The 44,181-nt window shown below is 44.2% G+C and carries 40 protein-coding genes; 16 read left to right on the top strand and 24 right to left on the bottom strand.

The window, feature by feature from the left end:
- Positions 1-205: 205 nt before the first annotated feature.
- Complete coding sequence (locus H5300_RS12645; protein WP_182796111.1) at positions 206-1,177, bottom strand: DUF4917 family protein; 972 nt, start codon at positions 1,175-1,177, stop codon at positions 206-208.
- A 357-nt stretch (positions 1,178-1,534) separates the two neighbouring features.
- On the opposite strand from H5300_RS12645, the gene H5300_RS12640 reads away from it, so the two are divergent.
- From H5300_RS12640 to H5300_RS12620, 5 genes are all read left to right on the top strand, one after another.
- On the top strand, positions 1,535-2,491 hold the full coding sequence (locus tag H5300_RS12640; protein WP_182796110.1) for an integron integrase: 957 nt from the start codon (positions 1,535-1,537) through the stop codon (positions 2,489-2,491).
- Between the two features lie 108 nt (positions 2,492-2,599).
- Complete coding sequence (locus H5300_RS12635; RefSeq protein ID WP_182796109.1) at positions 2,600-3,499, top strand: homocysteine S-methyltransferase family protein; 900 nt, start codon at positions 2,600-2,602, stop codon at positions 3,497-3,499.
- 113 nt (positions 3,500-3,612) lie between these two features.
- Complete coding sequence (locus H5300_RS12630) at positions 3,613-4,623, top strand: Gfo/Idh/MocA family protein (protein ID WP_182796108.1); 1,011 nt, start codon at positions 3,613-3,615, stop codon at positions 4,621-4,623.
- Positions 4,624-4,633: 10 nt separating this feature from the next.
- Positions 4,634-6,154 carry an SgrR family transcriptional regulator gene (locus H5300_RS12625; RefSeq protein ID WP_182796107.1) on the top strand — a complete coding sequence of 507 codons (1,521 nt, stop codon included), beginning with the start codon at positions 4,634-4,636 and terminating at the stop codon, positions 6,152-6,154.
- A 153-nt stretch (positions 6,155-6,307) separates the two neighbouring features.
- On the top strand, positions 6,308-6,706 hold the full coding sequence (locus H5300_RS12620) for a DUF1090 domain-containing protein (RefSeq protein WP_182796106.1): 399 nt from the start codon (positions 6,308-6,310) through the stop codon (positions 6,704-6,706).
- 101 nt (positions 6,707-6,807) lie between these two features.
- Here the strand turns inward: H5300_RS12620 and H5300_RS12615 are convergent, their stop codons facing one another.
- From H5300_RS12615 to H5300_RS12595, 5 genes are all read right to left on the bottom strand, one after another.
- The gene (locus H5300_RS12615) at positions 6,808-7,902 is read right to left on the bottom strand and encodes an HDOD domain-containing protein (RefSeq protein ID WP_182796105.1); all 1,095 of its coding nucleotides are present in this window, start codon (positions 7,900-7,902) and stop codon (positions 6,808-6,810) included.
- A 234-nt stretch (positions 7,903-8,136) separates the two neighbouring features.
- Positions 8,137-9,192: an alcohol dehydrogenase family protein gene (locus tag H5300_RS12610; protein WP_182796104.1), complete on the bottom strand. Its 1,056-nt coding sequence runs from the start codon at positions 9,190-9,192 to the stop codon at positions 8,137-8,139.
- Positions 9,189-9,707 carry a TetR/AcrR family transcriptional regulator gene (locus H5300_RS12605; protein WP_182796103.1) on the bottom strand — a complete coding sequence of 173 codons (519 nt, stop codon included), beginning with the start codon at positions 9,705-9,707 and terminating at the stop codon, positions 9,189-9,191. Before H5300_RS12605 ends, H5300_RS12610 begins: the two co-directional genes overlap by 4 nt.
- A 212-nt stretch (positions 9,708-9,919) precedes the next feature.
- The gene (locus H5300_RS12600; RefSeq protein ID WP_182796112.1) at positions 9,920-11,374 is read right to left on the bottom strand and encodes a glutathione synthase; all 1,455 of its coding nucleotides are present in this window, start codon (positions 11,372-11,374) and stop codon (positions 9,920-9,922) included.
- Between the two features lie 123 nt (positions 11,375-11,497).
- Positions 11,498-12,445 (bottom strand): LysR substrate-binding domain-containing protein, encoded by a 948-nt coding sequence (locus H5300_RS12595; RefSeq protein WP_017082825.1) that lies wholly within the window; start codon positions 12,443-12,445, stop codon positions 11,498-11,500.
- Positions 12,446-12,565: 120 nt separating this feature from the next.
- On the opposite strand from H5300_RS12595, the gene add reads away from it, so the two are divergent.
- Positions 12,566-13,564, top strand: coding sequence for an adenosine deaminase (gene add, locus H5300_RS12590; RefSeq protein ID WP_017085530.1), 999 nt, complete (start codon positions 12,566-12,568; stop codon positions 13,562-13,564).
- A gap of 141 nt (positions 13,565-13,705) precedes the next feature.
- Positions 13,706-14,278 carry a sugar O-acetyltransferase gene (locus tag H5300_RS12585; RefSeq protein WP_182796102.1) on the top strand — a complete coding sequence of 191 codons (573 nt, stop codon included), beginning with the start codon at positions 13,706-13,708 and terminating at the stop codon, positions 14,276-14,278.
- Between the two features lie 31 nt (positions 14,279-14,309).
- Here the strand turns inward: H5300_RS12585 and H5300_RS12580 are convergent, their stop codons facing one another.
- Entirely contained in the window at positions 14,310-15,245 is a 936-nt protein-coding gene (locus H5300_RS12580) for an AraC family transcriptional regulator (protein WP_182796101.1), read from the bottom strand.
- Between the two features lie 327 nt (positions 15,246-15,572).
- Here H5300_RS12580 and H5300_RS12575 point away from each other — a divergent pair, with 327 nt between their 5' ends.
- Entirely contained in the window at positions 15,573-16,817 is a 1,245-nt protein-coding gene (locus H5300_RS12575; protein ID WP_182796100.1) for a dipeptidase, read from the top strand.
- A 284-nt stretch (positions 16,818-17,101) separates the two neighbouring features.
- Positions 17,102-17,809: a GntR family transcriptional regulator gene (locus tag H5300_RS12570; RefSeq protein ID WP_017078485.1), complete on the top strand. Its 708-nt coding sequence runs from the start codon at positions 17,102-17,104 to the stop codon at positions 17,807-17,809.
- Positions 17,810-18,030: 221 nt separating this feature from the next.
- Here the strand turns inward: H5300_RS12570 and H5300_RS12565 are convergent, their stop codons facing one another.
- Positions 18,031-19,230, bottom strand: coding sequence for an enolase C-terminal domain-like protein (locus H5300_RS12565; RefSeq protein WP_017111182.1), 1,200 nt, complete (start codon positions 19,228-19,230; stop codon positions 18,031-18,033).
- 260 nt (positions 19,231-19,490) lie between these two features.
- On the opposite strand from H5300_RS12565, the gene H5300_RS12560 reads away from it, so the two are divergent.
- The 3 genes from H5300_RS12560 (at position 19,491) to H5300_RS12550 (ending at position 22,632) form a co-directional block, all read left to right on the top strand.
- Positions 19,491-20,924, top strand: a complete 1,434-nt coding sequence (locus H5300_RS12560; protein WP_182796099.1) for a PTS transporter subunit EIIC — start codon at positions 19,491-19,493, stop codon at positions 20,922-20,924.
- 106 nt (positions 20,925-21,030) lie between these two features.
- Positions 21,031-21,987 (top strand): sugar kinase, encoded by a 957-nt coding sequence (locus tag H5300_RS12555; protein ID WP_182796098.1) that lies wholly within the window; start codon positions 21,031-21,033, stop codon positions 21,985-21,987.
- Between the two features lie 15 nt (positions 21,988-22,002).
- Positions 22,003-22,632: a bifunctional 4-hydroxy-2-oxoglutarate aldolase/2-dehydro-3-deoxy-phosphogluconate aldolase gene (locus H5300_RS12550; protein WP_182796097.1), complete on the top strand. Its 630-nt coding sequence runs from the start codon at positions 22,003-22,005 to the stop codon at positions 22,630-22,632.
- A gap of 102 nt (positions 22,633-22,734) precedes the next feature.
- Here the strand turns inward: H5300_RS12550 and H5300_RS12545 are convergent, their stop codons facing one another.
- Positions 22,735-23,289: a disulfide bond formation protein B gene (locus tag H5300_RS12545; RefSeq protein ID WP_102445511.1), complete on the bottom strand. Its 555-nt coding sequence runs from the start codon at positions 23,287-23,289 to the stop codon at positions 22,735-22,737.
- 9 nt (positions 23,290-23,298) lie between these two features.
- Positions 23,299-23,454 (bottom strand): DUF5993 family protein, encoded by a 156-nt coding sequence (locus tag H5300_RS27715; RefSeq protein ID WP_004732395.1) that lies wholly within the window; start codon positions 23,452-23,454, stop codon positions 23,299-23,301.
- A gap of 298 nt (positions 23,455-23,752) precedes the next feature.
- Between H5300_RS27715 and H5300_RS12540 the strand changes: the two genes are divergently transcribed.
- Positions 23,753-25,996: a hypothetical protein gene (locus H5300_RS12540; RefSeq protein ID WP_182796096.1), complete on the top strand. Its 2,244-nt coding sequence runs from the start codon at positions 23,753-23,755 to the stop codon at positions 25,994-25,996.
- Positions 25,997-26,058: 62 nt separating this feature from the next.
- Here the strand turns inward: H5300_RS12540 and melR are convergent, their stop codons facing one another.
- Positions 26,059-27,078: a transcriptional regulator MelR gene (melR, locus tag H5300_RS12535; RefSeq protein WP_182796095.1), complete on the bottom strand. Its 1,020-nt coding sequence runs from the start codon at positions 27,076-27,078 to the stop codon at positions 26,059-26,061.
- Positions 27,079-27,405: 327 nt separating this feature from the next.
- Here melR and H5300_RS12530 point away from each other — a divergent pair, with 327 nt between their 5' ends.
- The gene (locus H5300_RS12530) at positions 27,406-28,758 is read left to right on the top strand and encodes an alpha-glucosidase/alpha-galactosidase (protein WP_182796094.1); all 1,353 of its coding nucleotides are present in this window, start codon (positions 27,406-27,408) and stop codon (positions 28,756-28,758) included.
- A gap of 71 nt (positions 28,759-28,829) precedes the next feature.
- Positions 28,830-30,257 (top strand): melibiose:sodium transporter MelB, encoded by a 1,428-nt coding sequence (gene melB, locus H5300_RS12525; protein WP_182796093.1) that lies wholly within the window; start codon positions 28,830-28,832, stop codon positions 30,255-30,257.
- A gap of 133 nt (positions 30,258-30,390) precedes the next feature.
- On the opposite strand, the gene H5300_RS12520 is transcribed toward melB, so the two are convergent.
- From H5300_RS12520 to H5300_RS12480, 9 genes are all read right to left on the bottom strand, one after another.
- The gene (locus H5300_RS12520; RefSeq protein ID WP_004732406.1) at positions 30,391-30,651 is read right to left on the bottom strand and encodes a DUF5062 family protein; all 261 of its coding nucleotides are present in this window, start codon (positions 30,649-30,651) and stop codon (positions 30,391-30,393) included.
- Between the two features lie 183 nt (positions 30,652-30,834).
- Entirely contained in the window at positions 30,835-31,581 is a 747-nt protein-coding gene (locus tag H5300_RS12515; RefSeq protein WP_182796092.1) for a phosphatase, read from the bottom strand.
- An 18-nt stretch (positions 31,582-31,599) separates the two neighbouring features.
- Positions 31,600-32,334 (bottom strand): nucleoside/nucleotide kinase family protein, encoded by a 735-nt coding sequence (locus tag H5300_RS12510; protein ID WP_061020997.1) that lies wholly within the window; start codon positions 32,332-32,334, stop codon positions 31,600-31,602.
- Between the two features lie 8 nt (positions 32,335-32,342).
- The gene (locus H5300_RS12505) at positions 32,343-32,861 is read right to left on the bottom strand and encodes an MltR family transcriptional regulator (RefSeq protein WP_162267336.1); all 519 of its coding nucleotides are present in this window, start codon (positions 32,859-32,861) and stop codon (positions 32,343-32,345) included.
- Between the two features lie 56 nt (positions 32,862-32,917).
- The gene (locus H5300_RS12500; protein ID WP_182796091.1) at positions 32,918-34,189 is read right to left on the bottom strand and encodes a zinc-binding dehydrogenase; all 1,272 of its coding nucleotides are present in this window, start codon (positions 34,187-34,189) and stop codon (positions 32,918-32,920) included.
- Between the two features lie 48 nt (positions 34,190-34,237).
- On the bottom strand, positions 34,238-35,650 hold the full coding sequence (locus H5300_RS12495; protein ID WP_020477289.1) for a PTS mannitol transporter subunit IICB: 1,413 nt from the start codon (positions 35,648-35,650) through the stop codon (positions 34,238-34,240).
- 29 nt (positions 35,651-35,679) lie between these two features.
- Positions 35,680-36,123, bottom strand: coding sequence for a PTS sugar transporter subunit IIA (locus H5300_RS12490; protein ID WP_182796090.1), 444 nt, complete (start codon positions 36,121-36,123; stop codon positions 35,680-35,682).
- Positions 36,124-36,675: 552 nt separating this feature from the next.
- On the bottom strand, positions 36,676-37,107 hold the full coding sequence (locus tag H5300_RS12485; protein ID WP_182796089.1) for a GNAT family N-acetyltransferase: 432 nt from the start codon (positions 37,105-37,107) through the stop codon (positions 36,676-36,678).
- A 119-nt stretch (positions 37,108-37,226) separates the two neighbouring features.
- A complete protein-coding gene (locus H5300_RS12480; RefSeq protein WP_054545985.1) occupies positions 37,227-37,883 on the bottom strand; it encodes a Qnr family pentapeptide repeat protein in 657 nt (218 codons plus the stop codon).
- A 320-nt stretch (positions 37,884-38,203) separates the two neighbouring features.
- Here H5300_RS12480 and H5300_RS12475 point away from each other — a divergent pair, with 320 nt between their 5' ends.
- Positions 38,204-38,794 (top strand): TetR/AcrR family transcriptional regulator, encoded by a 591-nt coding sequence (locus H5300_RS12475; protein ID WP_182796088.1) that lies wholly within the window; start codon positions 38,204-38,206, stop codon positions 38,792-38,794.
- Positions 38,795-38,900: 106 nt separating this feature from the next.
- Here H5300_RS12475 and H5300_RS12470 read toward each other — a convergent pair whose 3' ends face one another.
- The 4 genes from H5300_RS12470 to H5300_RS12455 all read right to left on the bottom strand — a co-directional run bounded on the left by H5300_RS12470 (position 38,901) and on the right by H5300_RS12455 (position 43,950).
- On the bottom strand, positions 38,901-40,148 hold the full coding sequence (locus H5300_RS12470; protein WP_102491299.1) for an anaerobic sulfatase maturase: 1,248 nt from the start codon (positions 40,146-40,148) through the stop codon (positions 38,901-38,903).
- A 118-nt stretch (positions 40,149-40,266) separates the two neighbouring features.
- Positions 40,267-42,012, bottom strand: coding sequence for an arylsulfatase (locus H5300_RS12465; protein WP_182796087.1), 1,746 nt, complete (start codon positions 42,010-42,012; stop codon positions 40,267-40,269).
- A gap of 93 nt (positions 42,013-42,105) precedes the next feature.
- The gene (locus H5300_RS12460; protein WP_102482270.1) at positions 42,106-42,537 is read right to left on the bottom strand and encodes a tetratricopeptide repeat protein; all 432 of its coding nucleotides are present in this window, start codon (positions 42,535-42,537) and stop codon (positions 42,106-42,108) included.
- 207 nt (positions 42,538-42,744) lie between these two features.
- Positions 42,745-43,950, bottom strand: coding sequence for an iron-containing alcohol dehydrogenase (locus H5300_RS12455; RefSeq protein ID WP_182796086.1), 1,206 nt, complete (start codon positions 43,948-43,950; stop codon positions 42,745-42,747).
- Positions 43,951-44,181 lie beyond the last annotated feature (231 nt).

The following is a 44,181-nucleotide window of genomic DNA, read 5'->3' as shown; positions in this document are numbered from 1 at the left end:
AATCGTCGATAAGTAGGCCGAATGTAGAGCGGCAGTCCAAAACCCATCAACATAAGTTTAGCGGATGTTTGACAACCGGGGGAATCCATGTAGCCGCGTTAAGTGGTGAGCAACGCTACCACCAACCTAAAATATTGTGCCGTAAACACTAAAGCTGAATCAAACCGAAAATGCCAAGCGTTGGGAATCCGTCTTAAACGCTTTGTTATGTGTTTACCTGCCCTAAAGGATGGGAGCTAGAATCAAAGAATACAATCTCTTTCTTTGAACCGTGAAAGTAGGTTTGAACTTCATTGATAAACTTTGATTTATCTTTGTCCTCCATCCCTGTGAACACGCTAATGGCGATTTTTTCAGCATTATTTTCCTTAAAAGCACTCAAGATATGAGCGTCATAGTCCTCGCTCAGTGAATGCCCAAAAACAACAAAGTTACCTGGCGCTTTTGAAAATCGGTTGTAACAAAAATTCAAGTAATCGTTTGAGCGTATGCGCCTTAACTTGAATTCAGATTTACCTTCAGAAATAAACAGTGGAGTGTCTTTGAAGCCTGACTCATCGATAATTTCAGAGATCGATGTCTCTTGGGTCGCTGTAACCTTAAATGTGTAACCGTCAGGTGACTCTTGAAGGTGTATTGCACCATGAAGATAATATAAGGCTGATTTAGAACCAATTATTTTAGTGTCAGACAAATTAAAGACACACGCTTTGTTCCAAAAAAAATCACAAAAACTGTCACTATTGGATTTCATCACTGACCAATAAGGAATTAAGTCATAATTAGTCGTATATATCGAGCGAAATTTCCTAAGCTGAGTGTTTATATTTAGTGCCGGTACACCGCCATAGGTCACGTGTGATGCATTTACAGCTTCTATTAGCGATTTTCTAACATTCAGATATAGCGACTTTATTGCATCGAGATTGTAAAAGTTAACAATGTATGCATGGTAAATAATCCTTAAAACCTCTTCAAAATTGACCGTATCTACCTTCTCAAATATCTCTTGGGCATACGGATACATTTTGATTCCGAGCTTTTTAACGTTATCTAACAACGTCCAATAATGAAACTTATCACTAATTCCAATACTAAAGCCATTTCCTAATAACAGATTTCGCCATGAATCATCGTCAACATCTTTCCACTGCTTTATTTCTATTAAATTATCCATCTAACAACTACCTTACAATTCCGAAATATCAGACACATAACATTTTAATATCGTGCAATCACGAATCCATCCGCTTAACATATCAAAAAGGTCGCTCATAACCAACTGAATGCTATGCATTTAATATAAAAGTGGGTTTAAACATTAAGTGTGAAAACGTGCAAGCACACATTGCCGCCTATATAACGCTCGCCTTCATTCTTAACCATTCACCAATCCATATATTAATCAATAACTTAAAATCAATCTCTCGTTAAATTCGTGCTCAATCAGAGTTAAAAACCACTCTTTTTTAAGTCATTAATTATTCAACAAGCAATAAACTGTCTGTATGTACAGATTTTGTGAGGGGGATATATGGCGAGTCAATTCATGCAGGCAATTTGCGAACATATGACGATGCGGGGCTATAGTCGCAGGACAATCAAAGCCTACTGTTATTGGATTAAGTACTACATTCATTTTCATAAAATGAAACACCCTGAACAGATGCATGCACCTGAAGTTGTCTCCTTTCTTTCTCATTTAGCTAATCAACAAAAAGTCGCCATCAATACTCAAAAGGTAGCGCTCAATGCTCTAGCCTATTTATACAATCAATTTATTAAGCAACCTCTAGGAGACTTAGGGTTTAGCTATGCGACTCGGTCTCGAAAAATTCCTAGCGTACTCAATCATTCGGAAGCTATCTCGGTGATCAATGAAATAGATCCTAAATATCAACTGTTTTTTCGCTTGTTGTATGGTTCAGGTTTGAGAGTATCGGAATGCCTGAGGCTTCGAGTACAAGATATAGACCTAAAACAAGGGTCTCTCACTGTTCACGATGGGAAAGGAAATAAAGACCGAGTGACAATTTTAAGTTTTTCACTCACTGAAGCTATACAAGACAAAATTGCACAAGTTGCAGTTCTGCTTGCTAAAGATAACTTGAATGGGTTTGGGCCATCTTTGCCTCACCGATTAGGCAAAAAATACCCGAGTGCCTATCGACAACTTGCTTGGATGTACCTATTCCCATCAAAATCCGTCACTCAACACCCAGAGTCGGGGATAGTATGCCGACACCACCTACATGATTCGGCACTCCGAAAAACGCTGAAGAAGGCGACTAACTCTAACAAATTGCGCCACAAGCGAATTAGTTGTCATACTTTCAGGCACAGTTTTGCTACGCAACTTCTAAAGTCAGGCTCCGATATCAGAACGGTTCAAGAGTTACTGGGGCACAGTGATGTTAAGACAACTCAGATATACACTCACGTTATTGGGCAACACTTTAGTGGCACGACTAGCCCGCTAGACGGCGTATAACGAAACTCCATCATCGATAGTTGAACCTTGGCTTGATGGCTTCTGTCTGACAAGGTTGTCTGATATGGTGGCGGCAGAACTTCAGCAATTGTTTAGATAGTATTGAATATGAAAACACTAACCATACTTGATGGCGGCATGGGCCGAGAACTCAAAGAAATTGGCGCGCCATTTTCTCAACCGCTTTGGAGTGCTCAAGCGCTGATTGAAGCACCCGATTTTGTTAGCCAAGCGCATCAAAACTTTGTCGATGCAGGTGCTGAAATCCTGATCACCAATAGCTACGCCTGTGTGCCTTTTCATTTGGGTGAAGAACTCTTCGAACAACGAGGCTTTGAACTAGCCGCACTGTCTGGTGAGCTGGCTAAAGCAGTTGCTGACAATTCTACCCACACAGTGAAAGTCGCGGGCGCGATTCCACCGCCATTTGGCAGCTACCGACCAGACTTGTTTAAGGTAGAAGAAGCAACGCCGATCATTCAAACGCTTTACGATGCCCAAGATCCAAACATCGACCTTTGGATAGCGGAAACGATTTGTAGCCTGCAAGAATTCGAATCCATTCATGCGGTACTCAAGCAATCAAGCAAACCGTGTTATTACGCCTTTAGCTTGGAAGACACCAAGGGCGATTCTGCCAATATTCGTTCTGGCGAGAGCGTAACAGACTCAATCCAACTTGCCTGCCAATCAAACGCGAAAGGCATTATGTTTAATTGCTCAGTGCCTGAAGTGATGGATCAAGCCATTATCGATGCTAAGAAAGTGATCGATGAGCTAGGTAGTGATTTAGAAATTGGTGTCTACGCAAATAACTTTGCTCCTATCAGCAGCGAACATGAAGCTAATGACATGTTTCAAGAAATGCGTGAGCTGGATGGCCAAGGGTACTTAGCTTACGCTAAACGCTGGCACGCACTGGGCGCGAATATCGTCGGTGGCTGTTGTGGCATCGGGCCAAAACACATTCAAGCTCTAGCCGATTGGAAACGCTCCCTACAGAGCTAATCCTGAGCTTCAACTAGAATAAAATAAATAGAGAACAGGTTGAGAAATCTGTTCTCTATTTGTATGTGCCGCCTCTGAGTACACTGATACAAAACAACGATTTGGAATAACTGATGAGCGACACGCAACGCAAAATTAAATGGGGCATCGCAGGGCTAGGCAATATCGCCAATCGATTCGCGACTGCAGTCACAGAGCACTGTTTGCATGGTGAGCTGTATGCCGTTGCCGCAAGAGATCACTCACGCGCAGCCTCATTCGCCAACAAGTTTGGTTGCGACAAGGCTTATGGCTCTTATGAAGAGATGGCGAATGACCCAGCAGTAGAAGCGGTTTACATCGCCACCGTTCACCCATACCACCAGCCACTCGCAGAACTGTTTCTAAAGAACAATAAGCACGTATTGGTGGAGAAGCCGGCTTTTACCAACCTTGCTGACTGGCTTGAGATGAAAGCCCTCGCCAAGCAAAATGGCGTGATGCTGTTGGAAGCGATGAAAACCGTGGTGTTTCCCGCGTATCGTGAGCTTCAATCATTTTTGGTCGACAACAACATTCAGATAGATTCAATCGAAGCCAGCTTTGGTAACCATCACGACTATGAGCCCGATTTGTTTATCTTCAATCCGGATTTGTCAGGCGGAGCAACACTCGATGTTGGGGTCTATGGGCTTTGGTTCTTCTACGATCTGTGTCGAATTCTGGGTGTGACCCCTTCAAAACCTCAGGTAGAGATGTCGTGTCTTTATGAGGGGGCAAATGTTGATACCGACGCGTGCTTTACCTTCTCTGGTGATATGCACGGTAAGATATCGGCATCAACAGTGCAAAACCTTCCCCGATCAGCGCACTTGAGTGGGCCTGATACTAAGATCACCATTCATGAAAAATGGTGGAATCCGGCCTTTATTGAGATTGAACATCAAGGCAAAAAGTCGACCATCAACAAACGAGTGACGGGCAATGGGTTCGAATTTGAAATCGACCATTTTTCATATTTGGTGCTTCAAGGCAAAACTGATTCGAATATCCTAAACTCAGAGATAACCTCTCGTGTTCTCGACACGATGGAAAAAGCACTCATTGACTCTGGCTATCAACACTTAACTCAACCTCGTCGTTAGGAAAAGCAAATTGGGCAACCTTAAGCGCAAGCTTGAACTGTATGAAAAGATATTTCAGGCTTTTGGGCCTGGAGTATCACATTGTCAGGTCAACCAACTGGCCACACTCCTGCACGTGAGTGAACGCCACGTTCAGACCTTACTCAAAGCGATGACAACGCAAGGTTGGATTGAGTGGCAAGCTAGCTCAGGCCGCAGCAAGAAGGCACAGCTGACGTGTCTGGTTGAGCCCATTGAGGCGTGTTACCAATACGCGCAAACCCAAGCTGACGCAGGCAACATAGAACAGGTGTTTAGCACCTTGAGCTTCAATGGCCGCAATGCTGGCGCTGAGTTACAAGCCTTTCTAAGCAGCACCAATCCGTCGGCGCAGAATATCGCGTATATCCCGTTTCACCGAGAGCTCGAGGCTCTTCACCCTCAACGAGTACTTAGACGCACCGAACGCTTCCTAGTGATGCAAGTTTGCCAACGCCTTACCACCGTTCAGCACGGCAAACTCAGCGGCGATCTGGCTTATCATTGGCAGGCTAATCAAGATGCGACACAGTGGCACTTTCAGATTCGCAATGATGTTCGCTTTCATAATGGTCGAACGCTTGAACCTCATGACATAGCACGCAACCTAAACTCGCTCTGCCAAAGCAAAAGATGGCGTCGCTGTTATCAGCATATTGATGAGGTCTCTGTCTTGGCAGGCAATGTGGTTGTCGTGAAATTGAATCAACCTGATTGGCATTTACCGCGCTTACTTGCTAGGGCTGAAGCCTCCGTATTTGATAACTCATCACCGACTGATAGGTTGAATGGTTCTGGCGCGTTCTCATTAGACATATTCTCGAGCAAGATGTTGAGATTGAGCCGTAATAGCGCCTATTCACAAAGCACGCCGATTCTCAATCGAGTCGAATTGTGGGTTTATCCGGAATGGGCACAGAGTAAAGCCTGCGCTCAAAATCAGGTGTGCGTGAAACTGCCCGAAAAGACGACCACAGTGCGTGGCGATGACCATTCTTTCCAACCGGATTTCGGCTCAACCTTCTTTAAGATTCAAAACCCAGCGTTGATCAAAACAGAGCGTGAGTTCACCGTTGAAGACACCTCTGAATGCCAAGCCCTTTTCGAGCAGTTGTCAGTGTCTGGCGACCACAAAACCAGCGTGGAATATGGTCACTACCAAACTAACTACCTAACTACCAAAGATGTCGCGTTGTGTAGCATTATTGATGAGAACGACACCTTCACTTCGTGGTTAAGCTTTTTCACTCGCTTCCCGTTTGAGGACTTAACTTTGCCTGCTGAGATGCTAGAGAAAATCGAACAAGGCTTAGCCTCAATAACAAGCCAGCCAAACTTTGAGTTAGCGATGAATACACTGTTGGAACTCAAGCATTGGTTGAATGACTCTGGGGTTGTGGTTGAGCTCAAGCAAGAGGCGTTCAACTTAGAGGTTTCTGAAAAGATACACGGCGCGCAAGTGAATGGTTTCGGTTGGTGTGAGCTCGACAAGCTGTGGATTAGCCATTTGTAAGTCTAGCCATGTTCAAAAATAAGTCATTAGGCACAGCGGCTTATCTTTAACACTCCCCTGCCAATAGCAAAGAAATGGAGTGCTAATGTACTCTCGAAGTGAGACTCAACAAATATAAGCACAAACTAATTAGACCCAATAAGAAGGCAAACCATGACTCGACACCTAAAAGGCTCATTACTGTTTCTTTGCGCATTCTCTTTTAACAGCATGGCGAGCACCCAATGCGACGCACTAACTGGCTGTGAGAAGAAGTTCTGTGAGATCGAATATCAAATAAAGAAAGCGGAGCAGTACGATAATCAGTACAAAGTGGAGCGATTAACCACGGCGTTAAAAGCCGCGAAAGAGAACTGCACTAATGAAGGCTTGAAGGATGATCTCCGTGAGAAGATTGAATCCAATGAACAAGATTTAGCTGAATACCAAGCTGACCTAGAAGAAGCAAAAAGAGACGATAGAGCGGATAAAATCCGAAAGTATGAGGGTAAGATCGAAAAAGAACTGCGTAAAATCGATAAATTAAAGCAAGAACTGGCTAAGATCTCTTAATCGATAATTGAAACAAAAATGGTCTTACTACTTAGTAAGACCATTTAGAAAATACCGCTTTATGACGACTTCAGAATCAACCTAGCCAACGCCAGCCGTTATTATCCTACTAGCGCCAATTCAGACTCTTTATAAATCCGGTTAGCCACTTTGTATGCCGCCGGAGACATCAGTGTCTCTTTGCATCTGCGCTTAAACTGCTCGACTTCAATCGTTTGTTCTTCCAATAAATAGTACAACTCACTCAAGTAGTTAGCTTCAAACACAGCTTGACCAAGTGGTGTGCATTCGTATCGGCTCGACTCTTGGTAGCCAATTGCGGTCAACACAGACTCTGGCAGCTCCCAGAACTTAGCAATGGTGTAAGTCAGGCGAATAGAGTAGCTGTTCATCAGGCGCTTCAATGCCAACGAGTTAGGCGGAACAGAAGGATCAACATGCTTGAAGGCTTCTACCATCATCTGGAAAATGATCATCTTGCCTAAGTTGCGAATTAACCCAACAAAGTATGCCGCTGCTTGATCTTCTTGAGATGAAGAGTCTTTCATCAACTCCTTAGAAAACGACGCGGTTTGAACACTGTGATTCCAAATTTTCTCACCGAAATGACGCCAGTAAATATTGTTCCCCGGCGTGAAGTTCTTCATGTAGCTATTCACCACCCCTTCAACAAGCCCTTGAGAACCCATATTTAGGAATGCTGTTTTTAGGTCAATAACCTGTTTTTCATTGCGTTTGTAAAAGGCGCTATTTGCCAACTTAATCACATCGGCAGCCATACTCGGCTCGCGCTCAATCACTCTTAACAAAGCATCGACATCAAACTCATCGCTCTGTAATTCTGCCATTAACGTGGTCACAGAGGCTGGCATCACTGGCAGTTCATTAAGCAAAGCTTTTGGAGAGCGAATCAAACGTTCGATCTGACAAGCGACAAAATCACTAAATGGGTCTGACTCCGTTCGAAGGCGAGACTCTCCAAACAAATAATCAAGGAACTCACCATCGTGAAGGCTAAGCGTATTATCGACGATTAATGATGATGGTTGAGCTGACGAAGGCGGAACAAAGATTGAAGACCGAACAGAATCAGTAGCAACGGTTTGTTGTTGCTCTTGTTGGACAGGCTCTGCAGAGGGTTTGTTTTTTGAATCAACAAAAGGCGAGAATAGTGCCTGCAATACCCTTTTAAACATCAATACGGCTCCTAGATGAATACAACATAGATAGGGATATATAACGGCGGTGATTATCGCACAGTTAATTAATAAACCACACAGTGACAAATGAATCATTAACTTTTCAACTGTATAAGATCTGTTACTCAACAGCCTGCGAGACTAGGCCTCCTGTATTCACCAGAAACAAAAAAGCGAGCACATGACACTGGCTCGCTCTTACATAAATCTAAACCGTGAAGCTGACTAAAACTAGCGCTCTGCCACTTCCAACACGATCTTACCAACGTGTTTTTTCTTTAAGAACTCATCTTGCGCTTTATGAATATCGGCTAACGGATAAGACTCTGCGACGATGGCGCCAATCTGCTGCTTCTCAATACGGTCGACTAGATTCTGGAATACCTGTGGCTCTAAAACCGTGCAACCAAAAAAGCTGAGATCTTTGAGATACAAAGTGCGAACATCAAGCTCAACCATAGCGCCACCAATTGCGCCAGATACGGCATAGCGGCCATGTGGTTTCAGCACTTCAAGGAATTCCGGCCATTTGTCACCTGCCACCAAATCGATAACCACATTGACGCTACTTTCGCCTAGCGCTTTAACCAAATCCACATCACGGGCAATCACTTCATCAGCGCCAAGTTCAAGTAACTGTTGGTTCTTGCTTGGGCTGGTAATCGCAATCACATACGCGCCGCGAGCTTTTGCTAGCTGAATAGCCGCAGAGCCCACACCACCCGATGCGCCGGAGATAAGCACGCGATCACCCTCAACCACATTCGAGCGAGTCAGCATGTTTTCTGCGGTCGAGTAAGAGCATGGGAAAGACGCCAGTTCAACATCCGACATTGTGCTGTTCACCGCGTAAGCGTGCTTAGCTGCTACTTTGGTGTATTCAGCAAAACCGCCATCGCACTCAGAGCCGAAATACCATGGCTGTGGTAGATCTCGCCCGTACACTTCAGTCAGACAAGGTTCAATCAGAACACGCTCGCCAATACGTTCAGCCGAAACTTCGTTACCAACGGCTACGATGAAACCGCACACGTCAGCACCTTGAATGCGAGGGAATTTCAACGCTTCGCCAGACCAACTAGCATCGTCTGAGTCATCACTTTTTGCATACCAACCGATTCGCGTGTTGATGTCGGTGTTGTTCACGCCTGCTGCCATGACTTTGATCAGCACTTCATTAGGCTCAATTTGTGGAACAGCAATATCTTCACGGTAACCCAGCATCTCTGCACCACCGTGCCCTAACATCTCTGCGCCTTTCATTGTTTTTGGCACTTCAAAATTCATACTGTTTCCTTGAGTAATTTTGTCACCATATTCTGTGCCGATGCCACAGCTTCTTCGCCCAATACTGGCCACGCACTTGATACGCCTTCATGAAGTAAAAAGAGCTCTGAAGCGAGGTCTTCTCTTTGGCTTTGCTTAGCCATTAACGCCTGAACTTCTTTCTTATGCTCGATTACGGCTTGGTTAATCAGTTCGTTGTCAGGAAAAGCAGCCAGTGCGTTCATAGATAAACAACCGTGCGGCGCGTACTCTTCCATCCACTGTTGAAGCTTGTTGAAGATATGAGTAATCGCTTGGTAGCCCGAGCTAGGGGAATCTTCCAACAGCAGACTCAAGTAGCGCTGATGACGATGTTCTAACGCCCCGACGATCATCGCTTCTTTTGAAGGGAAGTGTTTATACAAGGTTCTTAGGCTTACATCGCACGCCGTTTTTAGCTGTGCAACACTCGGCTCAGCAAAACCTTGCTGGCTAAACGCCACCTCTAAGCTTGCTGCAATCTGTTCTCTCAACATAGTGCTCTCTTAATACTGAATACCAATCGTAGTAAGTAACAGTGATAGGTATAACAACAGGTAGAATGGTTGCTCTACCCACAGAGTAGAACGATCATTCTACCTGTGTCAATGAGATCTTTTTATAGAGCCCTAAAAACGAAAAATCCCGGATCCAATTAGTAGATGCGGGATTTCAATTATCAAAACCACTAGATTATTGCTTAGTGAAATTAGGATTCAATCAGTGTTAAAGAATCCAAAATCCCTTTACCACTGTGGATTCCACCTTCATTTTCGCTAGCGGGTTTGCTGCGGATCAAGTAGCCCGCGTAACCGCCTAACTCTGTTACTGGTTCACCTTTGTAGTAAGCAGTGAACAAACCCACTTCGCTGACTAAATCTGTCACTAGCGTTTGTTGGGTGTCACGTACAGCAATGGTCGGCACGTCACGCTCATGCGGGTACAAGCGCTGCATCAATGCCCACGCGTCGTACTCTTCTGGTTTAAGCTGGCTCAGTTGTTCGCTGATGTCATCACCAAAAACACAATGACCACCGCCCTCGCCTTGGTTTTTCAACACCCACTCTTGCTTATCAGCTTGGGTGTTAAACCATTCAATCGATTCACTGGTGATAGGCTTCATATCGGCCAGAACACTCTTGAGAAGTTCGGCTTCTTCTCGCGTTAAACCCCAACGTGCGTATTCTGCTGCAGGCATCACGGTCAGTAACATTTGCATGGTTTTACTGGTCGCTAATTGCTGGCTTATGGTCGCGTTCATCGCGACATGGTGTTGCTCCATAAACAAGCGAGTCTGACTTAGCGTGTGGCAACAAACCGACTCATTGAGTTCTGGAGCCCAGTAATCTGAATACTGATAGCCGGCTCTTAGGTACACCACATCGACAGCGCCGACATCTTTCAGTAACAAGCGTTGATTATCACCTGATGAAAGCTGACAGCTCAATTGTTCAAAGGTACGACGAACCGTACGAACTCCTTGTTTTTGTAGCTCGACTTCAAGCAAGTGTTGGTCATATACGTTGTCTTCGTTCTTCTGCACCACCATCAAGAAAACCGGTTTATCTTGCTCTTTAAAGTCGCTTTTCACTTGCCTTGCAGCATTAGCGATACCATAAGCCAACTGGGTTAAACCTTGGTTTTCAGCCGGTGCTGCTGAGGGATCTTCCAACCAATGGTTATAAACGTTTGGCCATTGGTTCTGCATGAACGCATGAAATTCTGTTGCGCGTTGACCAAAAGGCGCCATCCCTGCTGCAATGCCATTGAATTCAATCACTTTTGCACCGTGTTGGCGATCGTCCATGAAATCAGTGCGCATTAATAGCAATGGTTGGCGAGCAGGATAAAGTCGATGAGACAGCTCGCCATGTGCTTGTTGATGCAGCTCCATCAAGCGGCCAAAAAACGGATCTGCTTTGGCCATATCACTCAATGATGACTGCAAGAAATCATGATCTTCGGAAACATTGCTGATTAACTTGGTGATCAGCGGTGTTACCTTCAACAAGTGTTCAAAAACCTCACGCTCCATAGTCATAGGAGCAATGCTGAAAGGACAATGCCTAGCGGTATTATCTGGCTGGCGAAACGCAACACCGTGCATGATCGCCCACTCACACGCGTCTTCAATAATTTGTTGCGGAATCAATGACGTGAGCATTGGATTCATTTTGGTCTCTCACTATTAACTGGGATTAAGCGCTCTACTAAGACGATGCCCATTCTAAAAAGACGAAAACAAAGCGAAAAATATTTCACTTCTTTGAATACTTCAGTTAATGACTTACATCTGAGTGTCTTGGGTTTTATTGACGATCAAATCACGCAACCATTTATGGCTCGGTTCTGAATCGAAGTATTTATGCCACAATAGGAACAAACCTCCCGGTACCAAATCAACCGGAACGGGCTTCATCACCAACTCTCCGCTATCAATGTAATCGCGTACCGAGTTGTATGGATAACACATTAACAAGTCGCTCTGCTTGCACAGCTTGATGGCACTGGTGATATCTGAAACGTTAGCCGCCTTGTTGATCTCCAGTTGCTTAGAATTGAGCACTTCCATCAATAGCCAGTCACCCGCACCACCTGTCACCAACTGTATATGTCGATATTTCAAAAAGGTGTCGAGATTCCACTCCTCTTGCAACGCAGGATGGTCATTACGCATCAAACACACCGAGTAATCCAAGCACAGCTCGACGTAGTCAAGTGCATCAGGAATACACTGCACGTGGGTAGAAGCGCGCTCATCTAGCTCAAAAATACCGATACCAAAATCCACTTCACGCTTTAATAATCGCTTGAAGCTGTCGCTGCTCCACGTTGAACTGTTAACGGTAATGTGAGGCGCATCCGCGAGCGCAGTCGGCATAAAGTGCGGATAAATCGCCGTGTAGGCGGTTTCGACAAGGTCTATAGTGAAGGTACGCTCACTGTCTTTAGGGTCGAAAACTTCGGGAACGGTCAGCTTTTCGATTTGCAGTAGGATTTGATGGATCTTAGGCGCTAACGCGAGTGCTTTGGGTGTGGGAAATAGCCCTTTGGATTCACGCTCAAACAGCGGATCATCAAACAAAGCTCTCAGCTTAGTGAGCTGTTTACTTACCGCAGACTGGCTCAAAAAGAGTCGCTCTGCTGTTTTACTCACACTTCGTTCTTCAATAAGAACGTGTAGGCAAAGCAGCAAATTCATGTCGCATTTAAGTAAGCTTTTAACATCTACCATGATATTCCCTAAATTCAGGTTAATGATGATTAATTGTCACTTTAAATCATATCATGGTCTTGGTAAATTTAGCGCATGTGAGTTAACACGCTCAAATAATAATAGAATTAAGGAATACTCATGGATTTTCTAGCACTACCAAAGATTGATTTACACTGCCACCTAGACGGAAGTGTTCGCCCAGATACGATTATTGACCTAGCAAAACAGTACAATATCGAACTACCTGAAGATCGCGACGCGGTTGTTCAATCTCTAACGGTGCCAGAAGATTGTAAAAACCTAGATGAGTATCTGGCTTGTTTCAGCCTGCCACTACAAGTAATGCAGACTGAAGAAGCGATTGAGCGTATCTCTTTCGAGCTTTACGAAGACGCTGCACTAGAAAACGTTAAGTACCTAGAAGTTCGTTTCGCACCAATCCTGCACGTAAACAAGGGCTTGTCTCTTGATACGATCATTGCAAGTGCAGTAAAAGGCATGAAGCGTGCAGAAGAGAAATACGACATAAAGGGCAACTACATTATGTCTGTACTTCGTATGTTCCCGAAAGATTCGATCAAAGACGTGATCGACGCAGGCCAACCTTACCTAGGTAAAGGCGTGGTTGCGTTTGATATCGCTGGCGGTGAAAAGCCGGGCTTCTGCGCTGAATTCCCTGAGTACACACAATACGCACTTGAAAAAGGCTACCGCATTACAGTTCATGCTGGTGAACAATGGCACGGTCAAAACGTTTACGATGCAGTAACACTGCTTGACGCTGAGCGTATCGGCCACGGTGTTCACATCCAAGGTAACGAAGACGCGTACAACATCGTTAAAGAGAAGCAAGTTGCGCTTGAGACTTGCCCAACAAGTAACGTGCAAACTAAGTGTATTCACAAATTCAGCGACCACCCAATTGCTGAATTCAAGAAAGACGGCATCGTTGTGACCATCAACACAGACAACCGTACTGTGTCGAACACAACCATGACCAACGAAGTGAAGCGTGTGTGTGAAACGTTCGGTCTAACTAAAGAAGACTACGCAGAGATCTACAAGTACTCTGTAGACAGCGCTTTTGCTTCAGACGAAGTGAAACAACACCTAATGGGTTTCGTTGAGCAAATCTAATTTGTAGAGCTTGTCTTTGCCTTTGTTAAGCAAGGCTCACATAGAGACACAAAACAGGAAGAGAAAGGCTTAGGCTTTTCTCTTTTTTTATGTCCAATTATCCGTATTCTAGTACCCATGTTGACTAGTGAGGTGCAAGCGATGAAAACGAAAACAGAACTCGAGAAAATGCTGTCCGGCGAGATTTTTGATGGCGCAGACCATGAGATAGACCACATGCGCACTCACGCCAGCAAGGCGCTATCAGACTTGAATCAATGTTCAGACGATACTCACCTCCCAAATCTTCAGGCTAATCTGTTTGGTAAAGTAGGAAGCAGCGTTGTCCGTCCGCCTTTTCATTGTGAGTTTGGCAAAACCATCGAGATCGGTAACGACACCTTTATCAACATGAACGTGGTGATGCTTGATGGCGCGAATATCAAGATTGGTAACAATGTATTGATAGGGCCAAGTGTCCAGTTTTACACAGCCTCTCACTCACTGGATTATCTCAGCCGCCGTAAATGGGAAACTTTCTGCCTACCTATCACAGTCGAAGATGATGTGTGGATTGGTGGAAACTCAGTCATCAACCAAGGCGTAACGATTGGTGCTCGCTCTGTGATCGCAGCCAACTCAGTGGTCAACAGTGATGTACCACCAGATTGCCTATACGGCGGCACGCCAGCCAAGCTCATTCGGCATTTGAATACTGAGCAACAAAGCGACTAGTTCAGAAGTAATCTATGAAAGGCCATGTTTATCACTCAACATAGCCTTTCTTCCACTGAAGTGGTGTTATTCCATTCGCTCGCTTAAACGCTCTTATAAATTGTGAGGCATCTGCGTATCCCAAGTGAAGCGCGATATCTGAGATCGAATAATCTTGCTCAGTCATAACACGCTTGGCGAATTCAAAAGACAGAGCCTCTTTAATGGTTCGAAAGGTCGTCCCCTCTTCACTAAGCGCCCTCTGAATTGTGCGCTTACCCATTCGGTTTATCTGACCAAACGAGACCAAATCTACATCTACTCGACCGATATAAGGAAGTAATGCTTGTGTCACCTTGAAGGTAGAAGTAGTAGCCGTTGATACCGCTTTGATTGAACAATCTCGACCAATGGGGTTATACGAAATGCACGCCTCAGTTTGACCTAAGTACTGTGGTGTTTCCGTTTGTATTCTCAGCTCACTTAACGCACTCGCCGACACTGAAACTAAGTCGTAGCGAATTGGCTTATCAATATCAGTCTGTTGAGATTTAAAATAAGCGTGGCTATAAACGATCAAAAATAGCTCGGCTTCAATACCATTGAGCGAGCTATTAGATACTAGAAATGAAAGCTTTAATGACTGTGAGGACGATTCGACTGACCATTGTTCAAACGGAAAAAGAGACAGAAAATCTCGAGCTAAAAGGTTGGAAAAATCGAGTTCGAGAGTTGCTCGTTGAGCACAGTCTAATAAAGAAGAAACAAACACCTCGGATGGTAATACGTTCCTCAACCCCTCTAAGAACTGCGTAAACACATTAAACGAGACATATTGAGCAGGTGAAGTATCCATTGAGAATGGCATGCTCACTTGAACTGCGAGCGCTTCTATCGCGGCGTGATATGGAGTTAATGACTTATCTTCTCGGACGCACTGCTGGAAATGACTCACAACACTCTTCGCAATCAATGGTAATTCAAGCATCAGTACACGATTCCTTTGTCTTGTTCAAAACAGGTCAAATCCACAACTCAACCCAATATCAGCATCAATTTCTGCATCAATACAGTCTAAGTTCAGTGGCACAAAATGCACATTTTACTTTTCTAGCTTAGCTACTATTACCTCAAGTTAACAAGAGGCGCTTTAAGTTTTTAGCATTAAGGCGAAATCACAATTCAGGACGTAACGCTTTGATTACAAAGTATGACAAGGTTATCAATTTTAAATAACTCGACGATACCGTCAGGGTCTACTATTAAATCTAGGCATAAATATAAATGGACTTAAGCCAGTAATTGAGAGGTTTTCATGTTTAAAAAGATAACGTTCGTAGCAGCAAGCATTGCAATGAGTGTTGGTGTTGCACAGGCAAGTGTTGAGAGTAAGACCTGGCCTGCATCAGATAAGGCTAAAACATTTGTTCAAGACACCATTGTCATTGGTATGCTCGCGAGCCCTTACGGTGCAGGTTGGCAGGACGAGCAACAACTGTTGGATTACTTCCAAGATGCTCGTGATGCAGGTATCACAGGGCATGAATACACCATTACCGCTGCTGATCACAACTTTGATGACTTCTTGTTTCACCATCATAAACACCGCTCTGCGATGGCAAAACAACCTGATAATTTCATCATCGCGCATTCCAATAATGACATTGAGAAAGCGCACACCGAAGGCAAAACTGCCGTACTTTGGAACAGCCAAACTGCCACTATCTTGGAAGAAGATGTGACAAAAATGGCGATTCTAAAAGACATGGGCTTAAAAAGCATGATCTTGGCGTACAACGATATTTTCAGAACAGGCTCAGGGCAATTAGCAGCATTTAACGGTAGAGATATTGGCCTAACACCTTGGGGGGAGTCTGTTATTGATTCGATGGTCGAGTATCAGATCATTCTCGATCTCAGCCACACGGGCTCAAAGACAGCAAATGACGCGATGGATTACATGGAAGAGAAATATCCTGGAACCCCATTTGTTTACACGCACTCAGTGCCAGCAGGGCTTTATAAGAGTGAGCCAGATGCAACGCCAAAAGGTTGCTACCGTGCTATTCCTGACGATGAAGCGATACGCGCAACTAAATCAGGTGGCTACGTTGCTCCAACCTTCACTGAATGGATGATGGACGGCGTTTGGCCTGAAGATATTTCTCCAGTGCAAGCTGCTGATATGATCGATTACTACGTGAAATTGGTAGGCGTTGACCACGTAGGTATCGCAACTGATGATATGTTCTCTACCGCAATGGTTGTGGATTTCGCAACCAAGAACGCGAAAATGTACGACGATGGCGGCTACATGATTGAGGCGTTCAACAAAGGCGCTACCGGTAATGGTGAACTGTCGAAGATCCTAGCGGCGATTACTGATGAACTGTGGAAACGCGGTTACAGCAACGATGATCTTGCCAAGATCTACGGTGGTAACAAGATGCGAGTGTACGCTCAAGTATCTGAAGGTGCAGACCCTGACGAGTTCCAAAAAGAGTATACAAAGCGTCTAAAAGCGCTCACCAAGTTAAGAAACGAAAACTTAGCTATGTAGCTCGCTACTAAGAAGGCTCAAACATTCGAAGCACGTCCTATTGGTCGTGCTTTTTTATTAGCTAATTGTATGTAACCTCATCCTTCCTCCTCTCTAATCTAATCAAGAAAGAGAATGAAGTCCCCCCCTAGATATAACCCTCGAATTCGCCCTCCAAAACACCCTATTTCTCATCATCTAATTGGCCTTCTATGTTAGAATTATCGGCTAGTTCGGAATGCGCTGAGTATCTGATTTAGTTAACTATAATTTAATCACCATGAGTGCTTTTTTAAGTTTTTAGAATGAAAAAATATGAATTAGTTGTTCAAGATATTGTGAGCAAAATTTGCCAAAACAGTATCAGCCATAAGCTTCCTGCAGAACGAGAACTATCTGAAATATATGGATTATCTCGTTTCACTATTCGTAAAGCACTAGCCAAGCTAGAGGCTATTGGCATGGTGAAATCTAAGGTGGGTTCTGGTTACTTCGTCAACACTTCTCTCATTGGTACACCACTGGTGTACAACTCCATTACTGAAAACAGTTTTGAAGAGATCTCTTATAAAAAGCTCCAGCTAAATAAAGCGCTACCCGATAACCACGAACAGCAGATTTTTTCTTTAGACGACAATGACTACATTTGGAAAATTAGACGTCTTCGATTGATTAACAATAAAGTAGTCCAGATTGAAGAAGCCAAGATCCCTGTAAGCGTCTTCCCTGAAATGAATGCCGAGATCATTGAAAGCTCAATCCAGAAACATGCGCTAGCGAAAGGCCTTCAGATCGATAGCTACTTAACGACCTACCAAGCGATCAATGTTTCTAAAGAAGATGCAGAGCTACTTGGCTGCAAAAAAAATGCAGCAGCGATGAATATCACCAACCGAGGTTTCTTGGCATCGGGTGAACTGTTCATCGTCAGCGATATTATCGATATCAATTACCAATGCACCTACCACACGCCTTTTAACAGTGAGAGCATGAGCTTCCGAGATAAGAAGTAATAATTTATTTAGATGCTCACCATTTTAGTTAATTTAAATAACTAACCCAGTTAAGTATTTACAATCAAAAACCTATAAGTTAATAACTGTACTCAAATATTTATTATTTACAATCTTGCTATCTGAAAATAAATTATAGACCTTTGATAAATTTAATTGAGTAATTAATACTAGTCAAAAAAATGGCCGCTTTAAGCGGCCATTTTAATTAACTCGATGAGTTATGGAGTGTGAATCGCGCCATCAGGAAGGCGACTTTGAGTCCACTCGTGGGGGCGATACATAACAGGGAACTCGGCTGCAACCTCTCGGTCGATTTCAACACCAATACCTGCGATTTCAGAAGCGTATAAGTAGCCATTAATTGGCTCTGCAGCGTTCGGGAATACCTTGTGCGTATTCTCGTTGTACTCGACATGTTCTTGAATAGCGGCATTGTGTAAATGCACATTCAAATGCGTGTTTACCGCTGCACCAATTGGCGTCATATCTGGTGGGCAATGCCATGCAATACGAACACCGAAGTTCTGACATAGATGGCCTAGTTTCAGGGCTGGAGTAATGCCACCAATCTGTGAAACATGGCAACGAATGAAATCAATGCGACGGTTAGCAATCAATGATTTCCACTCTTCAGGGTTATTAAACAATTCGCCTAAACCCAATGAAACCGAACTTTGACTGCGAATATTATCCAGCCATTCCGTTTGATTTGGCGGCAGAATATCTTCAATGAAGTAAGGCTTATATTGCTCAACTTCTTTGGCAAATTGTATTGCTTGATTTGGGAAAAGGCGCTCATGAACGTCATGAAGAATATGGAATTTATTACCATATTTCTCTCTAAGCGACTTAAACATCGTTAGTGTATTGTCCATGTACTGATCTTGGTCGTAGTACGAGCCTTCAGTCGGGTTTTGAGTGGTATGCAAATCGGTTGGAACGCCGCCATAGAAACCAAGCTGACAACGAATGTGCTTGTAGCCTTTGTCTAGGAAAGACTCCACCAGCTCATAAATACCTTCCATCGTGTCGCTAGTCGCGTGTGTGTATACAGGAATAGCATCACGAGACTTACCACCAAATAACTGGTGTAGCGGCATGCCCGCCAATTTAGCTTTGATATCCCACAGTGCCATATCAACACCGGAAATTGCATTATTGATAACAGGGCCATTTCGCCAATAAGCGTTGACCATCATCATTTGCCATAAGTCTTCAATATTATTGGCGTTTTTACCAATAAGAATAGGTTTTAAATATTCATCGACCATTGTTTTTACAGCAAGCGGTCTTTGTTGGAATGTCGCACAACCAAACCCAGTCACGCCTTCATTCGTTTCAACTACCACGGTAATGAGATTGTGTCTGTCTGGCTTAGTAATAATACAATGGATATCAGATATAATAGTTTCTTTCACAATTAAATAACCTAAACTTAAGTCAACTCCTATTATCTAACCGCTTTAAAAACCACATTTCAAGCGCTAATTTTTCGGAAAAATAATTGGTACGTTAAGAGTATTTTTTTGATAAACAAAACATACCAATTGGCTAAAAACGGCGGGAAAATAATTTTTCGAATTTTAAGTGTGATTGAGATCTCTTTTTACTGCGTTGGATTTAAATTGATTGTCGTTATGATTGCTCGAGTTAAATATATTCCAATAACAGGTGTAGTATGCAAATGGTAGAAAAGAGTGATGCCGTTATTAATAACTCGAAGTCATCATCGAAAAATAAAAATTTCAAAGAAAATATACAGTTATTAATCACTGCACTTGGTGGTGAAGACAATATCGTGAGTATCACGCACTGTATGACAAGGCTGAGATTCAAATTAGCCGACGAAGCGCTGGTAGACGAAGAAGCGATCAAGCAGATCGCAGATGTGAAAGGTGTGGTACTTCAACAAGGCCAAACTCAAGTCATCATCGGTGTTGAGGTCGAGAAGTGGTTCAACGCACTATCAAATACTCAGCAAGCTGACACTAACCCTGCAGATGAGTTAGAGAAAGGCAAGCTGTTCCAAGGCGTGATGCGCATTGTCGCGGGTATCTTCGGCCCAGTAGTTCCAGCGATTGCCGGTGCAGGTATGTTAATGGGCCTACTTTCTGGCCTTATCGCAACAAACGTTATCTCTGAAACCTCAGACACGGTTTATTTCTTCCGTTCAATTTCTGTCGCTGTGTTCTTCTTCTTGCCTATGCTGGTCTCTTTCTCTGCCGCTAAGGTATTCAAAGTAAACGAGTACATCGCACTTGCTGTCTCCTCTGCAATGCTAGCACCCAAGCTAGTAGATAAAGCGGTGATGCTAAAAGATGCTGGCGCGGCTCCTGAGCTGACGGTGCTAGGCGTGGTTCCTATTGAACTGCTTAATTACGGCGGCGCGATTGTCCCTGCTATTTTGGCGATTTGGTTGTTGTCTAAAGTCACGCCGATGGTTGACCGACTGGTACCCTCTTCAGCGAAACCAGTATTTACGCCACTGCTTGCGTTTACTGTGACTTCTACCATCACGCTATCATTTGTTGGCCCTGCTGGTATCTGGCTAAGTAATGGTGCAGGTTGGGTAATGAGCTCGCTACTGGAAATCTCTCCGACATTAACGGGCTTCGTGTTTGGTCTTACTCGCCCTATTACGATTGTGTTTGGTATTCACCACAGCATGACGCCAATCAGCCTGAACAACTTTGCACTGTATGGTAAGGATCTACTGATGCCTATCATGTGCTTGGGTAACATGGCAATTGCAGGCGCGACAATGGCTATCTGGCATAAGCAACGTAAGACAGTTTCTAAAGAGCAATCTTCAATTACGATGGGCTCAAGTGTTACGGCTGTTTTAGGCATCACGGAGCCAGCTCTATTTGGTGTCCTCACGAAATACACCAAAGCGATGATGACCGCGAGTTTGGCGGCAGGTGTGTTCGGTGCTATCTCTGTCACGATAGATACTCACTTAACGAGCTACATTCTTTCTTCTGTATTCAGCTTGCCAGCTTACCTTGCAGGCGGTACGCAAAACTTCATTCAGGCACTAATGGGTGTGGTGGGTGTGTTCGCACTGTCTTATGTTCTAACGCTATTGTTCGTAAAACTAGACAACAAGTAACACTGCCTCCCAACCTATTGGGAACAGAATCAACGTGGCTACCTTCCTTGTAGCCACGTTCCATCATTTATACCTAGCAATACCAATCTTTCTGTAAGGGCACACTATGAGCCACATTGCGATTATCGGCGAGTGCATGATAGAACTGAACGGCGCTCCATTCGGTACCATGCAACAGACCTATGGTGGGGATACGCTTAACGCCGCTGTTTATTTGAACCGAAGTGCCACCAGCCATTCCTGTTCGTCAGATGCACCTATGATTCGTACCAGTTATGTCACAGCTCTTGGGGCAGATTCCATTAGCCAACAGATGCTCAAACGTTGGCAAGATGAAGGGCTATCAACTGATTTCGTACTGATTGACGAGCAGCGCTCGCCAGGACTGTATCTGATTCAATTAGATGACGTTGGTGAACGCACATTTCTGTATTGGCGCAATGACTCGGCTGCTCGCTACATGGTACAGCACCCAGATTTCGACAAAATAACCGCCCAACTTGAAGATGTCGATATGGTGTTTTTGAGTGGTATATCCCTGGCGATACTGCCACACAACGATCAGCTAAAGTTGCTCACTATCATCCAAGGTCTACGTGAACGTAGCGTTGCCGTCGCCTTTGATAGTAACTACCGACCAAAGTTGTGGGGATCACAAGACGCAACCAAAGAATGCTATCTATTGAGCTATCAAACAACCGATATAGCCCTAGTCACCTTTGATGATGAACAACTGTTGTGGAGCGATCAAACGCCGCAAGACACCATAACAAGGCTGCATGCACTCGGTGTCAAAACCGTTGTTGTCAAGCTTGGTGCTGAAGGCTGCTTGATCAGTGAAAACTCCGCAAATGAGCCAGTAAAAATCACAACGACACCTGTCGAGACTGTGGTTGATAGCACCTCTGCTGGCGACTCTTTTAACGGCGGTTTCTTATCTTGCTATCTCGCCGGAGGTTCTATTGAAGAAGCCTGCCAACAAGGTAATGCACTAGCCAGATTGGTGATTCAACATCATGGCGCTATCATCCCAAAATCCATCACCGACACTCTTTCAAACTGATATTAAGAAGTACACATGTCTACAATTAACGAACAGCTAAAAGCACTTAAAGTTATCCCTGTTATCGCCATTGATAACGCAGAGGATATTATCCCTCTAGGCAAAGTATTGGCTGAGAATGGGCTTCTCGCCGCTGAAATTACGTTCCGTTCAGACGCCGCTGTTGAAGCTATCCGACTGCTTCGCCAAGCACAGCCACAAATGCTGATCGGCGCGGGCACCATCTTGAACCGTGAGCAAGCACTGGCCGCGAAAGAAGCTGGCGCGACGTTTGTGGTATCACCGGGGTTCAATCCAAACACAGTTAAAGCATGCCAAGAGATCGGTATCGATATCATTCCGGGTGTGAACAATCCAAGCACCGTTGAAGTGGCATTAGAGATGGGCTTAACAACCTTGAAGTTCTTCCCAGCAGAAGCTTCTGGCGGTATCAGTATGGTGAAATCGTTAGTCGGACCTTATGGCGACATTAGACTAATGCCGACAGGCGGTATCACGCCATCAAACATCGATAGCTACTTAGCCGTGCCTCAAGTATTAGCCTGCGGTGGTACGTGGATGGTGGACAAAAAGCTCGTTGAAAACGGAGAGTGGGATGAGATTGCCCGCCTAACGCGAGAGATTGTTGAGCAAGTAAATCATTAAGCAGATCAGTCGCTAGCCCAAAGCGTTAGCGGGATTTGAGAATACAACGCATACAAAAAGAGCGAGAAGCTTGCCTCCCGCTCTTTTTTCTAAGCACAGAAATTATCCACCAGCACCTTGATTGAGTAACCAATAGCTCACCGGGTTATCCGGACACTGATATGGCCCACACTCCACAAACGTAGCAATAGCATTCAAGGCCACCACCGCGATTGCCAGAAGACACACAATCCGCCCGAAATTACCCATCTTGTAAGGTTCATGAGATTCGGTCTTATTGGTCAGCATCAAAATAATCGACACAGCAAGAATCGTCGCCACAAACAGTACAAAGGCCCAAGTGTAATAATGCATTCCCAAAATAGGGCTGCCGTAACCTGGAGTTCCGGGAATTACGTGCAAAGAGACTTGTCTTAGCGATGTGGCCACACCATACAAAGCGCCAATCAGAATGACGCCATAGTGACGAGATTGAGGCCCATAAACCACATTCAGCATGAAGCCAAACGCCACCATCACAAAACCAATGCGCTGCAACAAACACAAAGGACAAGGAAGTTCATTTAACACGAACTGCAGAACAAAGCCGATCAATAAAACGGCTGTCATGCCTAGCAGGCCAAGCGTATTCAAGAGAGTTAACTGATTTCGATTCATGCTAGCTCCTTACAATAAGATTGAGAGTGGATCAGTCGCATGATGATTGAACCAATACAAACCAAGGATCACTGAGCTAGCGAAAAAGCCATACGCAGCGGTCTTTGTACCAAAAAAAGCACATATCATCGCTACAAGTAATAACAAAAACAGTAAAGACATCATAAGAGGCATCCCCTCCTTATTTATCGAGTTCAGTCATATTGAACATCATAAAACACCCGCACCTACGTCCTTAGCCATTCAACTTAGGTGAACCAATGGATTACGGATTTAAAATCATCAACTTAATAGTTGTTAGTAACCTCCAAACTGTCAAGTTAGAAGCTACGTTCTGATATCTATTCGAGCTAACCTCCCGATGTACACCGAACCCCCAATACCGTACTTTGCTACACTGACATAGCGTGAGATGCTTAATTTGGCTGATATTAAATCGCTCCCATTGTGGCGAGGAAGCTTGATGAAAAAACACCGTACTCGACTACTATTGGCCCTTCCCTTTACATGCCTTGTGTCTTCAAACACCAGCTTGGCAAGCTATACCATTGTGCTACCAAGCCAACATGAGAATGGGTTCAATTTACATGGCTCCCCCTTATCAGCCAGAGAGCTAATCGATTGGGAGGTCAACAATAGTGACTTAGTGTTTGGGGCTTACACCGATAAAAATGATAACGAAAGCGTCAGCGCGATTGGTTATATGTACAACCAAAAATTGGATCTGAATTCAGGAGAATTAGAAAACGAAATTAGAAATGCCGCAGAGCGAAATGGCATTGATTACGAAAATTTTTTCCTACACTTTTCAGAAGACACGATTCTGGCAGAGCCTGATACAAGTCACGGTTCCAATACCACTTTAAATCGCAAACCTATGATTATCGGCTATACCGCTGATGAAAAGCACGCGGGCTTTGCTCTTTATCAACCACCACCTTGGGATGCTGATGTGTTTGAACACTTTGACAAAGGTGGCGCTCTCTACGTTTATCACTCTGAGAAATTCAATCACTTAGCATTTGAATTTTCACACTTTGCACAGGGCGGAGAGTTTCAGATTGAGTATCCATCATCGATGAACATTGAGGGCAAAGTCACGGCATGGTCTAACGTCGTTATAACGGAAGATAACACAAGCAACATGACCCGAAACCAAGCCGTAAACTGGCGAGTCCCATCTAACTGGGTAAGAGCAAGCACTCACGATGGAAGTGGTCAGAGTTATGGTGGGGGTCAGTATTTTGGTTCTACGTTTATTCGAGATGGCGGGCGTTTATACGTTGTTAGGGTACGCTGGCAAGGGAACCAAAATGGTATCCGCCCTCGCTTAAATCAAGTTCAATTGAATGACCATTTTCCGAGAATCGTACTCAAAGATCTGCAGACTTCAAAGACAGATTCACAACCACCAAACGAAACAAAGCATTGGCGAAAAATCCGTGGTTTTGACCAATCAGCCGATCTCGACCAAGACAGCTATTTATCACCTGTTGAATATAAAAATAGGAACAACAAATTGGCTACGGCTCGATTTCGTTGGGAGTCTCGCGTCATTCCTTTCGGCCGAATGTGGAACCAAAACTCATCATGGTCATTGACCAACCTTGCAAACCCAGATCTACTGATGTTGATGCGAAACTACTATTCCAAACATTGGGGGCAACAAGGGCTCAATGGCGCCTACAACGACGATACCAACAAACTCCTTGGCAGCAATCAATTTGAGGTTTATTCGGGAGGAACCATTCAAGAGCTTGGTCTTGTCGTAGGGTCTGATGAAGCGGATAAGCGATACAAAGAACAATTCGCAGACTTTCTCAAACAGTTATCAGCTAGCGACGATGAGCTTTCAATTGGCCTTAATATTGGAACCGCCAACCTTTATGGCCGAAACGGGCAATCACACTTAATTGACTCAGGAAACCTGTACTTTAGGGAGCACTACTTATTTCCCTCTACAGGCTTTAGTGGTTATGCCGGATTGTCTAAGTTTTGGGATAACTCAGCGTTAGCTAACACTGATTCAAACGTTATATTCCAAGCCACTACTCGCTATGGGCGCGTTCAATACCTAGGTAACAGCCAAGATAACTGGCAACAAGATCAGTATTCAACTCTCGCTATTTATTACCTCAGCTACCAACCACAACATAGTTATTTTAACCAGTGGAATAGCAGTTATGTGTATGGCAGCGGCAATACTACCGAAGAGAATTTTTGGAAGAGTGGTGTGCCGAAAAACATGGCTTACCGACCGACACAACTGCTCAAGATCGACCTAGGCTTTCCAGCCAACCGGATTCCGAATAGATTAGAGCCCATTCCGTTGATGCTTTCGACCACACACTCGACACCCAGTGACTACACCATTGTCGGCGATTCAACCAAGCATCAAGTTGTGCATGCTGATCTGCCAAGCGGTAAGGTTCTGCTGTTACCAACCTATACCTATTTTCTTTATCGATCGGAAACAAACATCGTAGAGGGAGGCCCACAAGAGATGGTGCTCGCGAGAGAGTTTGAGCATGGGCGCATACTTTATCGAACCGATTTCTATGGCAAAAATCGTGACTTCTATTCGGCACCGAAACTCAGTATTCCATTAAACAAGCCAATGAGGCCCGTCGATGTGAATGGCAATATTGGCGACTATGTGAAAGAAGTTAAGCTTGGGGGATATCAAGGGCTATTCTTGCTTTATTAGCCCCTTAGCCCCTTAGCCCCTAGTTCAGGGTATTAGCCATCTTTACGCAACGGAATAAACACTTACCACTTTTCCTTTAAGTTCTCGGTGACCGTTAGCGGCCTTTTACCATCACACGCGCCTTTCTCAAGGTCGTAGACGGGACTGGCTCCATGACTACTCCACCGGTGATCTTCCCTCGCTATTTTTCGATATTGCGTCGGCGTGACGCCAATGTAAGTTTGGAAGGTTTCATAGAATCGGCTACTCGAATTGAAGCCCACCGTGAGTGAGATATCGAGAATGGTCCTGTCAGTATCACTCAGTAAAGCGCGAGCATGGTTGATGCGCATCGCAGTAATGTACTGCTTGATGGTCATCTGCATCGTTCGTTGAAATACGTTCATTGCATAGTTGGCATGTAATCCAATATGTGCTGCGATACCTTTCACGGTTAATGGCTGGTTGTGATGCGTGGCGATGTATTCCAACATTTGGCTGACATAGAATTGAGAGTGTTTCGACACCCCTTTTGAGGTCGATTTGTCTTGTCGATTTACGAGCAGTTGTTGCCAACCATCAAGGCAGATTCGCTTAAGCATCAAGCCAATTTCATCGATGGCCAACTGCTGGCGGCTTTCTGACGAATGCTTTATCTCTTGTACCCAACGGGCAATTTCAAATTCACTCACTAGCGAACAAGAATTCGATTGCAACACACTGCCGTGAGTTATCTGATTGACTAAATCTCGACTGAGAGTCCACGACATAAAATGATGAATCGGTATGTTGATGATCCCCATATTATGGCTTTGGCCGGGATTGGTGAGTCGATGAGGTACCGATGCCCAAAACAAGCCAATCGATCCGCTCTTAACCACGATTGGGCTGCCGTTAATGATGTATTCCACATCATCCCCAAAAGGAATATTCACCTCAATTTGACCATGCCAATGATAGCCGGGCATGGAGTGAGGAGCTCTGAGTTCGATATCGATTTTCTCATAGGAAGAATAGAGAGAAAGCGGGCTTACCGACACGGTCTCGGATGAGTACTTATCTAAAGTGATAATTCTCAGCGTATCAGGGGTTGATTGCGGCATATCTCGTTCCTTAGGAAATCGTATAAATGACTTTTAGCAGTTCCTCGATAATAAAACTCTTAAGGCGATCATGGTGCCGAAATACCCCATTTCATAAGATCAGCACAATGTGATTAGAGTCAGCATCTTAAGTGCAAAACTCGTTTCATTGCACAACCCTTCTCCTTAAAAGCCAGCAAGTTATCCCATTTCCTAAGATTTCCATTCAATGATTTAAAAATATTAGAAAACGGGAGAGCTATTTGATTATCTGAGACGAATCGATGTGGGTTCTAGGTGTAATTTGTCTGTATCAACAAAGAACTCAGAGAGATAAAGGATTCCACTATGCAAAGCCCTAAAATCACATTCATCGGTGCAGGATCAACTATTTTTGTTAAGAACATTCTTGGTGACGTTTTCCATCGTTCTGCACTACAAAACGCTCATGTCGCCCTAATGGATATTGATGAGACCCGTTTAGAAGAGTCTCACCTTGTCGTCAGTAAGTTGATGGAGTCATCAGGCGCTACTGGCTCTATTTCATGTCACTTAAATCAAAAAGAGGCACTACAAGATGCAGACTTCGTTGTCATCGCTTTCCAAATCGGCGGTTATGAACCTTGTACAGTCACGGATTTCGAGGTGTGTAAACGCCATGGCCTGGAACAAACCATCGCAGACACACTAGGCCCAGGCGGTATTATGCGCTCGCTACGCACGGTCCCGCACCTTTGGAGCGTGTGTGAAGATATGACCGAAGTTTGTCCGAACGCCACTATGCTCAACTACGTCAACCCTATGGCGATGAACACGTGGGCAATGTACGAGAAATACCCGCACATTAAACAAGTCGGTTTATGTCACTCTGTACAAGGTACTGCTGAAGAACTAGCACGAGATCTAGACTTAGATTACGCAGACCTTCGCTACACCTGCGCTGGCATCAACCACATGGCTTACTACCTGACCCTCGAGAAGAAAACAGCAAGTGGCGAGTACGTCGACATTTATCCAGACCTACTTGAAGCCTTTGAGAGTGGCCAAGCACCTAAACCGGGGATTTATCACAATGGTCGCTGCACAAATTTGGTTCGCTACGAGATGTTCAAAAAATTGGGCTACTTTGTAACTGAGTCTTCTGAACATTTTTCGGAATACACCCCCTACTTTATCAAGCCGAATCGCCCAGATTTAATTGAACGTTATAAAGTGCCACTTGATGAGTACCCGAAGCGCTGTGTCGAGCAAATTGCCGATTGGAAACGCGACCTTCAAGAATTTAAAACAGCTGACAAAATTACCGTTGATGAGTCTCATGAGTACGCCAGCACCATCATGAACTCCATTTGGACAGGTATACCGAGCGTCATCTATGGCAACGTTAAAAACGAAGCCTTGATCGACAATTTACCGCAAGGCTGCTGTGTTGAGGTTGCTTGCTTGGTGGATGCGAATGGTGTGCAACCGATCAAAGCTGGTCGCCTACCTAACCACTTAGCCGCGTTAATGCAGACCAACATCAATGTTCAAACTCTATTAACGGAAGCCATTCTCACTGAAAACCGCGACCGTATTTATCATGCTGCGATGCTGGACCCACATACAGCCGCTGTACTTGGAATAGAAGAAATATACGCGCTGGTTGACGACTTGATTGAGGCTCATGAGGGTTGGTTACCAGAGTGGGTTAACAAGTAATTCCATACTAATAAAAAATACAATAACGTGAATATTAGCGCCTTCTCACAGAGGAGGCGTAAGGAGTGGCAATGAGTATCTCTATGAATACCAAGCTAAGTTATGGCTTTGGGGCGTTTGGTAAAGACTTCGCAATCACCATCGTCTATATGTACCTAATGTTTTACTACACGGATGTAGTCGGTATTTCTGCCGCTACCGTCGGCACCATCTTCCTCGTCGCCCGTATTTGGGATGCGGTCAACGACCCAATCATGGGCTGGTTGGTCAACAATACGCGCACCCGTTGGGGCAAATTCAAACCTTGGATTTTAATTGGCACGCTCGCCAACTCTGTCGTGCTACTCATGGTGTTTAGTGCACACTACATCGAAGGTCCTTGGCTCATCGCCTACGCCGCTGTCACTTATATTTTGTGGGGCATGACTTATACACTAATGGATATTCCTTTTTGGTCGTTAGTCCCAACACTCACCTTAGATAAACGCGAACGCGAAGAGTTAGTCCCATATCCTCGCTTCTTTGCGAGCCTCGCGTGGATAGTAACCGCTGCCATTGCAATGCCCTTCGTCAACTATGTAGGTGGTGACGACAAGGGGTTTGGGTTTCAAATATTTACGCTACTGTTGATTGCCTGTTTCTTAGTCTCTACGTTTATCACACTGCGTAATGTCAAAGAACGCTATTCAACCGCAAACCTGGACGCCACACAGCCTGAAGAAAAAGTATCACTGAAAAAGCTACTGTCACTTATCTACAAAAACGATCAATTGACCAGCGTTCTATGCATGGCACTGTCTTACAACTTAGCGACCAACATCATCACAGCCTTCGCGGTTTACTACTTCACCTATGTTGTAGGTAACGAAGAGTTGTTCCCTTACTACATGGCTTATGCAGGCATCGCAAACCTCATCACACTGGTGCTGTTTCCTAAACTCGCAAAAATGTTCTCACGCCGCACCCTATGGGCTTGTGCTTCCACTTTCCCTATTTTAGGCAGTGCTGTTCTGATCTATGTTGGCATGTACGACAAACAAAGCATTCTGTTGATTTCAACGGCGGGTGTGTTCCTACAAATCGGTACAGCCCTGTTCTGGGTACTCAACGTGATCATGGTTGCCGACACGGTCGATTACGGTGAGTTTAAACTAGGTGCTCGTTGTGAAAGTATCGCTTACTCGGTGCAAACTTTGGTCGTAAAAGCAGGCTCTGCATTTGCCGCTTTCTTCATCGGTATCTCGCTCACTGCCGTCGACTATGTACCTAACGTAACGCAAAGCCCAGAAACCGTATTTGGCATGCAATGCATCATGGTCGGCCTACCTGCTTTCTTCTTTGCCATTGCGTTAATCATCTACTTCCGCTTCTACAAGCTGAACGGGGTGTATCACCAACAGATTCAAGATCACTTAACCGAAAAATACGATCACATTACAAACGATGGCTCAAATAAAGGCGAAAACCACAAACCAACAGAACCGGTACAAGCTGTGTAAACGAGAAGAAACAGCAATTTATCATTGATAAAAAAGGATACAAAAACAACAAAGCCTAGCGAGGGATCGCTAGGCTTTTTCAATTAGAAACACATAGGAATTCTCATTGAAGACGATAAAGGCGAAGGCGCCCTTACTTCAATGGGTCATTATCAGGCAGTGCTTTGTGAATCCATAGCGCCAAACGTTTTTTAATATTGGCACCATCAAGCTTATCATCAGGTAACGGTGTGATCTGATTTACCTCTACAAGGAACAAATACACCGCTTTAACCTTTATCGGTTGAGATGAATGTGGCAAATCAAAACCTTGTAGTTTTGCCATCTTAAAACCGACCTCAACTGCTTTTTTTACCAGCTTATCTTCATTAATGATCTTCGCGGTTTTCGACATATCATCTCCGTCATTTTTTTCGAACGAATGATGAGTATATCAAACACAACAACTGACAAGATTACTGTGATCTCAGTTTGAGGCGTCGCTTTGATAAATAACAAACTCCCCTAGACACGGAAAAGCCCAAAGTTATTAGCTTTGGGCTTTTTGATACCAGTAATCATTAACTCAACAACGCACTTAATATAAGTGTGCAAATTCTTCGATTCGACTCTTACCGCGCAATAATAAAAAATTCAAAAAGCGGGATGTTGAGGTAGTGATTATTTTGTCTTCTTCCACACCGTGCTTTTCAAGTAATGCTTTTACAAGACCCAGATGAGCAATCTCTTCACAGAAATGCGCATCAGAACCTGTAGAAAAGTAAACGCCAACTCGCTTGCCGATCTCGACAATTTTTGAGCATCGCACATCGCTTCCTTTTCGGCTCTTGCCTGTCAATGACGTATTGTTCACTTCAATCGCAACATCGTGCTCCTTTGCACACAACAGAACCGCTTCCATATCGAACTTGTAGTTTGGGTTCCCTAAGTGCCCTAGCACATCGATTTTGCCACTCCTAATGACGTTGATTAACGCCTGTGTATGCTCTTGTTCCGTCGATGGCTTGAAAACTGGCTCATGCAAGCTCGCAATCACCCAGTCTAAGTGTTGGTAAGAAGACGGAGGAAGATCCAACTCCCCAGCAGTGTTCAGTGTGTTGGCTTCCACACCACGCAAGATACCTACATCGTGCAGAAAGCGGGGCAAAATCCTTTGGTTATTGAAAAACCAGTAGTGGGGGGCTCCCGGCATTTCAGGAGCATGATCCGTTGTACAAAGGAGTTTTAGCCCCTTATTTTTCGATGCCAGTGCATTTTCGATAATGGTGCTATAGGCATGGCCACTTGCCAATGTATGAGTATGGCTGTCGACAACAATCTCCATTATGACCTCCTAAATTGTTTAATTGATTTGAAACGAACCGTCTTGATTCATGAAGAGTGTTAGGTCAGCAGGGATAGAATGGTCTAACACTTTATCGACGTTCTTTGAGTCTGAATTTTTATAGAACTCGACCGCCTCTTCTAATGAGCTACCTCCTCGCACTTTGCGGTTTACTAAGCGCTCTTCGAGGAACTTAGCGTCAGTGTCTATGAAGATGGTGAAATCAGCCAACTCATGTAATCCATTCCAAACAGGCTCATTCAGTAACAACCAGTTGCCTTCAATCACGACAATGTTCTTGTCTACCGAGATTGCGTCATCCACAGGATCATGAAGATTTCTATCGTAGTACGGCCACGTAGGATTTTTTACTTTCAGCTGTTTCAACTTATCGATCAACGAGGTTAAATTGAACGTTTCGTGAGAGCCTTTAATGGTACGGAGTTTAATTTTCTCTTTATCACGAACGATGTAGTTTGAGTCCAATATCTCATTGGGGTAATGAAAACCGTCAAATGGCAATACCTGAAGTGGCTCAACGTTGGTCTGTAGATGGGACAAATGCTCCCAAAACGCGGCTAACGTCGATTTACCACTGCCAGGAGGGGCACACAAAAAGATTATCGTACGTTCTTTTTTCTGCTCAAAAAGTCGCGTAAATTTTTCAACCAGTGGTTTATGAATCTGTTCAATATCTTTATCAGGGAATGTCGCTTCGGTTTCAAAGCCACTCACATTTAAGGAAACTTTCATGTTCAACCTTATCCTAATATCTCTTTCTCAATACTTCCCAACAAGTTCTCGCAACAGAGTTTCAGCACTGTTTTAATCAGCGACTCGTAACGTGTTTGAGTGAATGAATCGAATGACGAGAATTTTAATTGGTTAATTGAATCTAAGTAGAAGCTATCTTTGCCTTTCGAGAGGTTTGATTGATTACTGATGAAGTCGTAAACCATGTCATCGCCAAATGTCAGTACTTGCGATTGCTTACTAGTGTATTCATACATTTGGTCGAATAAGCCAATATCTGCGTAGGTTTCCAAAGAGATCTTACCCATCGCAAACATCAATTTAGAGGCGACGTCGGTTGTCACAAGAGGCCCATCTTCTTTTAAAAGAGGTACGACGGCGTACTCCATCACCAAAGCATCTTGAACAAACACGTTCGGTAATAGCTTTTTCAGTTTTTGGTTTATTAACTTATTAGACGCTTCGATCAAACTCGTCGCGGAATCACACTGTTCCAATGCATCCAATAATTCATCTTGCAGCAAAATATCAATTACCTCATGAAGCAGTGGTGGCTGACTCGCCACCACAATAATGAACCATATTAAACGGTTAAGCTCACATCATAAAATTCAAGTAGCGCTTTTTCTGCCAATTCATTCCAAACGTAATTATTGGCTTTCAAAATTTCATCAAGCTCCAGAAAGAATGGAGACTGCTCTGCCAGTGTATGGAATTGGTCAATCGCTGTCAGCGGTAAGTCGATATGTGGGTAAATCAATTTCTTGCCACCCGGAATTTCTAACTGATTGAGAATAGTATGCGGTGCCGCTTCTAGACCACCAACGTGTGTCAGCATAAATGAAGGGTTGATTCTATTCGCTTCTGAAAGCTCAATAGACTCGACCATATCACCCGTAGAGCCACCAGAAGTGCCAACAATGTGAGTCGCTTCGTAGTGAACATTATAGAAGTTGAATGGTACTTTGAACTGCTTGTCCGTTGGGCCAGCAAAGAAATTTAAGCAACCATCATTGCCTAGCAACTCATCCGCTTGCTCAAGCACTTGTGCAACCGCGGCATACACCATGACATCATCATACCCCTTACCATCATTCAACTGCTTAAGGTGTGAGACAGGATCTTCTAACTTAGCGGTATTCACATAGAACAGTTCGATACCGTTTTCTGCTGCTTTTGATACAGAAATTAGGCTCTCAGCTCGCTCTAGGCGCGCTTCGTCAATATCGGTGACAACGATTCGACTTGGTTTGACTGGACCATTAATCGCGTAGTCAATTGCACCAATTCCCATAGGACCTGCACATGCTAACAATGCAAGAGAGCCGCCCTCTTTGATGCCCATTTGATGTTCATATACATAAGGCGTTGTATGGTAGCTTGCGTGGAACGCACCAATGATGCATGACATAGGTTCAGCTAAAGAGGCATTAGCGTAGTACGAACTCTTGTAAGGCAATACACAGTCCAAGTCGATTGCTACTTTAGGGATAATTGAGTACGTCGCATTGCCTCCGAACGTTTCATAGCTGTAGCCTGCTGAGTAGCCTGTTGGCAAACCCATTGCTGGCTGCAGTACAAATGGTTCGCCCGGCTTAAAACGGTCTTGTAAGTTAGCACCTACTTCTACAATTACACCTGCGTATTCATGGCCTGTCATTACAGGTACTTCAGCAATATTTCCCGGTACACGTTTATGGTTGCTGCCTAACAGTGCTGCTTTGTAAGTAGAAAGACAGATGCTGTTTGAGATATTTTTAACTAATAGTTCATCATCAGAAATTTTTGGAAGATCGAACGTTCTAAGTTGAACATCTTTTTCACCACGGATAACAGCAGCAGTTGTTTGAGTCATGATTTTCTCTCCGAAAGTGGGACCACTGAGTGACCCCCAAAATTTAAATTAAGCTTGTTGACCTATGGTGTTCATTAGGTTGTCTAATGCAGGGTCATGTAAGAAGTTCTTGATAGTGACCACAGGTAAACCCGTTGCTTTAATCGCTCTATTCTCTAGGCTCTCGTGAGTCACCACCACATCGGCATCAGTTGGGACTTTTTCGATAGCAAAGTTTTTAACTTGAACATCGTAACCGGCTTTTTCTAGTTTGCGTTTGAAAGTCGATGCTCCCATGGCGCTTGAGCCCATTCCCGCATCACATGCAAAGGCAATAAATTTGATGTTCTTTACTTCTTTTGGCTGTTCTGTTGAAGCCTGAGCTGATGCTTTTGCTACCACACCTTCTGCTTTCATATCTTTCATGTCGGTTATCGACTGTTCAAACTCGTCTTCTGATTGTTCTTTCTTGCTCACTTTCAGGATTGCACTTGCGACAAGGAAAGACACAACCGTTGCTGAAGCCACACCTGCGATGGTTGCGAAGAAGCTTCCTTTTGGTGTGAGTGCTAAGTAAGAGAAAATCGAACCCGGACTAGGGCCAGCAACCAGACCACCATCAAGTAAGTTGAACGTTGCAATACCTGTCGCTGCACCAGCAATCATCGCAACAATCATGATTGGCTTCATTAGCACGTATGGGAAGTACAGCTCATGGATACCACCGAAAAAGTGAATGATGATTGCACTTGGTGCTGATTTCTTACTTAGACCTTGACCAAATTTCGCGTAAGCCAAAAGCATACCTAGACCAGGACCTGGGTTTGACGCCACCATAAAGAAGATCGATTTGCCCGTTTCCGCCGCCGCTTGTAGACCTAGTGGGTAGTAAATACCTTGGTCGATAGCGTTGTTTAGGAACAGTACTTTTGCGGGTTCATTAATAATGGCAAGTAACGGAAGAAAACCAGTTGCCACAAGCGCTTCGATACCCGACTTAACGAATAGGTTCGCAGCAGTCACAGCAGGACCAACAATCGCGTAAGCAAATAGACACATCAACATGCCGAAAATGCCTAGCGAGAAGTTGTTTACCACCATCTCAAAACCTGAAGGGATCTTGTCTTGTAAGCGTTTATCTATTTGAACGATCACCCAGCCACTCAATGGACCCATGATCATTGCGCCAACAAACATTGGAATCTCAGCGCCAGCGATAACACCCATGGTACCTATCGCACCAGCAACTGCACCACGCTTATCCCCGACAATTTGTCCACCGGTATAACCAATAAGCAGAGGAAGTAAATAAGTGATCATCGGACCAACTAATTCACCAAAATATTCGTTAGGCATCCAACCTGTTGGAATAAATAATGCAGTAATAAAGCCCCATGCAATGAAGGCTCCAATATTTGGCAATACCATCGCGGTCAGATGACCACCAAAAGATTGCACTTTTGCTCTTATATTTGTAGACACGGTATATTCCTTATTTTCAAAGGTTATTCTTAGTAGCTTTTAATAATTTCAAGTACGTCAGCTTTTGAAGATGAAGCCGCCAGCTTGGCAATATTTTCTTCATCAACTAACATTTCACTAAGTGCTTGAATAACCTCGATGTGTGTATCTGAATCCTTTGCAGCTAATGTTAATAAAACATTCGCTGGTCCCATTTCTGAACCGAAATCAACTGGGGTTGAAAAAACGTGGATACCCAACCCAGTCTTTAGTACACCTGCTTCTGGACGGGCATGTGGCATAGCAATGCCTGGACAAAGAACATAATAAGGTCCATTATCATGCGTTGACTGAATGATCGCATTGGCATAGTTATCGGTAACGTAACCTTTATCTTGCAAATAACGAGTCGTTTCTTTAACTGCATCTTCCCACTTATATTCAGAGTGGTTAATGACATCAATTAAGTCGTGGTCAATAAGGTCATAAAGCATAATATATCCCAGTTATTCTTGTTCGTTGTTGTTGGGATTATTATCAATGGAAGTTGTCGAATCGAGAAATGGCAAAGAAACGTGACTTTAGTCACCTATAAATAACTGTCAATCGGATATTTCTACGCTACCCCTCAAATTAAAGCTGTAATTAAATTACAAATTTACAATTAAAAACAAGTCAATAGTTTAAGTTTGACATTAACCTCAATAACCAAAATTAATTTAAAACAATAAAATGAGACGTGAGTTCAGGTTAGACGGTTGACCATAAATTAATTGTGATAATGGTGATGTTTATATTCGTAAAGCAAGGAATGTAACACGCTAAAATCAGTGATCAAGATCGCGTATGAAATCTAAACACCATTCAACTGAAATTTTACGACATAACAAACTGCTAACTCACTCATCCAGCCTCACGACATGCAAACGACCTGCATAAAAAAGTCTGACGAAACTCCAAATACGGAAAAGCCCAAAGTTATTAGCTTTGGGCTTTTCTTCTAGCGACTGTGGTTGATTACAACCGAGTGATGCGACAACCGAGGCTTACAGCGTCATATGCAGAATTGGAAATGGTTTTCCCATGTCATCAATTGGAGAGCGTGATTCAATTTTGAACCCCATGTGCTGATAGAAACCTACCGCTTGTGGGTTTTGCTCATTAACGTCAACTTTAGTGGCTGCTAACTGCTTAATGGCATGTTGCAACAACACCGTACCTACGCCTTGCCCTCGAACTTCATTTAAAACGAAAAGCATCTCTACTTTTGCATCATGGACACCCACGAAGCCAACAATCGAACCACTTTCATTTTTAACGCATTTCAAAGAAACCGTAGGGAACGCATGTTCCATGATGATAGGTTTAAAAAACTCAATATCTTCTTCTGTAATAAAGTCATGAGTTGCTCGGACCGAATTCTCCCAAACCTTAAGCATTTCTGCGTAACCTTCAGGAAGCACATTTTCGATAGTCATAATTTTCTCTAGATTAAACTGAATATAAACATGTGCAGCCGCGAAGCTATAGTGTAACAGGCATTAATAATACAAAACAACAGCGTTCACTATCGACTCACTCTACCTCACTGCCTCTATTAATCGGGCATCACCACAATACCCATGGTTTCAAGCAGTTGCTCTTGCTGCCAAGCGACAATTTTAATCCCCGATGTGTCTACCTTGCGAGGGTCTAACCCTTCTAATTCAGCATGGCATAAATTAGCACCTTGCATACTGAATTGCCCCCATACATCTTCCGAGAACACACCTCGGCTGAGATCAGACTCTTTCAGAGACGCGCCGCCAAGGTAAGTGCCTATCCAACGGTTCTCAAACAGCTCGCACTTCTCTAAACAAGCTTGTTCAAAATTGGCGTATGACAGGTTACAGCCCGTAATATATGCTGAGCAAAAGTACATTCTATTGCTTACCTGATTGGCAAAGTTAGCACGAGTAAAGTTCGCCCCTTTCAAGTCACATTCACGTAGCTCAATACCATAGCAATTCGCGTTACTAAAATTCGCCATCGCCAACTGGCAATTCTGGAAGCTTGCATCTCGTAAGTCGGCAATATCAAAGTGGCATCCCTCAATATCGCCTTGTTCGATAAACTTACAGTTAATAAACGTCGCATCACGCAAGTTCGAACGTCTGAAATCACAACGGATAAACGTGCAGGCTGTAAATGTAAGCTCTGATAAATCTTGCTGAGCAAAACTGTGCTGATGATAAGTGCTGTTATTGGTGTCCATTTAGCCCCCTAAAGAAATTAAGCTAAGACTACCATTGCGATCTTAAGAAAACACCAAATTAAAAACCAACAAAAACAGCAACTTAAAACACCCTGTTTTGGCCATTTTAAGGCACCAAACAAGCCCTTTAAGGTTGTTATTTTCGATTTGTAGGATGTGCTTATCTTGAAAGAAGTTTTGTCGCTTAGAAGTGCCAACAAGAGAAAAAGTTACTTTGACGAAACGAGTCAATTATTGACCGCGCCCTAACGCGCTAGACTGGACGGTTGGTATGTTGCTCGTTACACTATTCCTCATTCTCAGCATAAAGAGTAAGAACAATGAAAGACATGCGACAAGCTATGCTCGATGCAGGGTTTAGCCTTATCAATGAACACGGGTTTGCTGGTGTTGGCCTGATAAAAATCATCAACCAAGCGGAAGGCACGAAGGGTTCTTTTTACCATTACTTCAAATCCAAAGAACACTTTGGTGAGATCCTTCTTACTAACTACTTTGATGAGCATCTCGCTAAGCTGGACGACTTTTTAAGTGATGAGTCGCTTTCTCGTCGTGACCGCGTAAAAGCCTATTTCGAGTTTTGGTGTGCATCGAAACTGACTGAAGACTTCAACATCCAATGTCTTGTCGTAAAACTGGCGGGAGAAGTAGCTGGGTCTGAAAACCCGTTGCAATCGACCATGGCAGAAGGCGCTGAAAAGATCATCCTGCGTATGGCAAAACTGTTTGAAGAAGGTAATGAGGCCGGTGATTTCACTATCGCAGAGCCAGAATCGCTGTCTCGAACGCTTTATGGTTTATGGCTTGGCTCAACGCTCATGGCCGCTATGCAGCGTAACCGTTCGATTCTAAACAATGCCATGGATGAAACTATTCTTGCCATGAGCTCGGCACAAGAATCGGCTGACTAGATACCCGTTACCAAATACCAAATACCAAATACCAAGAGGCTCGCACAATTTAGCGAGCCTTCTATCTTACTGTAAATTTTGATTAAATCGATTCACGCTTACTCCGTTACCCCAGACGAGACGGGATATTATTGGCTTTGAGTAAGCCCTTAATAACAGGGTCGATATGCTTGAAGAAGCTCAACCATCCTTCACAGAGATAATTTAACCCAGCCTCACCATCTCGGCTTTTGATGATGCGGTTTTTAGGGCACTCGCCATGGCATGCAAATTTAAACTCACAGGCTTGGCATTGTTTCGGCAGAGACTTCTGTTTGGCGAACCCAAAACTCTGCTGCTTTGGCGAGAAGGCTAAAGTTGAAAGTGCTTGTTCCTGAATATTACCTAGCTGAAATTCAGGAAAGACATAATGGTCACATGAATACACATCGCCATTGGGCTCAACCGCTAACCCTTTTCCGCAGATCTCACTCAAGGTACACATGGTGCTTTCTCTGCCCATCCACACTCCGACAAAATTTTCAAAGTACGGCACTAATACCCGACCAAAATCATGTTCGAACCATTCGTCAAAAATGGTAGTGAGGAATTCTCCCCATTGCACAGAATCGACACTCCAAGCTTCAACCTCGCCTGATACGGGAATGATCGCTTGTTGGTTGCTCAACCATTTATTGTTGGTGTGAGCTTCGCGCTTATCGACCACAGGAATAAACTGCAACTGCTTCGAACCCACTTCATCTCGCAGAAAGCGATAGACCTCTAACGGATACTTTCCTGTCACATCATTCACGCAGGTTAGGGTCGCGAACTCGACGTTATGCTGCTTCAAGTAGTGAATACCACGCATTGTTTGAGAAAAAGTGCCTTTGCCTGCACGGTTGGTTCGGTAGTGATTATGTAAGTGCTCTGGGCCATCAATACTCACGCCAATGATAAAGTTATTGTTCTTAAAGAACTCACACCACGCATCATTCAGTAACGTACCGTTGGTTTGAAGGTCATTGCTGATCTTGCTGTAGCTAGGACAATATTTTTTCTGCAGCTCGACGACCTTTTGAAAGTACTCAACCCCCAACAAGGTAGGCTCTCCACCGTGCCAAGAAAAGATGATTTCAGGCGTATTCTGCCCTTCTATATATTGCTTGATATAACGCTCTAACAGAACTTCATCCATCGTATATTGAGAGCCTTTTGGGTATTCAAGCAGCTGTTGTTTTTCTAAATAATAACAGTAGGTGCAACTGATATTACACACCGCCCCAATCGGTTTTGCTAACGCCTGAAGTTTGCTGTGTGCTTTGCCATTGAACTGCGGAACTGAACTCAAATTTGATAGCGATAATGTCGTCATGAAGAGTGCCTCGATGTAAAAGTTATTGTATTAGCTAAAACAATTCGTAATTCCTTTACACGGTGTTCATCGGCCAACCAAGCTTGATGGCATTAGGTTGGCCGAGTGGTTTTTTCCTCTATTTCACGTTTTCAAACGGGTTCCACGCTTCGTCAACCGGGACGATATTTTGCGCTTTTTCGTATTCTTGATATTCAGCGACCATTTCAAGGAACAGATCTGGCATTTCATTTCTCAAGTCATGTTGCTCAGCTGGATCTTTCTTGGTGTTGTATAAGTGCCACTCACTGTCACCGCCCATTCCCGTAGAAATTCGGATGATCTTATGATCACCTTTAAGCAGAATACCGCTACCAAACAATTCAAATGGAATCGCATTGTTGGCACTGTGCACGTCTGCCGTTTCCCCTTTGAAGTAAGGCAACAAGCTCACACCACTCATCGGCGCCACTTCTCGACCTTGATATTCGGTTCCTGGATGATCAACCTCTGCAATCTCAAGAATCGTGGCTGCAATGTCCTTCACTTGGGATAAGTCGTCTGTCTGAGTTCCCGGTTGCAACGCATCTTCACCGTCTAAAAGTGCTTTGGCTGGCTTAACGATAAATGGCACACGGATACCGCCCTCTGCTGTGTAAGCTTTGTACCAAGATAGGCCACCGGTTGAAGCACTTGCCCACTCAGGACCAAGTGACACACTGGAGTTCGCCTTACCCAGGTTTTCAGTCGAATTATCGAAATGATGAGCAGTCCATGTTCGGATCAAATCACTGATATTTTCACCGGTAATATCCGCCGCTTCTGGGCCGTTATCCGCTAGATACATAATGTAGGTATTGTCGTATTCGCCGATTTCTTTCAGGTAATCGACTATCTGGCCGACTTGTTGGTCCTGCATTTCCATCATGCCCATCGCGACAGCCATTTTCTTGCCATACCACTTTTTTTCTTTCTCAGAGAGCGAATCCCAAGGTCGGCTTAATGCGTTACGATCTGAAATATCGGCATCTTTTGGAATCACACCCATCTCTTTCATGCGTTGAAAACGGTCTTCTCGAACCGAGTCCCAACCATGCTCAACGTAGTAATCGACTTTATCTTGATAGGCAGACTCAGGCGCTTGCAGTGGCAGGTGAATACCGGTGAATGGGACGTAAGCGAAGAAAGGCTTACCGTCGTCTTTTTTGCTGTCGATCATCTTGATGATCTCGTTGGTGTAAACTTGGTCTGAGTACTCGCCTTTGTACTTGTCCTCAACCACTTCACCGTTACGGTAAGTTGGCTCAATTTCAACACCAGGAATATCGCCTTTTTGTAGCGCATCCGCTGTCGCAGCGTTTTTAGCTGGGAACATCATATCTCGGTTAAAGTGATTCGAACCGCCCGCTAAGATACCGTAACTCTCACCAAAACCTCGATCATCCGGTAAGAATCCATCCTCGTGTCCCAAATGCCATTTACCAGACAGGTAAGTGTTATAGCCACTCTCTTCAAGCAGCGTTGCGACCGTGACGCCTTTCTTGGTGAGGTAACCTTCATAACCCGGCTTACCAATCGCACCCGGATAGACAGCATAGTCGAAGGTGCCTAGCCCAACCTCGTGACTGTTTGCTCCGGTTAACATCATAGAGCGCGTTACCGATGAGGTTGGTGACGCGTGAAAGTTAGTAAACTTAACCCCCTCTTCAGCCAGCGCCATTAGGTTTGGTGTATTGGCTTCTGAGCCATAAGGCTGAGTATCGGCAAAGCCCACATCATCGCCAACAATGACAACAATATTCGGTTTTTCTGATTCTGCGGCCAGAGCAGCACTGCTTGCCGCGGCCATTGCAGTGAAGACTAAAGATTTCTTGAATGTCTGCATAAGACGTTCTCCAATTTCTGTGATTAACTTGTTTCAGTAATTAACTTTTTCTGTGGTTAACCTTTCTGTGATTAACCTGAGTTAGGATTTGAATTAGTGCGCGGCTTGCGACATCCAATGTAATAAGTCGAGCGCGGGGTCATACTCTTGAGCTGCTGCCATGCCAATCCAGGTGACAGCCTCCGCTTGGCTGGCTTGAACGCCACTTCCAGAGATATACATCAATCCAAGCTGTGTTTGAGCTTCAGGGCTACCGTTATTGGCTGCGGTGACGAACCACTCCGCGGCTTTTTCATCATTCTGTTCTACGCCATCTCCGCTCAGATATAAGTAAGCGACAGAGAGCTGGGCTTCCAGTTGCCCTTGGTAAGCTTCATCCAACAGTTTCACGACGTCTTGATGCTGCTGCGATTGATCCATGGTGGCTTCATTCTCAAAGCTCTCGCTTCCAAAGCTTGCCTTGGCAAAAAAAAGAACAACCAAAACACCCGCCAAAATCACGGTAGTTAAACGTTTATTGAGCATTTATTTCCTCCTCGGGAATAAAGGTCTCGACGTCCCTGTTGAATGAATTAGGTGAAAAGTAGGAATGGCGCGATGATGCACAAGCTTGATAGCAATACGTTTCCAATTTTCATAATTGGCTCTCGAGTAATAATTGTTGAGTGAATCAGGGAGAGAATCATCGACTGAATTAAATGGTCATAACATTCAGTCGATTAAGACAGAGACTTAAATCGCTTTCTCAATGATGGTTTCAATCGTCTGTTTCGAGATTGGGTAGAACTGAAAACAGATGTCTTTTTCAATCGCTTCTGCAATGTTGCTCTTCTCTTGCGCATCAAAGTCCCAGCTGCTGAAACGCTTCATCGCACCGACACTGGTTTGGAAGTTGTTTAAGAAATCCAACACTCTCTGGTAAACCATCTCATCGGTTCCCGTAGTGTCGACAGAGAAAGCTTGAGCTAACTTCGCCGCATTCGGCATATAGAATTCAGGCAGCGCTTCAATCACAACCGGCATCAGCACCGTGTTGGCATCGCCATGTGGAATGTGGCTAATCGCACCAAAGGCATGAGCACAGTTGTGAATCGGAATACCGCCCAAAGACGAATAAAATGCAGAGATCGCCATGGTGCTTGCTTGAAGAAGATTGCCACGTGCGGTTAGGTTTTCTGGCTCTTTCAATGCCAAGGGTAAGTTTTCAATAATCAGTTTTGCTGCCTGAATGCCGTAAGCGTCAGTGAATGCATTACTCATCGGTGACACAATCGCTTCAACAGCGTGTGTTAACGCATCCATGGCTGTAGAACGAGTAAGGTGAGCTGGCAGCTTAGTGGTCACCGTTGGATCAAGGATCGCGATATCAGCTTCCAATCCCGATGCGACTAGACTTGCCTTAATGTTTTCATGCTCATTGTAAAAAACAGCAATCGGAGAGGCTTCTGCGCCCGTGCCAGCCGTTGTCGGAACCGCAATGTGTGGCACTCGAATGTCTTCATTGTTTGGCCACACATCCATATGACCGCCGCCCGCAATCACGGTGCGAATGTCATCTATCTTCTTATGAAATGCGTATTTCACACCTTTAGAAGCATCAATCACGCTGCCGCCGCCAACAGACAAAATCGCATCAGCATTGACGCTGTTTGCAAACTCAATGGCAGCGTTGATGTTGTCGCAAGTCGCGTCTGGCGCGATATCGGTGTACACACCAACAAGCTGGACCGCTTGTTCATTGCCTGGCTGGTTCACCTTTTCGTTTACAAACAACGCCGAGAACTGCTCAACAAAACCAAGAGACTCCAAGCCTTTATCAGAAAAGAGCACGACTCTTTGCGCACCTAAGCGATCAAAAAGAGAAGGGATATTTTCAATGCCATTCTCTTGAGCATGAACAATGGTTTTAAGTTGAAAATTAAAATTATTGGTTGTCATGGTATTTACCTCATTTCTAGTTGATGACTAAACAATAACCAATACAAACCGGTCGGTCTAGAGCGTTAATGTCAAAGATATGTCAATTAAGATCTTTATGGATCATTGCCCCAATATATGGTACGTCCCGTTATTGCAAGTAGAGTTAAAAACAACGAGCTGATTTGCGCTAATATATTCAGAGTCTATTAGAGACTGCCATTAGTCTCAGCTCTATGATGAGGTGTGCGC

Origin of the sequence: Vibrio sp. SG41-7 (genome assembly GCF_014164465.1) — a bacterium.
Taxonomy (GTDB): Bacteria; Pseudomonadota; Gammaproteobacteria; order Enterobacterales; family Vibrionaceae; genus Vibrio; species Vibrio splendidus.
Note: the sequence above shows the minus strand (reverse complement) of the source record. Positions and strands in the feature narration are given on the sequence as shown.

What these genes read in the sequence shown, in the direction of transcription:
- H5300_RS12575 (WP_182796100.1), top strand. Translation starts at nt 15,573, where the DNA reads ATGTTTAAAAAGATAACGTTCGTAGCAGCAAGCATTGCAATGAGTGTT.
- H5300_RS12610 (WP_182796104.1), bottom strand. Translation starts at nt 9,192, where the DNA reads ATGAATTTTGAAGTGCCAAAAACAATGAAAGGCGCAGAGATGTTAGGG.
- H5300_RS12585 (WP_182796102.1), top strand. Translation starts at nt 13,706, where the DNA reads ATGAAAACGAAAACAGAACTCGAGAAAATGCTGTCCGGCGAGATTTTT.
- H5300_RS12555 (WP_182796098.1), top strand. Translation starts at nt 21,031, where the DNA reads ATGAGCCACATTGCGATTATCGGCGAGTGCATGATAGAACTGAACGGC.
- H5300_RS12500 (WP_182796091.1), bottom strand. Translation starts at nt 34,189, where the DNA reads ATGACTCAAACAACTGCTGCTGTTATCCGTGGTGAAAAAGATGTTCAA.
- H5300_RS12545 (WP_102445511.1), bottom strand. Translation starts at nt 23,289, where the DNA reads ATGAATCGAAATCAGTTAACTCTCTTGAATACGCTTGGCCTGCTAGGC.
- H5300_RS12455 (WP_182796086.1), bottom strand. Translation starts at nt 43,950, where the DNA reads ATGACAACCAATAATTTTAATTTTCAACTTAAAACCATTGTTCATGCT.
- H5300_RS12560 (WP_182796099.1), top strand. Translation starts at nt 19,491, where the DNA reads ATGCAAATGGTAGAAAAGAGTGATGCCGTTATTAATAACTCGAAGTCA.
- H5300_RS12645 (WP_182796111.1), bottom strand. Translation starts at nt 1,177, where the DNA reads ATGGATAATTTAATAGAAATAAAGCAGTGGAAAGATGTTGACGATGAT.
- H5300_RS27715 (WP_004732395.1), bottom strand. Translation starts at nt 23,454, where the DNA reads ATGATGTCTTTACTGTTTTTGTTATTACTTGTAGCGATGATATGTGCT.
- H5300_RS12635 (WP_182796109.1), top strand. Translation starts at nt 2,600, where the DNA reads ATGAAAACACTAACCATACTTGATGGCGGCATGGGCCGAGAACTCAAA.
- H5300_RS12485 (WP_182796089.1), bottom strand. Translation starts at nt 37,107, where the DNA reads ATGACTATCGAAAATGTGCTTCCTGAAGGTTACGCAGAAATGCTTAAG.
- H5300_RS12570 (WP_017078485.1), top strand. Translation starts at nt 17,102, where the DNA reads ATGAAAAAATATGAATTAGTTGTTCAAGATATTGTGAGCAAAATTTGC.
- H5300_RS12530 (WP_182796094.1), top strand. Translation starts at nt 27,406, where the DNA reads ATGCAAAGCCCTAAAATCACATTCATCGGTGCAGGATCAACTATTTTT.
- H5300_RS12640 (WP_182796110.1), top strand. Translation starts at nt 1,535, where the DNA reads ATGGCGAGTCAATTCATGCAGGCAATTTGCGAACATATGACGATGCGG.
- H5300_RS12490 (WP_182796090.1), bottom strand. Translation starts at nt 36,123, where the DNA reads ATGCTTTATGACCTTATTGACCACGACTTAATTGATGTCATTAACCAC.
- H5300_RS12460 (WP_102482270.1), bottom strand. Translation starts at nt 42,537, where the DNA reads ATGCTCAATAAACGTTTAACTACCGTGATTTTGGCGGGTGTTTTGGTT.
- H5300_RS12550 (WP_182796097.1), top strand. Translation starts at nt 22,003, where the DNA reads ATGTCTACAATTAACGAACAGCTAAAAGCACTTAAAGTTATCCCTGTT.
- H5300_RS12475 (WP_182796088.1), top strand. Translation starts at nt 38,204, where the DNA reads ATGAAAGACATGCGACAAGCTATGCTCGATGCAGGGTTTAGCCTTATC.
- H5300_RS12515 (WP_182796092.1), bottom strand. Translation starts at nt 31,581, where the DNA reads ATGGAGATTGTTGTCGACAGCCATACTCATACATTGGCAAGTGGCCAT.
- H5300_RS12480 (WP_054545985.1), bottom strand. Translation starts at nt 37,883, where the DNA reads ATGGACACCAATAACAGCACTTATCATCAGCACAGTTTTGCTCAGCAA.
- H5300_RS12470 (WP_102491299.1), bottom strand. Translation starts at nt 40,148, where the DNA reads ATGACGACATTATCGCTATCAAATTTGAGTTCAGTTCCGCAGTTCAAT.
- H5300_RS12580 (WP_182796101.1), bottom strand. Translation starts at nt 15,245, where the DNA reads ATGCTTGAATTACCATTGATTGCGAAGAGTGTTGTGAGTCATTTCCAG.
- H5300_RS12540 (WP_182796096.1), top strand. Translation starts at nt 23,753, where the DNA reads ATGAAAAAACACCGTACTCGACTACTATTGGCCCTTCCCTTTACATGC.
- H5300_RS12630 (WP_182796108.1), top strand. Translation starts at nt 3,613, where the DNA reads ATGAGCGACACGCAACGCAAAATTAAATGGGGCATCGCAGGGCTAGGC.
- H5300_RS12605 (WP_182796103.1), bottom strand. Translation starts at nt 9,707, where the DNA reads ATGTTGAGAGAACAGATTGCAGCAAGCTTAGAGGTGGCGTTTAGCCAG.
- H5300_RS12595 (WP_017082825.1), bottom strand. Translation starts at nt 12,445, where the DNA reads ATGGTAGATGTTAAAAGCTTACTTAAATGCGACATGAATTTGCTGCTT.
- H5300_RS12465 (WP_182796087.1), bottom strand. Translation starts at nt 42,012, where the DNA reads ATGCAGACATTCAAGAAATCTTTAGTCTTCACTGCAATGGCCGCGGCA.
- melR (WP_182796095.1), bottom strand. Translation starts at nt 27,078, where the DNA reads ATGCCGCAATCAACCCCTGATACGCTGAGAATTATCACTTTAGATAAG.
- H5300_RS12620 (WP_182796106.1), top strand. Translation starts at nt 6,308, where the DNA reads ATGACTCGACACCTAAAAGGCTCATTACTGTTTCTTTGCGCATTCTCT.
- H5300_RS12615 (WP_182796105.1), bottom strand. Translation starts at nt 7,902, where the DNA reads ATGTTTAAAAGGGTATTGCAGGCACTATTCTCGCCTTTTGTTGATTCA.
- add (WP_017085530.1), top strand. Translation starts at nt 12,566, where the DNA reads ATGGATTTTCTAGCACTACCAAAGATTGATTTACACTGCCACCTAGAC.
- H5300_RS12510 (WP_061020997.1), bottom strand. Translation starts at nt 32,334, where the DNA reads ATGAAAGTTTCCTTAAATGTGAGTGGCTTTGAAACCGAAGCGACATTC.
- melB (WP_182796093.1), top strand. Translation starts at nt 28,830, where the DNA reads ATGAGTATCTCTATGAATACCAAGCTAAGTTATGGCTTTGGGGCGTTT.
- H5300_RS12520 (WP_004732406.1), bottom strand. Translation starts at nt 30,651, where the DNA reads ATGTCGAAAACCGCGAAGATCATTAATGAAGATAAGCTGGTAAAAAAA.
- H5300_RS12600 (WP_182796112.1), bottom strand. Translation starts at nt 11,374, where the DNA reads ATGCTCACGTCATTGATTCCGCAACAAATTATTGAAGACGCGTGTGAG.